Raw genomic sequence first — 57,671 nt, forward strand, 5'->3', positions numbered from 1 at the left:
TTGGTTATTAATTCGATTTTCATTCTTTCTGATTTCATCTGTTCCTCTAAACTTTCATTAAAGCCTTTGTTGATTTCATCATATGTCTTATTGTTATATTTCACATACCAATAGATAAGCACTAGCTCAAGCATTGGTGGGAATATAACTAAAGGGGTATAGATTAACATAGCAGTTAGTAATACTAAAATAAAGCTAGCTATAATGAAAGCTAATTGCCTTTGATGCAAATTCTTAGTTAGTGGAGTTTTTGCATATCTTCTACCATCAAAGAAACTTTTTGCAAAATCTATGATCTTATTACATATTCTAAAGAACAGAAAGTCCTTTATAAACCTTCTATCCTTGATTTTCCTTACCAGTGCTAATAATCCTACCCCAGACAATAAAGTGCTTATTACAGTTACTGTTCCAATTAAATATAAATAAGACGTTTGAAGTGAGGGTGTTCGAAGCACATTAGCATAATAGTAATAGTTCTCTATCACATATATAAAACTAACTATAATTGGTAAAATAAATAGTGCTAATAAAATTTCACTGTATAAATGATCTAACCAATTCGTTTGTAACGCTTCTTTATTTGGTTTTCTACCTGCAACAGCGATTAAATAAATAATGAGTATTAATGCTATGATAATATATATTGCAAACTCTTTTGCCTGAACATCTAGTGTATGATGAAGATCATTCCACTCTTCTTGCTTTGCGTTCATATATGCATCTGCAAAAGCAATATATATGGTTACATCTTCACTAAACCAATATTCATTAAACCAATATGGGAAATTTTCATAAGCATTCCCATTATATTTAACTGTACCCTGATCATATTCATAGAAATAATTACTGTAGTTTTCAAAATCCTCTGGACTAGAATTCTCTCTGTTCGTTAAGGTTTCCTTACCATCCGTTAGATAATAAATATAATTCACATCATCTATTGATGTCTCTTCGTTATTTTTAAAATTTGAATATACCTCAGTAAAAGCATTATCCAACTCATTCATAAATGTATTGCTTTCTCCATATGTTTCGATTATTAATGGCTCTATATTATACCTATCCCAATCTACATTGTGTAGTTGTATGATAGCCATCGAAATCATTATAGCCGTTATAAAAAATGCTACAGATTTTGTTATTGTATTTCGGCTAAAATTTTTCAATTTTATACCCAATCCCCCACACCACCTTTAAATATTTAGGTTCTTTAGGATTTATTTCGATTTTTTCGCGGATACGTCTTATATGGACCATTACCGTATTTTCAACGGAATAAGCAGGTTCTTCCCATACCTTTTCATAGATTTGTTCAGCTGAAAAAACCACCCCAGCATTAGTCAACAAAAGATCCAATATCTTATATTCAGTAGGAGTTAATCGAGTAGGAACACCATCTACTAATAATTGTTTAGACTCTTTATTCAGACTCAATCCTCCAACTGTAAGCTGGGCATTATGAGTGACATTACCAACATCTCCTAATGTGATGTATCTTCGCAAATGACTTTTCACTCTAGCAATTAGTTCATCTGGGTTAAATGGCTTCGTTACATAATCATCTGCTCCCATGGATAACCCTAATATTTTATCACTGTCTTCTGACTTTGCAGATAAAATAATAATGGGTATATTCTTTTGCTCTCTAATTTTTAAGGTAGTAGAAAGTCCATCAAGTTTCGGCATCATAACGTCTAAAAGTATGAGTTGAATATTATTTTGTACTAATGCATCTAGCGCTTCTAAGCCATTATAAGCCTTAATCACCTCATATCCTTCCATGGATAGTAACTTGTCTAACGCATTTGCTATCTCCTTATCATCGTCTACCACCAATATTTTCGTATCCACTGCAACGTACCTCCTATAACCTATATCTAGATTAACGATTGAATCTTTCAATCATATGTATATAAATCTTACAAATTTCTTAATGTATTCCATTCATTATACCTGAAAAACCCATGTATCAGATGTGTACTAATATTCCAATCAAAAAAGATCGAAATGAAAATCAAGAAAAAAAAGCCTGCACTAGCAAGCTTTTAACAAGTTATTTTTCTTTTTCAATTCCGTCAGATGTTTCTATACCAGAAAGCCTATGCAGTTCATGTATAAGCTTATCTTGAAAATCCTTTTTATCAATTCTAAATAAAAAAGTGCCAAAAACCTTATTTACAAGGATTTTGACACTGTTTAATTCCATCATATGGAGACGGCGGGAATCGAACCCGCGTCCAAAAGTATCGCCACTCAGGCTTCTACACGTGTAGTTGGTATATTATGGTTCGCTTACTTCCTGAGCCTACCAACAGGCTTGAAAGTAGCTAGTCTGATTGGTTTCAACGATTACTCCTCAGACGGTGGAGAACCGTATAGTCCGCTATAAGTTGAGACCCTTCTATCTATTACACGGACGATAATAGGAAGGATCCTTTAGCTAAGCTTATGCAGCTGCTAAAGAGTAATTGTTTTCTTTGCCAATTATAGGCTTGTAACGTTTTACGAGCCGTAACCTCGACGCGCCACCTGAGCTCAAACTACCCCTGTCGAATCCGTAACGTCCCCGTAAAGAGAAACGCTCGAGTAATAGAGCATTATCTAACTAGACAACTGCCTAGCGAAGTTCATTATAGCATAAATAGCTATAAAAATAAAGATACCTAAATCGTTTCTTTCTAACGATTTCTATCCTTTAACTCACGATCAATATCTCTTTTCATTTGCTTTTGTTTAAGATCTTGTCGCTTATCATGTAATTTTTTACCTTTTCCAATACCTAATAGGATTTTAGCAAATCCATCTTTTATATACAGTTTTATTGGAACAAGTGTGTAGCCCTGTCGTTGGATAAGACCTATTAACTTATCAATTTGCTGACGATGTAATAATAATTTACGAGTTCTTGTTGGATCATGATTGAAGCGATTGCCTTGCTCATATGGAGCAATATGCATGTTTATAATTACTACCTCGCCATTTGAAATACGTGCATGGGCATCCTTTAAGTTTACTCGTCCATTACGAATCGATTTAATTTCAGTGCCTTGGAGTACGATACCAGCTTCATACGTCTCTTCAATAAAATAATCATGTCTTGCCTGCTTATTTTGAGCGATGGTTTTCCCCATACCTTTAGCCATATTTCTCCCCCTTTGGCTATGTTAGTAAAATTGCTGATACAAAAACATCAGCAATTTTACATATTATTTTTTCTTTTTCTTATTTCGCTTTGCTTTCGTCTTATTTTCGTTTGGCTTTCTTTTTGTCTTCGATTTTTTATCATTTGACTTTCCGTTTGTTTTTGCCTTTTTCGTTGTTTGTCCCTGTACAATCGCAAAATCAATCGCATGTTCATCTAGATTAACTCGTGCTACCTGGACCTTTATTTCATCACCGATACGGTAAATATTTTTAGTGCGTTCACCAATTAATGCCATATTTTTCTCATTAAAATGATAGTAATCATCGAGCATATAACTGATATGGACTAACCCTTCTACCGTGTTTGGTAATTCAACAAATATCCCAAAGTTCGTAACAGAGCTTATGATTCCAGTAAATACCTCGCCAACCTTATCAGCCATAAATTCAGCTTTCTTCAAATCATCTACTTCACGCTCTGCCTCTACTGCATTACGTTCCATTTCTGAAGTATGACGAGCGATTTCTGGAAGTTTTTCCTTCCAAGAAGCAATTGTTTCTTCATCTAGCTTCTGTTGCAAAATATAATTACGAATTAAACGATGCACAATTAAATCTGGATATCTTCTAATTGGTGATGTGAAATGCGTGTAAAACTCTGTAGCTAATCCGAAATGCCCGACATTTTCCTCCGCATATTTTGCTTGCTTCATGGAGCGAAGCATTAGCTTAGAAACAACCATTTCTTCGGGTTTACCTTCCACGCGCTCAAGCACCTTTTGAAGCTCCTGTGGATGAATTTCATTTGCAGTTCCTTTTATTCGATAACCTAATGTATTTAGAAATTCAAAAAAGCTTTGTAATTTCCCTTGATCAGGATCTTCGTGAATACGATGAATAAATGGAACGTCTAACCAATGCATATGCTCAGAAACCGTTTCATTAGCAGCTAACATAAACTCTTCAATAAGTCGTTCAGCTACAGAACGTTCCCTTAAAACAATATCGGTAGGCTTTCCTTCTGGATCCACAAGTACTTTTGCTTCTTTAAAGTCAAAATCAATAGCTCCACGATCCATTCGTTTATTTCGTAGTACTGCTGCTAGCTGTTCCATCTGTTCAAACATCGGAACAAAGTCAGCGTATTTCTCACATAAAGCAGGATCTTGTTCAACTAAAATTTGATTGACATCATGATAGGTCATTCGTTGTTTTGAGTTAATTACACATTCGAATAATTCATGCTTTACTACTTTTCCACGAGAATCTATTTCCATTTCACAGCCCATTGCTAGACGATCTTCATGTGGATTTAAGGAGCATATTCCATTAGAAAGTCGATGAGGAATCATCGGAATTACTCGATCAACTAAATAAACGCTTGTCCCACGTTCATATGCCTCCTTATCCATTGGCGAACCTTTTGTTACATAGTGACTAACATCAGCTATGTACACGCCTAATCGATAATTTCCATTTTCCAATACTTTAACGGAAACCGCATCATCTAAGTCTTTCGCATCTGCACCATCAATGGTTACAACCGTCTGATCACGTAAATCACGACGACCAGCTAAATCCTCAGCAGTAATTTTCTCACCTGTTTCTGCCGCTTGCTCCAATACTTCTTCTGGAAACTGATTACTCATCCCATAACGATGAATAATAGAAAGAATATCAATACCAGGATCATTTTTATGTCCTAGAATACTAATAACTTCTCCTTCAGCACTTTTACGACCTTCTGGATATTTTGTGATTTTCACAATTACTTTATGACCACTAGCAGCTCCGAGTGATTTTCCATTAGGCACAAATATATCATTCGCAATTCGTTGATTATCTGCGATAACAAATCCAAATGAGCTACCTTCATCATAAGTACCTACCACTTCATCTATACTACGCTCTAGAATTCGGACAACCGTTCCCTCTGGTCGATTATCACCAATATCTGGTTTCTCTAAGCGAACTAATACCTTATCACCATGCATTGCATTTCCAAGATCCGTATGATGAAGATAAACATCTTTTCTCCCCTCTTCATCAGGAATTAAAAAAGCAAATCCCTTTTTATGCATTTGGATCTTACCACGAATAAGGTTCATTCTTTCTGGATAGCCGAAGCGATTTTTTCTTGTTCGAACAAGTTCTCCTGCTTCCTCTAATTCATTTAACAGAACAACTAACTCTTTAAATTGTTCAGAACCTTCTACTTCAAAAACTTCCTCTATTTCTTCTACAGATAATGGTTTAGAGCTAGTTTCTTTAAAATAGGTTAAAATTCTTTCTCTTAATTCCATACTCATTTGCTTTCACCTTCTTTCTCTATATTTTCTTACACTATTATTATTCTTCCCAATCTAGCGTTTCTAAAAACTGATAAATGTCTTCATAAAGTACTTCTTTTTCTTGTCCCAATGTAATAACATGTCCCGAATTTTTGTACCATTTTATTTCTTTATAATCTGACTCTACTTGCTCATAAATATAATTGGCACTTTCAGGATTAATCATTTCATCTTTTTCTGCTTGTACCACCATAATTGGTGTATAAATACTGTCCACTTCTTTACTAACAGATGTGATAAAGCTTCCCATTTCCTTAAGCACTTCTAATGCAGGTGCTTCCATTTCCTTCAACTCTGCTTCAATGGTCGCTTCATCCTTACGTTCCAATTGCTTATATTCTTTTGCAAATGTTTTGAATCCAGCAGTTAATTGTGCCTCATTATCAAAGAACATTGGTGTACACATTGGAATGATTGCTTTTATTTTTTCCGAATATGCTAATTTTAAACCTAGAGCTCCTCCAAGTGAAAGACCAGCAACTGCTATTTCTTGATAGCCTAATTCCTTTAAGTGATTAAAAGCTGCTAATATATCCTCCCAAAAATCTTCAGGGTGTACATCTAATAAAGCTTCAGGAGCTAGTCCATGCCCACGATATATTGGTGCGTGTGAACTATATCCTTTTTTTTCTAAAAATCTTCCAAGCATTCGCACATCTGCTGAATGTCCAGTAAATCCATGTAATAATAAAACTGCGCGAGGACCCGCTTGGAAAGTAAATGGTCTTGGTTGTACAATTTTCAATGCTTATGACACTCCTTCATTCATCTTACATTAAAGAATCTATTTAAACTATCTCGGTTAAAATCCAAGAACGAAAAGCGCAGAGCGCCCTTACAGGCTAAGAGCGCGACGTCCTGTCGCAACGCCTGCACTAGCACATCCTATGCGTCGAAAAACGTAGAGATTGGAGGGGCACAACCGAGATAAAGGAAACATGCCCCTTTAGGGGTATCCAACGTTAGGCTTTAGCCTGGTTTTAGTTGGGCTTCCTTATAAAACAAAATCGATGTTGACTTATTGTAGGGTGTGACGTGAAATCTCTTAGTTTTTGGCGCTCGGAGCTAGACAGCGCTAGCTTCAAATAAGAACTAACCTTGGAAAAATTTTGTACTTTCCTATCCATTTAAAAAACCCTTATCACACTGTCGTAATAAGGGTTTGTTTTTCATTAAATAATATAAGCACCAGCAAATGCAAGTACAAAAAATATAATACCTGCTACCACAGTAGAACGATGTAAAACTAAGTCCATTCCACGTGCCTTTTGTTTACCAAATAATTGTTCCGCTCCACCTGAAATCGCGCCAGATAATCCCGCTGCTTTTCCAGACTGCAATAAAATTAAAATAATGATAACCACTGCATCTATTACGAGTAATGTATTAACTAAAATTCCCATGATTTAAAGCACCCCCTGTAAAAAACGACAAATACATATTGACTATTTTACCACAAATTTCTTCTTTTAATCAAGCCTTTTTTGACTGAGCCTTTTATATGGTTGAATAGGAAATAGTCCAAAAACTGATATAATAGATTAAACCTTAATAAGAAAGGAAAGATTCCCATTGAAAAAATCACTTAATCCAGAATCCATACACCCACCGGTTGCACCATATGTCCATCAAATAGAAACAACAGGAGCCCAGCGATGGCTCACCTTATCTGGTCAACTCGGAATGGAAGTAGACGGTAAAGTCCCAGAAGATCCAATGAAGCAATTACAAATCGCGTTAAATAATATAAAAAGAAATCTCGAAGCAGCTCTGATGAATATAGAAGATTTAACAAAAATGGTATTCTATCTAGTTGGAGATTTTGATGCCGATCATCGAAGAAAAATAATTGGAGATTTTCTAGGTGAACATCTTCCTTGCACAACAATGCTTTATGTTGTAGCGTTAGCAGCACCAATATTTAAAGTTGAAATAGACGCTTGGGCATGTAAAGAAATTGATGATTCATTTTAATGGAGGGGTTTTATCTTGGGATGCATATTGGCTTACCATGAATGATCAAGTAGAAATATATGTAAAGAGATGGAAAAACACAGAACCACCAAAAGCCATTATCCAAATTGCTCATGGTATGGCAGAACATATTGAACGCTATGATGATTTTGCTAATTACTTCGTTTCACATGGTTTTCATGTCTATGGAAATGACCATCGTGGACATGGGCGTACGGGAGAGAAACAAGGATTACTAGGGTATTTTTCTCAGTCGGATGGTTTCCATAAAGTTTCTGAGGATTTACACTCTCTTACTAAGCATATAAAAGAGGCTTATCCACAAACTCCTATTTTTCTTTTTGGACATAGTATGGGGTCATTTCTTGCTCGAAAATATATGCAAGCATATAGCCATGATATTGCTGGAGTTATCTTATGTGGAACTGGTTATTTCCCTAGAATAACATCCTCATCAGCCAAACTCCTAGCAAGTATACTACCTGCCAAAAAAGAATCACATTTAATGAATAAACTCGCTTTTGGTTCCTATAACAAAAAAATCCCTGATCATGGAAATGGCTTCGAATGGCTTTCTCAGGACAAACAGGAAGTTCAAAAATATACAGATGATCCTTTTTGTGGATTTGTGCCTACAGCAAGGTTTTTCTATGATTTAATGGATGGGTTAGGACATATTCATCGCAAACGCTATAATCAAATGATTCGTAAAGATTTACCTCTATTAATTATTAGTGGAGATGCTGATCCTGTAGGTGGTTATGGAAAAGGAATATGGAAAACAGCAAAACTCTATCACCAGTTAGGTCTCGAAGAAATAACGACAATGCTTATCACAAGTGGACGACATGAGATATTAAATGAAATAAATAAACAAGAAACTTACCAGGCAATTAAAAGTTGGCTTAATGGTTATGATGCAAAATCTTAATTTTTTTAAGCACCATAAATTTGGGGCTACTTAGAAAATCAGTTTTCTAAGTAGCCCCATTACATATTCTTTTAAACTTCCACAGAAGCTTCTTTTTCAAGCTTTTCGACAAATGCTTTTAGTTTTTCCATTCCTTTTTCTAATTCAGGCATTGCATAGGAATAAGATATCCGGATGAATCCTTCACCATATTCTGTGAAATTATTTCCTGGGAGTACAGCTACGCCACCTTCTTCTAATAAGCGCATTGTAAATTCCTGTGAGCTCATGCCAAATTTCTTAATGGATGGGAAAATATAAAAAGCTCCATTTGGCAATACAGATTCAATTCCCATTTCTGTTAATGCCTTATATAAATAATCTCGACGCTTGATATATTCCTTGTTCATTTCTTCAGAAGCTTCGCGGCAATTCGTTAATGCTTCAACAGCTGCATATTGTCCTGGTATATTTGCACATACACAGTTATATGCATGAATACGTGATACATAAGCTAATAATTCAGCTGGTGCTAATACATAACCAATTCTCCAGCCTGTCATGGAATGTGACTTCGATAATCCATGAATTAAAAATAGACGATCGCGAATTTCTGGATAAGCAGCAAATGTATGATGCTCCATACCAAATACATTTTCACTATAAATTTCATCAGAAACGATATACACATCATGCTTAACAAGTACTTCCACTAATTCATCCATCACTTCTTTTGGAATCGTTACACCTGTTGGATTTGTTGGATAGTTAAAGAGCACTGCCTTTGTATTTTCGTTAATCATTTCTTCTAATTTTTCTGCTGTTGGGAGAAATCCAGTATCCGATGTATCGAAGAAGACAGCTTTTGCTCCATTTAATTCAATTGGTGCTTGGTAATTCATATAAGCTGGAGCTGGAATAACCACTTCATCCCCCTCATCTAAAATTGTACGGAATACAGAATCTAATCCCTCACTAGAGCCACTAGTGATTAGAATTTCTGTTTCTGGATCATATTCTACATTGTATTTATCTTGGAAGAAGGAAGCTATAGCCCTTCTTGCTTCGATAATTCCAAAATTATGTGAATAAGATGTTTTATTTTCCTGGATGGCACGAATTCCTGCCTGTTGTACACGCTCAGGTGTAGGGAAATCAGGCTGACCAATGGTTAAATTTGTTGCATCAATATCATTTGCAAGTAAATTGGCTAATTGTCTTGTTCCAGGAACTTTAACATTTGCTGCTCTACGATTTAATTCTAATGACATTATTTCTCACCTTTTCATTTATAGTTTATTTTTATTTTTTTGTGACATTCCATAATGCCATACCAATAACATCTTGAAATCCTTCAATATTATTATTTACAGCATATAGAAAGTTCTTATCTCCTAATTTTAAAACCGGCAGGTAATTCCAAGCTTCGATTTGTAACTGCTCATAAATTTCCAATGCTTCCTCATCAGAGCCTGATGCACGAATATCTTCAATCAACTGATCGATTTCATCACTTTGAGTCCAGCCAGCCCATTCATTTTTCGAATTTAAAAATAGAAACTGCGTTGGATCTGTGTTGATTCCAAACCCAGTAATAAATGCATCATATGCACTTGGGTCTCCTTGTTTTTCAACAACACTTGCCCAGTCAAATACTTCTAAATTTACCTTCATTCCAATTGCTTCTAATTGTTCCTTAATCACAACAGAGGCATTATAGAAGTCTTCATACTCTCTGCTTGTAATAAAAGTAACTTCTTCTCCATTGTATCCCGCTTCTTCTAATAATGCTTTTCCTTTTTCAGGATCATTTTGATTATAATTTTCTTTACCTGCATCTGTATACCAATCTGCTTGCTGCTCTAACATCAACCCTGGATTCAAACGATAGAATTGCTCATCATTAAAGGATGCTTGTAAAATAGCTTCCATATCTAAGGTTGCAGCAACAGCTTGGCGTATTTTTTGATCGGCAAATGGACCTTCTTTTTTATTAAACACAACTATGTTAAAACCACTTGGCTCCATGTATGCACTAACCTGGTTATCATTTTCTATCTGATCGAAATTATTAAATGGAATCGTTGTTGCAATATCATATTCACCTGATTTGACGCCTGCTATTCGAGTCGAAGAATCTGTTGCAATCATAAACATAATTTCATCTACTAATGCTTCTCTTTTACCTGCAGGTCCATCACTTGGTTCATCTCTAGGTACATAATCTGCAAACTTTTCTAACTTAATATACTGATCTTGCTTCCATTCATTGAACTTAAATGGTCCTGTACCTATATAATCTGTTACTGGTTCATCACCAGATGCTTCAACTACTTCTTTGGGCATAATTGCTGGAAATTGAGTAGAACTCGATAAAACAGCTAGTGCCGTTCGATTTGGTTTATCCATTTCTAAAACAACTGTATAATCACCATCAGCCTTAAATGTGGACTGACTAAATGCCGCTTTTGCACGTGAAGATATATTTTGCCAACGCTCCATGGAAGCAACTACATCTTCAGCGGTCATTTCCTGATCATTATGGAATTTTACTCCTTCTCGTAGCTGAAATGTGATTGTTTTCCCATCTTCACTTATTTCATAGGATTCAGCTAACATTGGTGCAGGTTGAAGACCAGCATTAATTGTAATTAACGGCTCAAAAATTTGTAATGCAATATCCCTTGATACTGTAGCTGTACTTATAAGTGGATCAATTGTTGGTGGCTGTGCATTTAATGCAATATGCAGCACCTGACCTTCTTCTGATGTGCCTTCATTCTGTCCTTCATCTGCACTTTCCTCTGGCTCATTTTCATCCTGATTAGATTGACATGCAGCCAGCATTAAAACCATCATAATCATTAAAAGGCATAAAACGTGATTCCTTCTCACTTTAGTTTCCCCCTATTTGAAAAGCTCTAGATTAATGTAGCTACCCTAGGTGTTATGAACTTGTTTATCTAACTAGCTTTAGGTACTCATAAACTTCTTTGCCTATTTTAGAGATGATATTCAAGGATACTTTAGCTCCAGCATTTTTTGAAAGAGCTGTAATGATCGCACTACGATCCTGCACATATAAAATACCAACATCATGTTGATAATTGCTATCCCAACCTGTTTTATTTGCTAATTCCCATTCTGGTATTGATCCAATAATTTCTCTATCATTCTCTGGTAAATCATAAGGAATAGCATTGCGAAATTGTTGTTTCTTTAAAATTTCAATCATTTGTAGACAACTATAGCCAGAAACGACTTTTCCATTGGCTATATTTTTATAAAAAATATAAATGTCTTCAGCTGATATGTAATTTTCCACATCTTCCTTTGTATGTGGTAATATCATTAATTTCTTTTTTAATCGACTTTCCTTCATTCCACCAGCTTGCATCACTTGATTAATTCGATCAAATCCAACTAATTCAATTAATATATTTGTAGCAGTATTATCACTTTGAATAATCATTAGCATCACTAAATCATATATAGAAAGCTCGGTTCCTGGAGAAAAATGCTGCAATACTCCAGCTCCTCCAACAAGCTGTTCACGTAATAATGGAAGAGGATCACTTAATTTAAATTCTCCTTGCTCATATGCCTCATAAACTGCGGCCATAATTGGTACTTTAATAATACTTTGTGCAGCAAAGAGCTGTTTCTCATTTATAGAAAATTTCTTTTTCAAATTTAAATCTTCTATAACAATCCCCCATTCTCCATCTGCTGCATGAATGATTTTTTTAATTTTTTTGTGTAATTGATCCAAGCTATTTCCTCCAATCCTCTACATGATAGTGCAAAACGAAAAGCGCAGAGCGCCCGTTTAAAAACTTAGAGATTGGAGCGGCACAACCGAGATAAAGGAAACACGGTGAGGTAACGAGCCGATGTTGACTTATTGTAGGGCGTGACGGGAAATCTCTTAGTTTTTGGCGCTCGGAGCCTAGACAGCGCTATCTCTGAATAAGCATTAATTTGCGCAATTTTTATACTTTTTTATCTCATAAACACATCTGCTTGAATCATCAAGTTGCACTTAAATAAACGGGTTTCAATTTTCAGAAATTTGAATAGAATTAAACAATTGATTTATTCTTTCATCATACGAAATTTTCAAGAGAAAAACAAGAGAGGCATTGAATAATCACTCAAAAAATGATCGCTCAATGCCTCGCCTAACTATTACTTAAAGTTTATTTATTTAAATTGTAGAATGCTGTTTCGCCAGCATATTGACCTACACCAGCTAGCTCATCTTCAATTCTCATTAATTGATTGTACTTCGCAACACGATCCGTACGTGAAGGAGCACCTGTTTTAATTTGACCAGCATTTGTAGCTACTGCAATATCTGCAATTGTTGCATCTTCAGATTCACCAGAACGGTGTGAAATAACGGCTGTATATCCAGCTCTTTTTGCCATTTCAATTGCTTCAAATGTTTCAGTTAATGTTCCAATTTGGTTAACCTTGATTAGAATAGAGTTACCTACACCTTGCTTAATTCCTTCAGATAATTTCTCTGTATTTGTTACAAATAAGTCATCTCCAACTAATTGTACACGATTACCAATACGTTCTGTTAATAACTTATGACCTTCCCAATCATTCTCATCTAGTCCATCTTCAATAGAAATAATTGGATATTTATCTACTAGCTCTTCATACCAAGCTACCATTTCCTCTGAAGTGCGGACAATACCTTCTCCTGCTAAATGATACTTACCGTCTTTATAAAATTCAGATGAAGCAACATCCATTGCTAATTTAACTTCTTCACCAAGCTTATATCCTGCAGCTTCAATTGCCTCACTAATCGTTTGTAATGCTTCTTCGTTAGATGATAAATTTGGAGCAAATCCGCCTTCATCACCTACTGCAGTATTTAGACCTTTATCTTGAAGTACATTTTTTAAGGAATGGAAAATCTCTGCGCCAATACGTACAGCTTCACGCATTGATGTAGCTGCAACTGGCATAATCATAAATTCTTGAATATCTACATTATTATCTGCATGCTCTCCACCATTTAAAATATTCATCATTGGAACTGGTAATGTTTTTGCATTAAATCCACCTAGATAATTATATAGTGGCATACCTAGATGTACAGATGCTGCATGTGCTACTGCCATAGATACTCCTAAAATAGCATTTGCACCAAGCTTACTCTTGTTTTTTGTACCATCTAATTCAATCATTAACTGATCGATAATATTTTGACGAGTAACATCAAATCCCACAATTTCTGGAGCGATTACTTCATTTACGTTATCTATTGCCTTCAAGACACCTTTACCTAGAAAACGGTCTTTATCTCCATCGCGTAATTCTACAGCTTCATATTCTCCTGTAGATGCACCACTTGGTACAATAGCAGAGCCAAAAGCTCCAGATTCTGTTACTACTTCTACTTCAATTGTTGGATTTCCACGTGAATCCAATACTTCACGAGCATAAACATCTGTAATGTAAGGCATAATTATCTCTCCTCAATGATTAATTAACGTTTTTCCTGTCATTTCTTCTGGTTTTTCAATTTCTAATAAATCTAAAAAGGTTGGTGCTAAATCTGCTAAAATACCATCATCACGTAAATCAATGCCTTGCTTTGTTACTATAACTGGTACTGGATTCGTTGTATGTGCAGTCATTGGTGATCCATCTAAGCAAATTACTTCATCAGAATTCCCATGATCTGCAGTAATAATAGCAACTCCTCCTAATTGTAGCACTTTATCAACAATTTTACCTAAACATTCATCCACAGTTTCAATTGCTTGAATTGTTGGTGCTAGTTTCCCAGAATGACCAACCATATCTGGATTAGCAAAGTTTAGTAAAATAGCTTGCTGTGTTCCTTGATCTAATTCTTCCAATAGTGCATCTGTAACCTCATATGCACTCATTTCCGGCTTCAAATCATATGTAGCGACTTTAGGTGAATCAATTAAAATTCGTTTTTCACCTACAAATTCAGCCTCTCTTCCTCCACTCATAAAATAGGTTACATGTGGATATTTCTCTGTTTCTGCAATACGCAGTTGATTGATTTTATGCGCGGCTAATACTTCACCTAATGTATTCGATAAATCAATTGGTTCAAATGCTACATTTGCTGTAATTTGATCACTATAATTTGTAAACATGACAAAATTAATAGATTTAGGTGGATTTTCTCCACGATCAAATGCTGTAAACTCATGATTAGCAAAAGCCTTAGAAATTTGAATTGCTCGATCTGGTCGGAAATTAAAGAAAATAATAGAATCATTATCCTCTATTCTTGCAATTGTTTTTTCATTTTCATCTGTAATTACTGCCGGAATAATAAATTCATCACAAATATCTTGTTGATATCCATCCTTTACAACATCCATAGCTGACTGAAATTTTGGTGCATCCTGATAAACCATTGCATCATACACTTTTTTCACTCGATCCCAACGACAATCACGGTCCATTGCATAATATCTACCTGATACGGTTGCAAATTTTCCTACTCCATATTCTTTCATTTTATCTTCAGCTTCTATAATATATTGTTCTGCCGTTTGAGGACCAACGTCTCTTCCATCTAAAAACGCATGAACATATACATCATGAAAATCTTGTTCTTTTGCTAACTTCAATAATGCATATAAATGGTCGATATGACTATGGACACCACCATCTGATAATAATCCGAATAAGTGAACACTTGTTTGATTTTTCTTCGCATGCTCAATAGATTGTAAAAATGCAGCCTTTTGGAAAAAGTCTCCCTCACGAATGGATAAGTTAATTCTAGTTAAACTTTGATATACAATGCGTCCTGCTCCGATATTTAAATGGCCAACCTCAGAATTTCCCATTTGCCCTTCTGGTAGTCCAACCGCTTCCCCACTTGCTTTTAATGTCTGATGTGGGTATGTATTCCAATAACGATCAAAATTTGGTTTGTTAGCTTGGTTTACAGCATTTCCATTATTTTCTGCGCGTAATGCGAAACCATCTAAAATAATCATTGCTACTACATTTGGTTGATTCATTATTTACTTTCCTCCAACAATTGTAGGAATGATGCAGCCTTTAAGCTAGCACCTCCAACAAGTGCTCCATCAATATCTGTTTGTGAGAGTAGTTCACGAATATTATCTGGATTAACACTACCACCATATTGAATAATTACTCGCTCCGCAATGTTCTTTGTAAACAACTGACGAACTACCTGACGAATATGGACACATACTTCATTTGCTTCTGCACTTGAAGCTGTTCTACCTGTACCAATAGCCCAAATTGGTTCATATGCAATAATCGTTTGTGCTACTTGTTCTCCAGTTAATCCATTTAAAGCAGCAGTAACCTGTTTCTCGATATGACTTAACATTTCCCCTGCTTCACGTTGCTCTAACGTCTCTCCTACACAAACAATTGGAGTAAGGTTATTTGCAAAAGCAGCTTGTACTTTTTTATTTACAGTCTCATCTGTTTCTGCAAAATATTCTCTACGCTCAGAATGCCCAATAATCACATGACTGATGTTTAAATCATTTAACATTAGTGGACTTACTTCACCAGTAAAAGCTCCATTTTCCTCAAAATGCATATTTTGAGCACCAATTTTTAATGCCGTATGATTAGCTTTATCCACTAGTAAGGATAAGTATGGAAATGGACCGCAAATAATAGCCTCTACATCTTCATTTCCAACTTTTGCTTCAGTTAATTCTTCCATAAATTTATTTATTTCTACTGTCGTATGATTCATCTTCCAGTTTCCAGCGATGATTTTTTTTCGCATACACTCACCTTTTCCAAAGAAGTCATTTCAATGATAGCTTTTTGAACACTCATTTTTATTTAAGATTATTTTGCTACATCTATATAATTATTTATCATTTAATACTTTTACTCCTGGTAGTTCTTTGCCCTCCATAAACTCTAAGGAAGCTCCACCACCAGTAGAAATATGATCCATCTCATCTACAAATCCGAATTTTTCAATGGCAGCTGCAGAATCTCCACCACCAATAATTGTATAACCACTTGTATCAACTAATGCGATAGCAACTTCTCTTGTACCACCTGCAAATGCGTCCATTTCAAAAACACCCATTGGGCCATTCCAGATAATTAAATTTGATTCTACAATCACATTACTATATGTATCCCTTGTTTTAGGCCCAATATCTAAAATTTGCCAATCTGCTGGAATCTGATCTACATCAACAATTTTTGTGTCAGCAGTTGGTGAAAATTCATTTGCGATTACTACATCTTCAGGAATTAAAAATTGAACTCCTTTTTCCTCTGCCTTCTCCATAAAGCTTTTGGCCAAATCAATTTTATCCTCTTCTACTAAAGACTTACCAATTTCAAACCCTTTTGCTTTAATAAAAGTATTCGCAAGTCCACCACCAATTAATAAATGATCTACTTTATCTAATAGGTTATCAATTACTTCAATTTTATCCTTTACTTTCGCCCCACCAATAATTGATGTGAAGGGACGTTCTGGGTTCAATAATGCTTTACTTAATACATTAATTTCTTTTTCTAGTAGGAAACCAGCAGCAGCAGGTAATTTTTCTGCTACACCAGAAGTAGATGCATGCGCACGATGAGATACTCCAAAAGCATCATTGACATAAATATCAGCCATACGTGCAAAAGCCTCTGCTAATTCAGGGCAGTTTTTCTCTTCTCCTGCTTCAAAACGAACGTTTTCAAGTAATAGAATTTCTCCTTCGTTCATTTCATCAATTTTCGTGTATACTTCTTCTCCGTATACTTCATCAGATTTATATACTTCTTTAGCCATTAAATCACTTAGGCGCTTAGCAACTGCATCAAGACGTAATTCTTCTTTCACTTCGCCTTTTGGACGGCCAAGATGACTCGCTAAAATAACGATAGCCCCATTTTCAACAAGATGCTTGATTGTTGGCATAGACGCTTTAATTCTTGTATCATCTGTTACCTCACCATTATTCATTGGTACATTAAAATCAACTCGACAAAATACTTTCTTTCCTTTAACGTCGAGATCCACAACTGACTGTTTATTCATCTATGAGTAACTCTCCTTTAAATAAAATAATTCCATGTGCTATTATATAAGATTTCCACTAAAGAATCAGTTAATTATGCAAAAAAATATAACATTCGCTAGTTAGTATCTTCGCGTAACTAAAATATAATTCTTTATGAATAGAAAATTATAATCATTTGCAGAGTATAATACAGTGAAAGTCCTTCTAAAATTTTATACTTTCTTATTGTAGAACTCAACAACTTATATGCTTATCCAAAATGTTTCCTGAAGAAACAATCTAACGAAGTATAATCTATTTGTTCACAATTTAATTGTTCTCCAGCAATTTCTACTACTGGTATTTGAATAAGATATGCTAATAACCATTCATCATTCGTATCAATATCTCTTTTTTCTACGGAAAATTCATATTCCATTTGAAACACTTCTAATAAAGCACTTGCCTCATCACATAATGTACAATTGTTTTTTTGATAAAAAATAACTTGCCGCAAAATATGCTACTCCTTTTCATAAAAAAAACATAAAATCATATAACTCGATAAAACTATTGTGCCATATTAATTCAATTTATTCACTTATTATTTATATTATTTTTGAAAAAAGAACTGGAAAAAGTTATTTTCCAAATAAAACTTCATCATACAAAAATAAAGCTGCTAGATAGGTCATAAAAGATGACCATTCTAGCAGCTTTTATAGTTTTGATTACTCGTGTAAATGACAAGCTACAAAATGACCTGGTTTAACTTCTTTCTTCTCAGGTACAGCTTGCTTACAAATATCCATCGCAAAAGGACATCTTGTATGGAATACACATCCAGAAGGTGGATTTAATGGAGAAGGTAATTCCCCTTTTAAGATTACACGTTCACGCTTCAATTCTGGATTTGGTAAAGGTACCGCAGATAATAAAGCTTGTGTGTATGGGTGTAATGGTTCTGAAATCAAATCTTCTGATAGAGCTTCTTCCACCATACGACCTAAATACATAACCCCAATACGATCAGAAATATGACGTACAACACTGATATCATGTGCAATGAATAGATATGTCAATTTCAACTCTTGTTGTAGATTATCTAATAAGTTAATTACCTGTGACTGAATTGATACGTCCAGTGCAGATACAGGCTCATCCAAAATAATAACTTTTGGTTGAACAACTAAAGCTCTTGCTAATCCAATACGCTGTCTTTGTCCACCTGATAATTCATGTGGATAACGATAGTAGTGATCTGTACGCATTCCTACTTTATCTAGAATATCCATTACAACATCAGGACGTTTACTCTTTTCACCGATGTTATGAATATTTAAAGGCTCTTGAATAATTTGTCCAATTCGCTTACGCGGGTTTAAAGATGAATACGGATCCTGGAATACAATTTGCATATCCTGGCGCATTTTACGATATTCTTTCCCAGTAAGCTCAAATAAATTTTTACCATTTAATAATGCTTGACCAGAAGTTGGTTCGATTAAACGTAGAATAGCTCTACCTGTAGTACTCTTACCACAACCAGACTCACCAACAATACCAAATGTCTCACCTTCAAAAACATCGAAGGATACATCATTAACTGCTTTTACAAATCCAGCTGGCTTACCAAAACTCCCAAATGTCCCTTTAACAGGGAAATATTTCTTTAAGTTTTGAATTTGAAGAAGAGGAGTTCTAGTTTCGTCGCTAGCTAGGGCTGTAACTTCTACTTCAGGAGTAGCGTTATTAGACATGTGCTCCTTCCTCCTTTAACTTCTCTTGAATTTCGTCTGCAAAAAAGCATCTAACTTTTCTGCCGTCTGCTTTTGTTTCAAGCTCAGGCATATTTTCACGACATGTATCTTGAGCATATTGACAACGTGATGCAAAGCGACATCCTGGTGGAACGTTCTCAAGTGCTGGAACTGATCCATGGATTACGTGTAATGCCTGGTTACGATCACTATCGATTTGTGGGATAGATGCCATTAAACCTTGAGTGTATGGATGTAACGGATTACCAAATAAGCTTTTAACATCCGCTTCTTCCACGATTTGACCAAGGTACATAACTACAACTCGCTGACATAATTCAGCAACTACACCAAGGTCATGGGTAATGAACATAACACCCATTCCAAGTTCTTTGTTTAATTCTTTAATTAAATCAAGAATTTGTGCTTGGATTGTAACATCAAGAGCTGTTGTAGGCTCATCCGCAATTAATAGTTTTGGTTGACAAGATAATGCAATCGCGATCATTACACGCTGCTGCATACCACCTGATAACTCATGCGGATACTCCTTAACGCGTTTTTCTGGCGCTGGAATACCTACAAGTCTTAACATATCAATAGCTAATTTTTCTGCTTCCTTTTTAGAAACCTTTTGGTGTAATAAGATAGATTCCATAATTTGAGAACCTACTGAAAACACCGGATTTAATGAACTCAATGGATCCTGGAAAATCATCGCAATATCATTTCCGCGGATTTTGTCCATTCTAGATTTATTTAATGAAAAAAGGTTTGTTCCTTTAAAATTAATTTCACCATCATACTGAGTAGTAACCTTTTCGTCTAATAAGCGTAAAATAGACTGGGAGGTTACACTCTTTCCGCAACCTGATTCACCAACTACTCCTAAAATCTCCCCTTCATCAATATGAAAGGAAACTCCATCGACGGCAGTAACTCGGCCACGTTCGGTATTAAAATGAGTTTTAAGCTCTTTAACATCTAATAGATGTTCTTTCGTCATGGGTAATCCCCCTTATCTCTATAGTATGGTACATTATTTTCTTAATTATTTTTTCCCAGCTGTATGAGGGTCAATTAAGTCACGTAAACCATCACCTAATAAGTTTAATCCTAATACAGCAAGAACGATCATGATTCCTGGGAATACAGTCATCCACCATGCATTAAAGATTACTAGTTTACCATCATATAAAATATTACCCCAACTTGGATCTGGAGCTGGAACCCCTGCACCTAAGAATGAAAGGGCAGCCTCTGTAATAATAGCATCTGCAAATACAAATGTTGCTTGTACTACTAGAGGAGAAATTGTGTTTGGCATCATATGACCCCAAATAATTCTAAATGTACTTGATCCTTGTGCTTTCATTGCTTCGATGTATGTTTGTTCACGTACAACAATTGCTGCTGAACGAATAACACGAGCAATATTTGGAACAAATACAATTGTTAAGGCAATAACAACGTTTCTAGTATTTGGCCCTAAAGCAGCCATTAATGCGATCGCAAGTAAAATACCAGGGATAGCCATTAAACCATCACAGATACGCATTAAAATATGATCTAGTGTTTTATAGTAACTTGCATATAATCCTATAATCATACCAATTAAAGATGCAAAGAATGCAACAGAGAAGCCTACACCCATTGTTACTTTCGCACCATAAGCAATACGCGTTAATAAGTCACGTCCAAATTCATCCGTACCTAATAAATGAGCAGAACTCATCCCTTGTAGTCGGTTACTAACTTCCATTTCATATGGATTAAATTTTACTAACATTGGTCCAAATATAGCTACTAATGTTAAGAAAATAACAATAGCACTACCTGTGACCATCATCTTATTTGCAAATAATCGTCTCCAAAATAACTTTCTTTGTTCCCTCTTCAAAGTTTGCTTTATGTTTGTTAAATCTGTACTGTTTGCTACTTGACTCATGAATGACTCCCCCTTTCTATTTATCTTGTAATCGAACTCGCGGATCGATAACTCCGTATAGTAAGTCGATAACTAAGTTAACAAATACATAAATTACTGTTACAAATAATACTACACCCTGGATTACTGAGTAGTCACGACGTTCAACTGAGTTAATAATTAACTGTCCAATTCCTGGAATGTTGAAAATTGTTTCCGTAACTGCCGCACCAGCCATTAGTGAACCTAATGTAGTACCTACAACTGTTAAAATAGGTAGAAATGCGTTACGTAATGCGTGTACATATACGATTTTTCTATCTTTAACACCTTTAGCACGTGCTGTTTTAATATAGTTTGTATTTAATACTTCTAGCATAGATGTTCTAGTCATACGAGCAATTAATGCAGCTTGGATTGAACCTAGTGCAATTGCTGGCATAATTAAATATTTCAAATGATTCCATAATCCATTACTTAATGGTTGATAACCAGCTACCGGTAACCAGCCTAGTTTTACTCCAAAGAATAAAATTAAGAATAGTCCAAGTAAGAAACTTGGTACAGACATTCCTAGTAAAGCGAATCCCATGATGGATTGGTCTGTAATTGTACCACGACGGTTAGCTGCTGCAATACCAATAGGAATCGCAATAATTAATGAAATTGCCATGGCGAGCGCGGCCACCGACAAGGTTGGTTTGAGATGATCAAAAATTGCTTGTGTAACAGGTTCTTTCATAAAGTAAGATGTTCCTAAATCCCCTTGTAAAACTCCAAGTACCCAATGATAATATTGCAAATGAATTGGTTCATTTAATCCTAATTGTTCACGAAGCTGTTCAATTTGTTCTGGTGTTGCTTCTTGTCCTAAAATAACTGCTGCTGGATCCCCAGGAGTTATATGAATGATTCCAAAGATTACAATGGAAACTACAAATAAAACGGGTATAACAGATAAAAGCCGTTTTATGATGTACTTTAACAAAGTTAACGCCCCCTCTAGTTCAAATTTTGTTGTTTACTTACTTTGTGTTTCGTCTTGGATGGGTTAAGACCTTCTCATTTTACGCTGTTCTCTTCCTAGCAATCTCTACTCTCTGAACATCTGAAAATTAAAATGTAAGCGGATTCCCGCAAATACAATATATAGAGAATAACACTACAACAGAGCTAGGTCAAGTGGAAAATTAAGTATACGCTTTCATACACGCAAAACGTTGACATATCAAGGGTTACACAAAAGAGAATCCTATGATTTTTCCCTTGTATTTCCATTGTTTTTTACTATTTTTTTCACCTGAAATAAATAGTAAAATTTAGAAAATTCTTTAGAAAATACAAATCTATTATCAACGCATATATTATATGAATTTGGTATAATAATTTCACTTTGAGAAGCTTATCCTGCCGTACTAGATATTCATCATATAATATGAAGCTTTTATCTAGTAGAAAATGTGCTCTCATTCGAACAAAAATTACGAAGTGTTTATTCATGCTCGTTTTAATGAAGCGAAGAGTTTCAACTGGCTGTTAAGAAAAGTAGAAAACTTCTGATTTACTATTGAAATTTCATTTGTGTCAATATCATTTTACTAATAACTGAGATAATATAAACATTGCTACCATTCAAATAGTATTTCAGCTACTTTTTGCTACACCTCCTAACAAATAATTCGCATCTGCTTAACCTTTTGTCAAAAAAACAATACATTTGTCTATTAATGCAAACAAAGAGAGAAACTCGTCAGTTCGCACTTCATAACTTTGATTAAGTTGCGCTATATTTTTGTAATTATACCGAATGGAAAATAATAAGTCAATAAACTCTATAACAAGGAAAGTGATTAAAATGAAACTCCTAGCAATCTATAAAATCTAATTAATAACTAGCAAATATATGAAATAATTTACTCTGTTTAAAAGACAAATTCCAACATTTTTCAGCAAATTTTTAATCTAGTTTAAATTTTTCCTTCATATATAAGTATTTATCTCAATTCTTTTCTAGCAACTTTTTCTAACAACTTAACAGTAGGCTCCATTACCGCTTCATCTATATCAAATTTTTGATGATGATGTGCAGCAGGGATTGGCGTTCCAACAATCATATAAGTACCTTTTCCGCCACACTTTTGTACACGCTTGATTAATAAACTCGCGTCTTCTCCACCATTTGCTTGACCATATCTATTTAAGGAGTCAAATTCTTTTATTTCCTTCGCTTCTTCTAGCACTAGGTCAATGAGTTCTTCATCACAAGTAATCGTTGTTCCTTTTCCAATAATAAAGGTTTCTTCTTTTAATTCATGCATTTCTGCACTATTTGATAAGATTGTTCTTACGCGTTTTTCAAGATCCTCATTAATTTCTTCAGAATCTGCTCTCGTTTCTGATACCATTTTGGCAAAGTAAGGTGTTATATTAGATGCTGTTCCACCTTCTAATATTCCTACTCCTACCCGAGTTGATCCGCCACTGTATCTTGGTAATGAATGGATATTAATCAGAGCTGTCGCTGCACCTAATAAAGCATTTCTGCCTGTTTCAGGCGACATTCCAGTGTGTGATGGGATACCATGAAAATGTGTTAACATTTTTGTGGTTGCTAACCAATCTGTAGAGCCTGCATAGATTGCTCCTAATGGATATCCAAAACCTAGATGTAAACAATAAATGCTTTGCACATCATCTACATGACCTTTTTCTGCAACAGCATGTGCTCCACGCGCGCCTTCTTCAGCAGGCTGAAAAATAAGCTTTACTGTACCAGAAAATTGTCGATCAGCTAACTTTTCCGCCAAGCCTATGCCTATCGCAGTATGTGCATCATGGGCACAAGCATGCATGTTTCCTTCAAACTTAGAAATAAAGCCTTCTTTAGAAGGGAGATGGTCTGCATCTTTGCTTTCCTGTACTGGTAAAGCATCCATATCAAAACGAAAGGCAATTGTAGGTCCAGGTTCTTTTCCTTCTAATACTCCAATAACAGCAGTAAGCCCCCCCTTCATTCTTTCAACAATTTCTCTGTTAGCTCCATGCTCTAAAGCTCTTTCATATGCTTCTGTTAGTTCATCATCATCAGGGAGTCCACGTCTAGCTGCTTTATCCAATGCATCCTCACCATAAATCACTTGATACCCTAAAGAGTCCAATATTTCTACCACTTTACTTGCTGTACGAAATTCTGTAAATCCTACTTCTGGGTACTGATGTAAATCACGTCTTAGTGCAATAATATCCATTTTCTTCACCCTTTTATAAAAATTTTTAATTACTCAAATTCACTAGCGTCGCATTAAAAAACAAAAGTATAAAGTAAAATACTGAATTTTCTTTAACTATATTTTTCCATAAAAAAATCCTTTATAATGGGGTTTGGTAGTAAACTATCCAAATCCAATATAAAGGACATACACATGGATAAGTTTACACGAAAAACATCATTTGAACAATGGTTTTCACCGATTTCGACTGAACTTTTTAATGAAATGGTTGGAAACTTTCAATTAGATTACTATACAAAGAAGCTTTATATGGCGCCATTCATGAAGTTACTGCTGTTTGCGCAACTTCATGGTACCGAAAGTTTACGGGCGTTAGCTGACGCTGTTTTTTCAGATGATCTTCAAAAAGCAGTTGGGTTTGAATCCATTAGCTTTTCACAATTAGGCAGAAGACTAAATGAAGTGCCTACTTCTTTTTTTGAAGCCATCTTCTTAAATCTAGTAGCGAAAATTCATGAAAAAACAGACTTTCAGCACAGAAGAAAAACGTCTACACCTTGGATGTTGATTGATTCTACCACATTACCTTTAAATTTAACGAATCACAGATGGGCTGAATTCCGAAAAACAAAGTCTGGCGTAAAGCTTCATCTGCGCCTTGTATTTATGGAAAAAGGCCTTTCTTATCCGGACAAAGCAGTCATGACGAACGCAATAGAACACGACCGTGGACAGTTAGAAGTATTTGTTGACGATAAAGAATGCATGTACGTTTTTGACCGTGGCTACTTGGATTACGAGCGTTTCGATCGCATGACAGATGACGGCTATTTCTTTGTATCACGTTTAAGGAAAAACGCTGTCGTTCGGGTAATTAAAACACTTGAAGTTCCATCAAACTCATCTATTTTATCAGATGAAATGGTCGTTCTCGGATCAACTCAAAACCGAACAGAACACGTTTTTCGTAAAATAAAAGTACTGGATGATAAAGGGAAAGAACTCACGTTAATTTCAAATCGGTTTGACATTAGCGCAGTTGAAATCGCCGATGTTTACAAGTCCAGATGGGCAATCGAACTCTTTTTCAAATGGATGAAACAACATCTCTCAATCAAAAAGTTCTACGGGCATAGCGAACAAGCAGTCCATAATCAAGTGTACGTAGCGATGATTGTCTATTGTTTAAACGTACTCGCGCAGCTAAGCACAAACAGCTCGCGGACTTATCTCCAAATCAGTCGTTATTTAAAAGCCGCAATTTGGAAATCTGCCCATATTTGGATTCGTAAAATCAAAGGAAAAGGTGTCCCGTAAAACTTTTTAATTTTTGTCGCACTCGTCTTTGGCTATAGTCAAAAAAATGGATGTTTACTACCTTTGTTTAGGTGCTTTCAATTTTTTCTTTAAAACCAGAAATGTAGTTCAGAACATTCTGCATTTATTTATGCGACGCTAGTGACTCAAATTACATAAAGCTTACTTTGCATGAGTATAATGTACAAAAACCTTTCAGAATTAACAAGTCCATTTAGCGTAAAAAAAGAGACGTGCAGCCGGTTTTTTAGCTTAACACGTCTCTCCTTATTCTTACACTAAGATTATTCAGAAACAGTTACGTTCCAGAAAATTGGTCCTGTGTTGTTAGTAATACCTTTAACATTTTTTGTATGTCCATATAGAGAGTGGTATCCACCGAAATGTACAATTGGTACTAGCTCTTCCCAAGCATACAACTGTAATTCATCCCATAATTCTTTAGCTTCTTCAATTGTAGGTGCACCTTCAATTGCCGCCATAGTTTCCTCTACATATGAATCATCCATTCCACCTGCCCAAGTTGTACTCATACCGATTAATTGAGGTGGTGTACTTACTGTAGAAGATGATGTCATGAATGCATCCCAAGCACCTAAATCATTTTCACGCTTGTCTAATAAAGATGGCCAATCATATACCTCTAATACAGCATTAATTCCTGCTTGCTTTAATTGCTCTTGAATTACAACTCCAGAGTTATAATGGTGATCATAATCACGAGTAGTCATAATTCTAAATTCTTCATTATTATAACCAATTTCATCAAGAAGTTCTTTAGCTCTCTCAGGATTTGCTTGGTTGTAATATTCATTACCAGCATCTGTTAACCATGGCTCAATGTACATATCCATGTATCCAGAATCTAACCAGAAGAAATCTTCATCTGGAAATGCTGCAAACATCACTTGCTCTGCATCTAATGCTGCATTAACCGCTTGACGGAACTTAGGATCTGTAGCAATTCCTTGTACTTTATTAAGACCCATCATTTGGTTCGCAGATGGAGTTAAAATTGTTTCTAAGTTATCATCTGCTAATAACGCATCATAATTATCGTATGGAATACCGTAAGCAAAGTCATATTCACCAGTTTGTAAACCTGCTAAACGAGTAGAAGAATCATTTACAATGTAGATATAAATTTCATCTACTAAAGCTTCTTTTTTACCAGATAATCCATCTGCTGGTAAATCAACTGGCTGATATTCATCATATTTTACATAATGAATATATTGATCTTGTTTCCACTCTTCAAATTTGAATGGTCCTGTTCCAATAAATTCAGTAATTACTCCATCAGAAGCATTATCGATAACCTCTTTAGGCATAATAGCAGCAGCTTGTTTTGCAGATGCCATTGTATCTAAAGTTAATGATGAAGGAGATTGTAATTCTAAAATAACTGTGTAGTCTCCATCAGCTGTCCAAGTTGCATCATTAAAGATATTACCAGTTACAGAAGATTTCTCTAACCATCTTTCCATAGAAGCAATAACATCTTCTGAAGTCATTTCTTCTCCATTATGGAATTTAACGCCTTCTCTTAAATTAATCGTGAATGTTTGGTTATCTTCTGTTTCAATGCTTTCTGCTAGCATCATCTCTGGCTCGAAATTCTCTTTAGTCGTTACTAGTGTTTCGAAAATAAGTCTTGACGCATCACGTGCAGCAGTTGCTGTACTTGTTGGTTGGTCAAGTGTTGGTGGAGCAGCATCTATTGCAATTCTTAATGTTCCGCCAGCTTCACCTTGTGCTTCTTCGTCATCACCATCATTGTTATCTGTTTCGTCAGATGATGTATTATCACCAGAATCTGAATCATCATTTCCTCCAGAATCTGAACTACATGCAGCTATAACTAGCATTAAAGCTGCTAATAACATAAGAAATAAACCATTTTTAAATAATTTCTTCATAATTGTCCCCCTAAATTCTGTTTTTAACATCTTTAATCGGTGTCTACCATACGCATTTCGATACGAATATTCTCTTGAAGGAGTTCTAATATCGAAAAAGATGCCTTACTTCGATGCAACACCTCACCTCCTTAAAATAATTCTCTACTCTATTCTCTACTCAACTATCATTACTAAACTATCATAATAAAACGCTTTCATAAGCATTCTTAATGAATCAATCCCCAACTATAAATTGGGTTTGCCATAACTGAATCATTATTATAGTAAGTTATGTAATAATTGTCAATATCTTCTGTGAAAGATGATTATTTTAATGAGTGCTACTTATTTTAATAGTTTGTATTTTTATTATTACATATAAAAGCGCTTTCATAAAGATGTTTAAAAAGAGTATAAAGCTTTATGTTTTCTATGTCAATTTAATTTTTCTTTAAGAGGATGTTCAAAAAGTCCAACAAAAATAATACATCGAACAGGGGAACTTCGACTAAGTTCCGACACGTCCTGTGGAAGTCCGCTACTCGAAGTACGTTGCCTTGAACTTTCGACGCACACGACGTGCTACGACATACAGGATGTACTAGTGCAGATGTCGCTCGCGTGACGTTGCGTACTTAATCTGTATTCCTCTAGTATTGCTCTCGTGACATTGCAAACTTAACCGATGACGGCTCTTTTTATTGACCTTTTTAAAAACGCACTTTAACTAATATTTATACTATTTATTAATCTATTATTATACAAAAAAATAGAGGAAGCATTCGCCTCCTCTTTATCTTTCTTATTCAGATACAGTTACATTCCAGAAAATTGGTCCTGTAGACGTTTCAAGTCCCTTAACTTTCGTATTATGACCATATAAGGCATTGTAACCACCAATATGAACAATTGGTAAATATTCTTCCCATAGTTTACCTTGCAGCTCTTCCCAATATTCAAATGCTTCTTCTTGTGTCGGAGCTGTTTCAATGCTTGAAATCAATTCTGATACTTCAGGATATACTCCACCAAATCTTGGGCTTAATCCAATTAATTGTGGTGGTGTACTTACTGTTGAAGCTGAAGTCATGTACATATCCCACTCTGATGGTCTGTTTCCTTGGATATCAAGAACAGTTGGCCAATCATAAATTTCTAATGTTACATTTAGACCAGCCTGCTTTAATTGTTCTGTCACAATAACAGATGTATTGTAATGGTGATCATAATCACGAGTAGCTAAGAATTTGATTTCTTCTCCATCATAACCAAACTCATCTAAAATTTTCTTCGCTTCTTCTACATTTGCTTGATTATAATGCTCTTTCCCAGCTTCTGTATACCATGGTGTAATATTCATATCCATGTATCCAGAATCTAACCAGAAGAATTCAGGGTTTGGAAATGCACCTAACATTACTTCATTACTATCAATAATCATATTAATTGCTTTACGAATTTCAGGATTCGTAGAAATTCCTTCTAGATTGTTAAAACCGATCATTTGGTTAGAAGATGGTGTTAAAATTGTTTCAAGATTTTCATCTGCATTAATTTGATCATAGTAATCATATGGAACTCCATATGCAAAATCATATTCTCCAGTTTGCAAACCAGCGATACGAGTTGATGTATCAGGTACAATGTATAAGTAAACTTCATCAACTAGAGCTTCTCTTTTCCCTGATAATCCAGATGCTGGAGTATCTAAAGGTTGATAATCTTCAAACTTTGTATAGTGAATATATTGATCCTGTTTCCATTCTTCAAATTTGAATGGACCTGTACCAATATACTCATCCACACCTTCAACAGGTGCATTTTCTACTATTTCTTTTGGCATAATTCCAGCCGCTTGTTTAGCAGATGCTAATGTATCTAGTGTTAGAGAAGATGGATTAGCTAATTCTAAAACTACTGTGTAATCATCTTCCGCTGTCCATGTAGCATCCTTGAATACGTTACCAGTTACTGTTGAAATCTCCATCCAACGATACATCGAAGCAACAACATCTTCTGCTGTCATTTCTTCTCCATTGTGGAATTTGATTCCTTCTCTTAATTTAAATGTATATGTCTGGTTATCCTCTGTATCTACACTTTCTGCAAGCATTGGTACAGCATTAAAATCTGCATCTGTTGTCATAAGGCCTTCAAAAACAAAGCGTGCTGCATCACGTGCTGCAGTCGCCGTACTTACTGGCTGATCTAAAGTTGGTGGTGGACCATCAATCGCAATTTTTAAAGTCCCTCCACTTGTCCCTTCCTCTGATCCTTCATCATTATCTGTTTCTTCACTACTTGAATCATTATTTGATTCATTTTCACTTTCATTGTCAGAATCTGTTGAAGAATTACAACCTACTAGTACAAAAGCGAGTAATAATACAAATAAAATTAACTTAAAATTTTTCACAAATTTCTCCCCCATACTTATATCTATACTATAATTCTATTAAAAAAATATGTACTCCTTTCTTATTTCGACATATAAAAGCGCTTTCATTTTCGATAATAAATTACAGTTTGTAATTTATAGCTAATTATATTTACCATTGTTAAAATTGTCAATTTTTATTTTTCACGCAAAAAAAAGAGCTAGAAAAGCATATCCAATTCTCTATCTACAAAGCTACTAGCTCTTTAGACAGAAAATCTATCATGCATAATCTAACTCTTCTCTCATCATTCAATTATTCATTAATAGATACGTTCCAGAAAATAGGACCTGTTAATGTTTCAATACCTTCTACTTTTTTGTTATGACCATAAAGTGTGTTATAACCACCAAGGTTCACAATTGGTAAATATTCTTCCCATAGTTTACCTTGTAGCTCATCCCAATATTCAAATGCTTCTTCTTGTGTCGGAGCTGTTTCAATTTCTGAAATTAAATCTGACACTTCAGGATATACTCCACCAAATCTTGGGCTTAATCCGATTAATTGTGGTGGTGTACTAACTGTAGAAGCAGATGTCATATACATTTCCCACTCTGATGGTTGATTCCCTTGAATATCAAGAACTGTTGGCCAGTCGTAAATTTCTAACTTAACATTTAAACCAATTTCCTTTAATTGTTCTGTAACTACTAAAGAAGTATTATAGTGATGATCATAATCACGAGTAGCCAAGAAACGTACCTCTTCCCCATTATAATCACTTTCTTCTAATAACTTCTTAGCACCTTCAATATCTGCCTGATTATAATGTTCTGAACCAGCCTCTGTATACCAATTCACAATGTCTCTATCCATATAACCAGAATCTAACCAGAAAAACTCTGGGTTCGGGAATGCTGCCATCATAACTTCTTCATTATTGATCGCCATGTTAATTGCTTGGCGTACTTTAGCATCTGTAGCAATACCTTCCAAATTGTTAAAACCAATCATTTGGTTAGCAGCCGGAGTCAGAATTGTTTCAAGATTTTCATCTCCATTAATTTGACCATAATAATCATATGGAATTCCGTATGCAAAATCATATTCGCCTGTTTGTAATCCAGCAATACGAGTAGATGTATCTGTTACAATATATAAATAAATATCATCAATTAACGCTTCTTTTTTCCCTGATAATCCATCAGCTGGAGTATCTAGTGGTTGATAATCTTCAAATTTTGTATAATGAATATATTGGTCTTGTTTCCATTCTACAAATTTATATGGTCCTGTACCGATATATTCTTCAACTCCTGAAGCTGGTGCATTCTCTACTATTTCTTTTGGCATAATTCCAGCTGCTTGCTTAGCAGATGCCAATGTATCTAGTGTTAGAGAAGATGGGTTAGCTAATTCTAAAATTACTGTATAATCCCCATCTGCAGTCCATGTAGCATCATTAAATACATTACCAGTAACAGTTGATTGTTCCATCCAACGGTACATTGATGCAACAACATCTTCTGCTGTCATTTCTTCCCCATTATGGAATTTAATACCTTCTCTTAATTTAAAAGTGTATGTTTTGTTATCTTCTGTGTCCACGCTTTCTGCAAGCATTGGTACAGCTTGGAACTCTGAATCTGTTGTAAGAAGTCCTTCAAAGATAAAACGTGAAGCATCACGTGCTGATGTAGCAGTACTTACTGGCTGATCCAAAGTTGGTGGTGGTGCATCAATAGCAATTTTTAAAACTGAATTACCACTGCTGTTATTATCTCCTCCAGAACTCCCTTCATCATCTGAAGAACCACATCCGACTAATACAAGAGTAATTAGTAAAATAAGTAATCCAAATTTGTAGCTTTTCATAATTATCCCCCATTTCTATTTTTTCACTATCAGAAAGTATAAAATTTCAGCATGGATATATTATCCAAGCATTTAAATTTTCAAATTGATAGTATTAAATACATCTAAAGTAATCCTATAAGGTTTACTCCAGATCTTTCTATATCAAACCTTATAGGTTGATATCATAAATAACTTTCTTTAACATGGTAAAAAACGGTAATAAAGTAGAGCGCTTTCATATATTTCGACAAATTTCGACAAACCCATCCAAACATGTAACATGTTACATTCTCATAAAACGATTGTCAATACAAACAAAAGAAATCTAATAATAGAGAAATATTCATCATTTCACGAGAAAAAAATCATAATGTTAGAGAATCCTATAATAGCTTCATTTAACAAAAAAAAGCGTCTACTCCGTATCGAGTAAACGCGTTCAAATTAAATTCTCTTTTTTCCTTTTACCGCTAGATTCTCTGAAGAATTTAACTCCAGATTTAATTTCAAAAAGTTTAATCACCGAAAAATTTATAAGATACATAGGTTGATAGAATCACAAGTAAAAGACCAGCAACGATAATCACCTTTGCCCAATCACTTACTTTTCTTTTCCAAGTTAATTCTTCTTCATTCTTTTCTTCTACTTCATTTATTGTTTGCTCTTCATCTTTATTAAGCTTTTGTTTAATCCATCGCACTAATAAATGGAAAAATCCACTTTGAATAACAATCCATAAGAAACCTATGATTATACATATGATAGAAATATTATATACCGCTTCTATCCAAGTAGCGAAGGTAAATGGAGAAGCGTAGAGATACGTAAAAATAAATGAAACTGTAATAACGATATAAATAAATGCTGTAGCCATTTTAATTGTAAACATCATTTTTTTATTCTCCTAAAGACATTAAATAGTGATAAAGTAAGTCAATTGCATGAACAATATCATCGATAGAAGCCATTTCATGCGCATGTACATATCTTGTTGGTACTAAAATGCCTCCGGAAGGCACTCCTCCTTTTGCCAATTGAATGGTAGCCGCATCTGTTGTCCCTGCTGAAATCACTTCTAATTGAAATGGAATATGATTATCATAAGCTACTTTCTTCATTGCTTCCACTATTTTAGGTGGAGTGATTGAACCTTGACCGTTAGCTACTTTATCCATTAATTTAATGCTAGGACCTCCACCTAATTCTGAAATTCGTTCATGTACTGGGATTTGTGGTGTATCATTAGCAATTGTAATATCTAAAGCCACTGCTTCATCTGGTTCAATGGTATAGGCTGCAGTTAATGCACCACGACAGCCAACTTCCTCTTGTACTGTAAATACTGGATAAATATCAGGTACTTCAGGATTATTTTCATTAATATATTTCATTGTTTGAATAAGAACGAACATTAATAAGCGATTATCTAAAGCACGACCCAAAATTTTATTTTTGCCTAGCTGTTTAAATTCATAATCAATTGCTACTGTATTTCCAATTTCGATTCCTAGATCACTAATATCTCCTAGATCACTTGCGCCTACATCTATAAAGAATTCATTTACTTCAGGAATTGTTGTCATCTGCTTAGGGCGTCCAGGATTAATACTATTAATAACACCTGGAATAATGCCCTTCTTCGTTTTAACTACACAGGTACGAGAAAATAAATTTTGTGGTCGCACTCCACCAATTTTTTCAGCATATAAGAAACCATTATCATCAATATGGCGAATCATTAAGCCAATTTCATCTAAGTGAGCAGCAACCATTACCTTCTTTTTCCCGTTACCTGATTTTTTAGCAATCAAATTCCCTAATGCATCTACCTTCATCTCATCTACATAAGTACCTATTTCTAATTTAACAAGCTCTGTTACATCTTCTTCATAGCCAGAAACACCATGTGCATCACAAAGCTGCGGTAGTTTTTCTAATAAATCCTGTCTAATTTTTTCTTTATTCATACCTACACATACCCCTCTGAGCGAATTTTAAATAAATTTATAAAATTAATTATATACGATTCTCAGAGGTATGTATAAAAATTTCACATGATGAAGCGAGGATTTCCTATTATGATACTATTTAGCGATCGTATTATGACTGGGTAGACATCCCATTTCAATTATAATACTTATTCTTCTCGCTTTATATGTGGTTCAATTTCCTCCGCTAGTTCAACTTGCAATTGTCTAATGATTGGCTCATCTTTATCCATCACATTTTCTCCTAAATAAATATGGTAAAGCGCCTCACAAATAGCTATTAAATAAGCTGCAGCAAAGGATATTACTATACTAGAAACTCCCGTTTGGACAAATATAGAGCTTAAAAAAATTAGCAACGCAAATGTACTTACAAACTCAATAATTGGTGTAATTAAATAGCCGAAACGAGCAAAAAGAAACAGATCAACGATAAAAGTGAGGCCTGAGACTAGAAATACAATAAATAGTAACTCCGTCATTGATAAATGGTAGAAGATACTAAACAAAGAGAAAATCACAACTGTAGTAAAAATTAGTTTAATCGCAAATGCCGGAATATATTTTATCAATTAAAAACACCCTTTCTTTTTTATAGTATGTGCATGACAGAACCAAACTATTAGAAAATTTTCCAGGCACTTACCAATTACGAAAGGTTATTTTTAAAAGAGGCTGATTAATCCTATAATAAATTACTTCATACAATAGAAAGAATCCACTTGACTGTAACCTAACGTTACAGTTTAAACTATAGCTATTCAACAGATTGAGGTGTGTAAAAATGGATATAAAAACTGTAAGATCAGACAAAATTTATAGAGATTTAATTAGTAGAGAAGACAAAAGAGCATATTTTCGTGAAAATGTATTGAAGCCCTTCAAACCTAAATTTGATATTCAACAAGTCCCTTTGGAATCAAATAGTTTTGATGTTTTCAATGTTCTTGAAATGCTTCATTATTTACCAGAAGAAGTTAATTCATCGCATGTTTCTGAAATAGATTTAATTAGTTCTGATGAATTATGGGAAAATTGCCGTGCTTCCCTTGCTCAGTCCTTAAAAATATTTAAGGATAATGGGATTAAACTAAATGTTTCTGAGTATTTATTTACAATACTTTTAGGTAGACGGGATAATCATCTCTTTCGTTTAAATCATGGATGTATTGGGGAAGGAGGAATACCTGGCTATATTACTATTTCTATTACACCAAATAAAGAATCAATTCAGCGAATTCCAGGTGTTATAGCACATGAAATTAACCATAATGTTCGCTATCAATATATTCAATGGACAGAAAATGTATCCTTGGCAGAGTGGGTCATTGCGGAAGGTTTAGCAGAAAATTATGTAGAATCTATATTAGGGAGTTCTTATCTTGGTCCCTGGGTCACAAAAACAGATCTAGATATGCTCAATAATCTAATCAAGCCTAGCTTCAAAGATAAAATGGCACTTTCAGGTATGGAAGCTATTATGCCTTATATTTATGGAGATGATGTTATCATTGCACAAGGTGGTGCTCCTATAGGTTTACCTTATGCGGCTGGTTATACGCTGGGCTATTATTTGATGAAACATTATTTGGCTGAAACTGGAAAAAATGTAGTTGAAGCAACTATTCTTGAACCAAATAAAATTTTAAAAGAGGTAGATAGCTTTTGGAATTAAAATATTCAGTTAAAGATATTTGTTATATCACAGGAGTTTCTCGTAGAACACTACATTTTTATGATAAAGAAGGTATTTTAGTACCTGATAAGGAAGCCAATGGTTACAGAAAATATAGTCAATCTGACTTGGAAAGATTACAATTTATTTTCTTTCTAAAAAATCTTGGCCTATCTTTAAAAGAAATAAAGCACGTCATCAGCATCACAAAAACGGAGCAAAAAGAGTATCTAAAGAAATACCAAAAACAATTATATGAACAGCAATATCAACTTCATACTACAATAGATAATTTACATCGTTTCCTAAATGGGGACAGCTTATTGGAATTTAATAGTTTCAGTCAAAAGTTAACTTCTCTGAATGATCAATACAATAAAGAAGCGAGAATAAAATATGGTCATACAGAACAATACAAAGAATATGAAGCAAACCTAGCTTCAATGAATGAGGAAGAACTACAAAACTTTAATAAAAATATTACTCATCGAGTAGAATCAATCTACCAAAATCTAGCCAATTGGTCAGATGACTCTCCAGACTCTGATAGAATTCAAAGAGAGATTGTTAAACTTCACAATTGCTTCAATAAGACGATGAGTTGTTCATTAGATTTATTTCTCTATATTGCAGAACAGTTTGTAGCAGATAATCGTTTTCAAAATTACTTTATAAAATTTGGATATAACGAATTGCCAACTTTTATTTATAAAGCAGTACAATATTATTGTCAGGAAAAATCTACTGATTAATTAACTTTAAACATGTTTTTCCCACGATATAAGAGTTTTTATGCTAAAAATACCTCTATTCATATCAGTTATAATAACTAAAATAGACACCTCCATTTTAAGAGGTGTCTATTCAATAAAAGCATCTTGCTATTCTAAGCTGCTTCATTAAATCAAAAACGGGTATTTGATTTTCACTCTGTTTTTACAGATAATTCTTTAACACTCTCAATTTCTATCCCATTTAATGCTTGACTGGCAAGTTGATCAGCTTCTTTATTCTCATTTCTAGAAACTAATTCAAATATAGGATCGATTCCTAGCTCTTTAATTTTTCCTTCTATTCGGTCTAACCAACGAGCAAGCTCCTCTTCGTAGCATGGCCAACTCTCATTTAATTGATTAATAGCAACCATCGAATCACCAATTATATGTACATCCAGATGATGTACTCCCATCACTTCTAATTCCTTCAACGCTAAATGTAACGCTGCATATTCCGCATCATTATTAGAAACTAACCCTTTAACCAAGGCGTTTTTACGAAGCCGATACTTTTTATTATTTTGCTCATAATAAATAACAATACCAAGACCAGATTCCATTGTTTTTCGATGATAACCTCCATCAAAATAAATTTTAATATGATGGGGTTCTGTTTGCACATCTTCCATAAATCGTTTGAGTTCTTTTAAATTCCAAGAACGATCATGCTTGTCTACAAAAGAAAGATGCTTTAATCGACCTGTCTGCATCAAATCCTCTGCTATTACAATAGCTTGTTCTGCTTCAAGGAAATCAGAAGAAAATAATGCTTCTAATCCTCTTTTGGTTTTATATGTTGCATGAATAATTACTTGCAAGGAATCCACCTCCTGTATATGTTTGGGTTATTTGTGCCTGCAGATTCCTGTTGTTATTAGGTTGAGCTTATTTAATCGTTTCATGCACATCTCTGATTAATTGTGGTAACCAATCTTGTAATGCCGTGAAAGAAAAACCCATCCCTGCTGCTTTATCTGTGTTTAAATATCTAGTCATATACACACCATAAGGAGATTCCTTCTCCTCTTCTGTAGTAATAATTACTTCCTTGTTCAAAAGATCACCAATTTGATGCATTAAGGTTTCCATTGAAATGACACCTGTTGCACAAGCATTAATTGGCCCTTCATAATCAGAATCACCAATCCATGCAAGGAAATCACCTGCTTCTTTTTGATGAATAAAACGCATTTCTACAGATGGATCTACAAAATAAACAGATTCTCCATGATGAATCGCCTTGATATAGTGCAATAATCGTTCTGTGTAATCATCCATCCCTAATACAATTGGGATACGTAATGCAACTACTGGAAATACTCCTTTTTGAAAATAATAGGCTTCTGCCTGACGCTTTCCTTCCCCATAAGAAACTTCGTCAGCTTTTACCATTTTTAATGCATAAGTATAAGGATCAAACGCTGTTTCATTCAGATCTGGACCTCGATCATATACTGCACCTGAAGATGTAAAAACATAACGTTTAATTTTTCCTTCTAAGGCTTGAGACATTATTTCTGCATCTATAGAAGTATAACAAAGCTGATCAAAGGCAATATCCCAGCTTTTTCCTGCTAATGCTTCTTTTAATGCTTCTCCATCAAAGCGATCTACTTTTATTCTTTTCACACGATCACCAAATGGATCTGGACTACTTTGTCTAGTCGCAACAGTAACTTCTACCCCTTTACTTAATAAAGCTTCCACTAAATTCCTTCCGAAAAAACGAGTTCCTCCAAATACTAATGCCGTTTTCATCTCATATCTCCTCTACCTCTTAAATGATTTCACTATATTTATATTAACAAAAATTTCCGACATTTTAAATTAAATAATAGAAGCTTCGCAAAAAGTTGTTATCTGCAAAGCTTCTATTTTTAATCTATTTGTTTCGGAAGACCTGCTTGATATCTGCCTTTTCTAAATGGCATCCACCAATTCCATTTACCAAATAATTTCATTAAGCTTGGCACAAGCATAAGACGAATAATTGTTGCATCAATTGCTATTGCAATCGCTATCCCAACTCCAATTTGTTTTACTGGCATTACATCTGTAAAAGCAAATGCCCCTGTTAACACAATCATAATTAAAGCAGCTGATGTAATAATCTTACTGGTTATCGCCAAACCTTCGACCGTAGCATGATCATTATTTAATGTTTTTGCATATTCCTCTTGTATTCGAGAAATTAAAAATACCTCATAATCCATACTTAAACCAAAGACAAGGCTAAATACAATCACAGGAATAATCAATGCAATCGTACCTGCCTCCATTCCAAAATGGCCATACTGGAATATATACACTAAAATCCCAAACGTTGCTCCTAATCCAATAATATTCATCATAATTGCTTTTAACGGTATTAGAACAGAACGAAATGCAATCATTAGTACAATAAATGTTGTAATAATAATCGAAGAAAGAACAATCCATATTTTATCAAAAATCTCATCAAAAATTTCTTGATTGAATCGAGCTACTCCTCCAGCCAGTATTTCCTTATCGATTGGATTATCTTTTATCTCTCTGACCCAGTCTTGTGCTTCATCTGATTGTCCAGGCACCCGCAAGGTTACTGGAATAAATAAATGATCGTCTTGCACAAATGTTTCCCAAATCGGTAGGAGCTGTTCCTGCATTGGCGATTCCCAAGTTTGTTCCCATGCCTCCACAGAATCTATTTCACTAACAGAATAAATGGTTCCTACTTCCCCAACCAATTCATCCTCTTGCAAATACGATTCCCATTCTAAAATCTCTTCATAGCCTTCTTTGTTATCCCAGCCCCCATCACGATCAGCAATCAGATAAACCATTGTTTCTTCATCTAAACCAAACTCCTCATCCACCGCTTCAAAAGCCTGTCGAGAATCATAGCTTGCTGGTAGAGAATCCATTTGCGGAATGGAGACATCCATATTTTTTATTGGAATAATTGCAATTCCTAATAAAACGAGTGCAGAAATCGTAATGATTACCGGACGTTTAATTACTCCATTAGCAAAAGTGCGCCAACGACTTGCTCCATTTTTCTTCAACTTAAGCACTTGCCATTTGTCAATTTTATCGCCTAGCAATAATAGAACAGCTGGTAGTAAAGTTAATGAATTCAATACCGCCATAGAAACAACAACCATTCCACCTATAGCAATACTTTGAAAGATATCTACTTGAATAAAAAGCAATGCTCCTAAACCAATAAATACACAAAAAGCAGAAAATAAAATAGAACGCCCAGCTGTTTGAATCGTCGTTGCAACTGCTGATTCAATGGAATGATTTTTCTTTTCTTCTCGATAGCGACTGATAAATAATAATGCGAAATCAATGCTTAATGCGAGCACTAACATTGGAATAATATTCAATACAAAAATAGATAAATTAACTTCTGCACCAATCCATGTCATAATCCCAAATGTAGAAACAACTGCTGATACACCAATAATGATTGGAACTAATGATGCAACAATTGTTCCGAATGCTACTAATAAAACAATGATCGCAATCGGTAAACCAATCGCTTCTGCAACAATTAAATCACGTTGACTGGCTGTATTAATATCTTGAGTAATTGCAGAGGAACCTGTTAAAGTTATTCCATTTTCATCTGCTATTGCTTCACGAATTTCTGTTACAATTGCTGACATATCTGCATCTTGATCATCAAAATGTAATAAAGCATAGGATAAATGTTCTTTATATAAATCAGAATTTTCTAAGGGAGATTCAATGCTTGAAGTCAAATCTAAGTCATCTACTTCCTTTAATACATCTTCAATTAACCCATCTTCAACATCTTCAAAAACAAGAAACATAGATTCAACTGGCATCGAAAATTGTTCTGAAGTCATTTCCGTTACTTCCGCATACTCTCCATCCATTTCAAAGCCATCCCCTTGAAGCATGGAAGGCAAACGAATTGCTAATATGCCCATCAGTATTATAAAAACAAGCCAAACTAAAATAATCCATTTATAACGATTAATCACTATTTGTGTGAATTTTGACATCTCATAGTTCCTTCCTTTTCATTTAATATCTTTAGTTTAGCGCTTTTTGGGAATAACAGGTACTGATTTTTATGTAAATTTAAGCACATTCTGAAATTTATGACCGAAAAGCGCAAGTCGCGCCCTTACAGGCTAAGAACGCGACGTCACGAGCACAACGTCCTGCACTAGCACATCCTATGCGTCGTAAAAACGTAGAGATTGGAGTGGCACAACCGAGATAAAGGAAACATACCCATTTAGGGGTATCCAACGTTAGGCTTTAGCCTGGTTTTAGTCGGGCTTCCTTATAAAACAGAACCGATGTTGACTTATTGTAGGGCGTGATGCGAAATCTCTTAGTTTTTGGCGCTCGGAGCTAGACAGCGCTACCCCTGAATAAGAAACAACCTGGAGAAAAATTTATACTTTCCTATGCATATAAAAAGCCTCATCTACTATTCTCATACAGATGAGGCGATATAACTTTAAATTACTAACATTCTATGATTTATTTAGTCAAATGATGAATCATAAACTTAACAAGCTCACTATATTCACGTACTTTATTTTCTACCTTATGTGTAACATGTCCTTCATTTGGGAAGACAATATATTCTACTTCTTTTCCTAATTCTTTTAGTTTGTTTACCATTTGCTCTGATTCATTAATTGGCACTCTAGAATCATTTTGTCCATGGAAAACAAGTAATGGTGTTTGTACATTTTCTGCCAGGTTCAATGGAGCGATTTCATCAAAATACGTAGTATCTTCCTCTAATGTTCCATATTCACTTGAACGTAGCTTTCTACGCCATGGTCCTGTTTTTTCTAAAAACGTACGCAAATTAGACATTCCTACTAAATCCACAGCCACTTTCCATAGCTCTGGGAAATGAGTAATAGAAGAAAGCGTCATATAGCCTCCATAGCTAATTCCATAAATACCAATACGTTTTGGATCTACCTGATGAGCTTCAGCTAAATGTTTATTTAATGCAGCTAAATCACGAACAGCGTCCATTCGTTTACGACGATCATCTAATTTAATATATGTTCGACCATAACCATTACTTCCTCGAATGTTTGGAGTAACTACAGCAAATCCTTGGGATACTAAATATTGAATACCACCATAATATTCTCCCTTTGTTTGATTTTCTGGTCCACCATGCACATAAATAACAGCAGGTTTATTGGAGCCTTCTACCTTCCCATAATATAAATAAGGAATTCCTCTACCATCAAACGATGTGAAAATACGTGTTTCCGGATCTACCCATAAATGTTCAATCTCTGGATTTTCGCTAAAGAAAGTAATTCGCTTTAATTGTTCACTATTTAAATTGTACTTCCAAATATCTCCTGGACACTTTGGAGATTTCATCGCAAACACAAATTCATCATCTGAAACCCAAGCAAGTGAACTCACTACACCGCGAAGTAATCCTGGAATTTCTTTCACCTCGCTTGAGACTGTATCACATAAAATTAATCGAGAAAATCCTGCTTCATTTAAAGTGTATAAAAATTTTTCACCATTCGGTGAGAGTTTCAATTCTTCCATATCCCATTTTACATCATGAGTAACCTTGATTAGTTCATTTGGTTTATCCATGCTAAAATACGCAACATACATTGTCTCTGCATCTATATCTGTTAACACAAAGCCTTCCTCATGGCCTGGTTTTAATGCTAATGATTTATAACGAGCATCTTTATTTTCCACACCTATACGAACTAAATCACCTGAAGCAATGTTTAATTTATAAATTTCACTATCAATATTGGTTGTTGGAAATTCTAATAAGATATGTTCACCATCAGATAACCAAGATAATGGTGTACAATTGCCATCATTTTCAAAAACCGTATTTATTTCACCTGTTGCTAAATCCATAATAAAAACATCAAAAAAACCTGGATGTCGACGATTGCTTGAAAAGCTAATTTTCTGCCCATCTGGTGACCAGCCACCAAACTCATGGAAATATTTGGGTTCAACAACTAGCGGAGTTATTTTATTTCCATTTTCTTCTATTAAATACAGCTGATTTTTTTCATTACCATCTGTATCGACCTCTGCTATTGTACAATCACCGTTAGGAGAATGATAATAATTTCTTACAACATCATGTAGCTCTCCATAACGAACTGCTTCTCCTTCTTCATTTAATCTCCAAATTTGCGACATTCCTGTTTCATTAGATAAAAATGTAATCGTATTACTCTTTGGCATAACTTTCGTCTGATAAGCTGATTTTACCGATAAAAAAGCTTCAAGCTGTTGTTCGTTTACCATTTTATTACCTCACACTTCTTTCCATATTTAAAATTTACTTACTAAATACGCACCCAATATACAGAAATAATTATAACAATCTTCCACTAAAATAAACAGAATATTTCACCAGAGGTAGAAAAATAAAGAAAGATATTTAAAAGAAATAATGATTGATAAAGCAAACAGTAATTGAGCAAATGCCCAATTACTGTTTTATTCATTTTTACTATTTTCTTCACGCTGTTTAGCACGTCTACGAACATGACGACGCTCTCCAAAGTAATTTACGATTACCACAATCGCAAAATATAGGATGAAAAAAGGACCTGTTAAATACAATCCAGCTGCAAGTACAAGTACTAATAAGATAGAACTGATGACTAATAATAATCTCCCACGTTTTAATACTGCTGCTTGCTGTTCTTCTTCCCACAGATTTTTTTCACGAATTAAAGTCATTGCTCCATACCAAATCATACTAAATAAGTACGTGAAAAATAAAAAAGCAAATAATAATAACAATTATATCCCCCCAATTAATCTGAAAAATACTAGCTTGTTTCAAAATAAAGATGATAATGTCGTTCGCATTTAGGATTAAATGAAGCATAACAAGCTGGACATGAGCTATCAGCCTGTAAATAAGCTGTAATTGTTAACTCTTCACCACAAGCCCCGCATAAAATTGCTTTTTCTTGAAACTTTGATTTTGGCCAAACTTCCGGCTCTCCGCAACCCGCTTGTTCATGGCACTCATAGCAAGGAAAATATTCCTGACAGCAGAAAAACTTAATAGCGATACGATCCTCATCTAAATGATAATGTTCACATCTCGTTTCCTGATCAATTACTAATCCTTTAACGATTGGTTTATAATTACCCATTATTTATCTCTCCTAAATGGAAATTCCACTTTATGCATACATCTCATTATACGTGATATCATCTTTCTACCAAAATATTATTAGATTTTCTTTTAAAAAAGGAGTAAAGTTGTTATCAGAATATTATATTTTATCGAAATTAAATTTCATTATTATGGAGGTTATCATGGAGAAACTTGCGGAAAAAATTTCAGAAATAACTAAACAAGCTGGTGGAGAATGGGGAATACAACTAGAAGATTTAACAACAAATAAAGTATTTTCGCAGCAAGAAACAAAAATGTTCTATGCTGCTAGTGTGATTAAAGTACCCATTATGATTGCAGTTTTTGCTGCAGCAGAGGAAAAGAAATTTAATTTAAGCGACACTATCACCCTAAGAAAAGAAGATATAACTGGCGGATCTGGAGTATTACAAAAAATGACTCCTGGTACAGCTTTGACCATTTACGATATTATCATGTTAATGATTATTCAAAGTGATAATACAGCTACAAATATGCTTATTGATCTTGTTGGAAAAGAATATATCCAACAACAAATGAAGAAAATTGGATTAGAGAACAGCACCTATCATCATAAACTAATGATTCAGCCATTAGAGAAAGATGGAAGCAATGAAATCAATGCACTAGAAATGGCAGAAATGATGAAAAAATTAGCAACAGGAAAAATCATTTCTGTTTGGGCTTCTCAGCAAATGATTGATATTATGAAAAGCCAGCAACTTCAAAATAATATCCCTGGAAAATTACCAGACCCTTCTTCAGAAATATTAGGCGGAGCTAAACGATGGGAAGCTGCACATAAAACTGGATCTATCTCTAAAGTTAGACATGATGTAGGTATCCTTTATGTCGGAGAGCAAAAAATGATTTTTTCAGTCTTATCCTCAGGTGTCGATGACTATGAAGCTGGACAAACCTTACAAGATATTGGATTGGAAATTTATAAATATTTACTTGCGGAATAATAATTAGAAAATAATCTCTTCATCTTATTACAGACGAAGAGATTATTTTTGTTTATCTAAAAACTGGGGATATTAATGTTTCTAACAGCATTTTTTATCAGCTTGTACTTAATTTTATTACTTTATATCTCCAAGTTCTCTGGAAAGCTCAAAAACTTCTTCAATCAATGAACCTATATAATTAATCGTCTCTAGCAATGTTTCATCTTTTCTAACATCTACTCCAGCAGTTAATGCTAATTCATAGGGTGATTTTGTTCCACCTGCTTTTAATACATCTAACCATCTATCTACGGCAACTTGTCCATCTTCTAAAATTTTTCTAGATACTGAAGTAGCGATTGTTAATCCTGTACTGTAGGTGTATGGATACAGACCTAAATAGTAATGAGGCTGCCTCATCCAGGTTAGTTCTGCCCCCTCGTTTATTTCTATTTCTTCACCCCAGAACTCTTCTAATAAATTTCTTTTAATATTACATAGAATGTCAGCTGTAATACTTTTTCCTTCGTCAACCATTTTATATACTTCTCTTTGAAATGCCGCTTCTAACAAATGGGTTACAAAGTTATGGAAATATGTTCTTGAAATAACGTTAGATAGCACCCATCTTTTAAAACGGGCATCTTTAGATTTTTTAATTAAATAATTTGCAAGTAACATTTCATTCATTGTTGATGGCGCCTCAAAGAAATATTCTGAAGGAATCGTGTTCAATATATTTTGATATCGATTAGACAAATGAAAGTGACCACCATGTCCTAACTCATGAGCAAGTACAAAAACATCACGCATGCTTTCCATAAAAGTCATTAAAATATAAGGATGGCTTCCATATGGAGTATAGCAGAAAGCTCCTGTGGACTTTCCAACATTTAATCCATGATCAATCCAACGATTTCCAAACGCTTCATTTATTATTTCTACATATTCAGGCCCTAGTATATCTAAAGCTTCTAATACATAATCTTTCGCTTTTTCAAATGATATTTTTGGTTCATAATCCGGGTCTATTGCTATCTTCAAATCGGCGAATGTAAGTTTATCTAGATTATTAACTTCTTTAATTAGCTGTACATACCTTCTCATATGCGGTGCTAAATATTTAAAGGTGAAATCAATTTGTCTATCAAATATCTCTCTTTCAATCGCTTGATCGTATAATAAATATTCAAATATATTATCAAATCCTCTTAAATCTGAATTCGCTTTTTCTATTTTTAACTTCATTTCATATGCCTTAGCGGTTATATTTTTATATTCATTTAACTTTTGAGAGAATTTATTAAACGCTTCTCTTCTTAATTGATGATTTGGTTCAATTTCATATTCATTTTCAAAAAGGTTATAGCTTAATGAATATTTCTTATCATCAACCAAAAAATCATCAAATCTCATATCAATTAATTTGATTGTATTATAGATCGCCCTTGGAGATAAAAAAACTGAATTAAAATTAGCTAAAACCTCTTCTACTTTTTCATCTAATAGATGTGATTTTCTCTTGTAGTTTTTATTAATAAACACTGCCAATTCTGGTTTTTCTTGTATAGCTGACTTTATTTCACTTTCTGGTAACTTCACTAATTCAATATAGAAAAAAGATGTATTCCCACTAACTATTGCCAAACTTGTATTAATTTTGTCTGTTCTAATTAACGAATCCGTATTTGTTTGATCAACACTTAATGCTAAATCAACATAGTTTCTAATAAGAGCTATATCCTTTTCCATATCTTCAAAAAAATCTATTGCCTCTAATAATCGTTTACTATCTTTAATGACTCCAAAAAAATTCGCTTTAAATTCTACTGATTTTGTTTCTAATTTATCTACTTTCTTATATAGTTCGTAATCTGTTTTAAAGATATGTGTTAAATCCCAAGTATTATGAATAGGAACTTCCTGCCTCGAAGGTATATTTACACTCATATCATCATCTCCTATTTTTACCTGATTACACTGGTTTAGAAGTAAGTTCTTCAGCAAACAAATGACATGCCACTTCATGATTATTACCTAAAGTATCAAGTACTGGTTCAAGAGTTTTGCAAGTTTCCATTGCAAAGGGGCATCGCGTATGAAAAGCACACCCTTTGGGTGGATTAGCTGGACTTGGCATATCTCCAGTTAGTAATTGCAGTTTTTCTTCCTGCATATCCTCTATTTTAGGAATTGCATTTAATAAAGCTTTGGTATATGGATGTTTTGGATTTTCAAATATATCTTCCTTATTCCCCATCTCAACGATTTTTCCTAAGTACATTACCGCAATTCGATCACAAAGATGATGAACAACACTTAAGTCATGGGAAATGAAAATATAAGTTAACTCTCTTTCCTTCTGTAAATCCTTCATTAAATTCACAATTTGTGCTTGGATGGAAACATCTAAAGCAGATACTGGTTCATCACATATGATTAATTTTGGATCTACAGCAAGAGCTCTGGCTATACCTATTCTCTGTCTTTGACCACCTGAAAATTCATGAGGATATCTATCCATATGTTGCTCTCCCAAACCAACTGCTTCTAGTAGTTCAATAACTTTCTTATTCAAATTCGATTTAGCCTCAATTTTATGAAGTACTAAAACTTCTTTAATAATTTCAGAAACTTTAAGTCTTGGATTAAGTGATGAATAAGGATCTTGGAAAATCATTTGAATTTCTTTACGAAGTTTTTTCATTTCTTTCTTCGATAAATCAAGTACATTCCTATTTTCGTAAATAATTTCTCCTTCTGTTGGTTCTAGTAAACGAAGAATCATTCTTCCGGTCGTCGATTTACCACAACCACTCTCTCCAACTATCCCAAAAGTTTCTCCTTTTTTTACAGTTATATTTACACCATTTACCGCTTTAATATAACTTGCTTCCTTAGATAGAATTTTTTTCTTTACTAAGAAGTATTTTTTTAGATTGTTTATTTTTAAAATATTCTCTGACAAATCACTCACCTCGCTCATGCTTCCAACAACTTACTTGAACTCCATTACTTAGCTCAGTTAATGTTGGTTCTTTTTGTCGGCAAATATCCATCGCATATTTACATCGAGGATGGAAAGCACAACCTTTAGGAAATGCTTGTGGATGAGGTACTGTTCCTGGGATCGTTGTCAATCGGTCAACAGGTGTCTTAATGTTTGGTATGGAGCTTAATAACCCTTCTGTATATGGATGTTTTGGATTACTAAACACTTCTTCCTTTGTTGCAAATTCAACAACTTTCCCTGCATACATAATCAAAATTTTATCAGCTACTTTTGAAACAACTCCAAAGTCATGACTAATCAAAATTAATGCTGTATTAAACTCTGTTTTCAATTCCCTCATCAACTCTAAAATCTGTGCCTGGATTGTTACGTCTAATGCAGTAGTTGGTTCGTCAGCAATTAATAATTCAGGACTACATGCCAAAGCAATAGCAATCATTACACGTTGTCTCATTCCACCACTGAGCAAATGTGGATAGTCATTAAAACGATCCTCTGGTTTAGGAATACCCACCAGACGCAACATTTCAATTGCTCTTTGTTTTGCTTCTTTTGGAGAAATTTTCTGGTGATATTTATACACTTCCATGATTTGTTTTCCAACTGTCAATACTGGATTTAAGGAGGTCATAGGTTCTTGGAAAATCATTGCCATATCATTACCACGAATTTGTCGATATTCTGATTCACTGATTTCCAAAAGATTTCTTCCTTTAAATTCAATTCTTCCATTAATTACTCCAGGAGGTGTTGGTATTAATCCCATAATAGACATAGAAAGAATGCTCTTCCCAGATCCTGATTCACCAACTACACCTAATGTTTCACCTTTATTTAGTGTAAAACTTACTCCATTAACTGCTTTTACTACTCCTTCATCAGTATGGAAAAAGGTTTGTAAGTTATCTACTCTAAGTAATTGCTCAGACATAATTTCACCTCACTCTTTATCTGTTTTTTAATTGAGGGTCTAAAACATCACGTAACCCATCACCGACTAAACTAAAGCTTAATACTACTAATGTAATTGCTGTTCCTGGTGCAATTGCAAGCAATGGAAATGTATTTAAATATTCACGTGCATCACTTAACATTGCTCCCCATTCTGGATTCGGCGGTTGAACTCCTAACCCAATAAAGGAAAGTCCAGATGCAATTAAAATAGAAGTACCCATTAATTGTGTTCCTTGAACGATTAATGGTGATAATGAATTTGGTAAAATGTGCTTTAATATAATAGTTCTATCTGGAAATCCCATTGCTTTTGATGCATCGATATATTCCATTTCCTTAATACTTATTACAGAACCTCTAAAGATTCGAGCGAAATCTGGTATGGTAAATATCGCTACTGCTAACATTGTATTGAATATCCCATTTCCTAAAATTGCAACAATAGCAATAGCTAATAAGATTCCTGGAAATGCTAATAAAATATCAATAAAACGCATGATTAGAGCATCAATTCTACCACCATAATAACCAGCGACTCCTCCTAAAATTAACCCTCCTAATAAACCTAAGCCCACGCTCACTATACTAATTTGGAAGGAAATTTTAGCACCAAAAATCAATCTAGATAATACATCTCTTCCTAAATTATCTGTGCCTAACCAGTGGTCTGAACTAGATTTTTCAAAATTATTGATTAAGTTTTGTTCTAACGGATCATGAGAAGTTAAAAACGGACCAAACAGAGACATAATAATAAAAATCAAAATTATTACTAAGCCAAAAACCGATACTTTTCTTTTTGAAAATCGTTTCCAAAACAGAAGTGTGCGGCTAAAAAAACTTTTTTTACGGGTTAAACTATTTGCTACTATATCTCCTTGCATTTTCTTATCTCTCCTTTCGTCCTATTCATATCGAATTCTGGGATCAACAATTTTGTATGCGATATCTACAAAGATATTGATGATTACAAAAGTTGTCGCTACGACTAAAATGGTTCCTTGAACAATTGGATAATCTCGAGCGAGAATTGCATCTACCATATAACGGCCTACCCCTGGTATGGAGAATACAACTTCTGTTAAAATCGTCCCTGCTAATAAACCGCCAAACCTCAATCCAATTACTGTAACTACTGGAATCAATGCATTTTTTAATGCATGTATATATGTAATTACTCTCTCAGGCAGCCCCTTTGCTTTTGCAGTTCTAATGTAGTCTTGTCTAACAACATCTAGCATACTAGAGCGAGTCATACGAGCTATTAATCCCATTGACTGCGCCCCTAAAGTTACGATTGGTAAGATATAATGTTTTGGTGAATCAACTCCAAAAACAGGAAACCAACCCAATTTCAATGAAAATATCATTAATAAAATTAAACCTAAAAAATAGGAGGGAATTGAAACAGCAATCAAAGAAATAAACATGATGAAGTTATCAGTAAATTTATTTTGTTTAATCGCAGCTAATACTCCCCCTAGCATTCCAAACACTGTAGCAAAAATAGTCGCTCCTAACGCAATTGTTATTGTTATTGGAAACCTTGTAGCTAGTTCTTCTGTAACTGGTATACCAGTCTGAATGGAGGTTCCTAAATCACCTTGTAAAGCATTCCCTATAAATGTTAGAAATTGAATGTATATAGGGTTATTTAAACCTAAATTCTCTCGAGCTGCTTCTACCGTTTCTTTAGAGGCCTCTATTCCAACTACTAGCCGGGCAGGATCTCCTGGAATAAAATGCAACATACCGAAAACTAATATTGCAATAGCAAATAACACAGGTATTACTTGTAAAGTTCTTCTGATAATGAAGCTAGTCATAGTCATACCACCTCACCATTCTATTGTTATTTCAAATATTCAGTTTTATAATTATTTTCATTTCATCATAGATAAGGCTGTGAAATTCACAGCCTTATCTAGTTGTCTATTATTTTTCTACATATGCTTCTTTAAAGGTAATTAAAGAAAATTTACTAATATCAACATTCTTTACATTATCCCTTTGTGCAACCATAGAATATTGATCATGTAGCCAGAAGGCTGCAGGATCTTCCTTGTAAACGATCTCTTGTGCACGCTGATATAATTTTCTTCTCTTTTCTGCATCTAACTCTGTTAAGGCCTCCATAATAATCTTGTCAAATTCTGCATTTGAATAGAACCCATAGTTTCTCTCATTCGTTTCCGCAGTATAATAGATTGGTCTTAATTGTCTATCTGAGTTAGTTCCACCGGTACCCATAATGAATATTCCTTGATCGAACTCATCTGCAGTTAAACCACTCCATTCATCAACAATGTCTCCCCATTCCATTACATTGATTTCAGCTTCAATACCTACTTGTCTTAATTGATCACTAATAACTTCAGCCAATTCTACTCCCTGCAAATATCTACTAGTTGTAGTAATCTTTGTTTTAAATCCATCTGGATAGCCGGCTTCTGTTAATAATTGCTTAGATTTTTCAGGATCATATGGAATTTCTCCAAGATCGATATAATCTGGCATAACTGGCGGCATTGCGCTCGTTGGTAAATATCCGATACCTGGTACAACTTTTTCAATAATGGTTGCACGATCAATCGCATAACTTATTGCCTGCCTTACCTTAACATCGCTTAAAGGTTTCTTAGAAACATCAAATCTAAATTGTCTTTGACCAATGGAAGGTTCTTTGACTACCTCAATACCATCAACATTTTCTAATCTTGCTAAATCTTGCGCAGGAATTTGCTGAATGACATCTACTTCTCCAGCCTCAAGTGCCATAACTCTTGTTGCATCTTCTGGAATTGTTCTATATTCGATTATTTTAGTGACCCCTTTTGTACCAAAATAATCATCATTTCTCTCGAGTGTTAAAATTTGATCCTTTTTCCACTCAGTGATTTTATACGGACCTGTACCTATAGAAGATTCGAGTGTTTTACCTACATCATTTCCATATTCTTCAATAGCCTTGGGACTAATAATTGCAGTTGCAAGTACAGTCATTAATTCTTCGAATAATCCATACGGTTCTTTTGTAATGAAAGCTACTGTAAAATCATCAATTACTTCCACATCTGTAATAAATTGATAATCCGCAGAGTGTACTAAACCGTTATCCAAATTCAGAAGACGGTCAAAGCTTGTCTTTACAGCTCGGGCATTAAAATCTTCCCCATCATGAAATTTAATTCCCTCTTTTAATTTAAATGTCCATGTAGTCCCTGCTTCGTCTACTTCCCATTCCTCTGCCAATTCACCAACAATGTTATTATCTTTATCATAATTAATTAATCTGTTGTATATCATATCTACTATTTGATGAGATGTATGATCATTTGCAAAGTGCGGATCTAGGGATTGTGCATCTGTATTCGGTGCAAACACTAATTTTTCTTTAATTTCGCTTGAGTCTGAGTTTCCATTTTCTCCATTTGATTCTGTCTTTCCATTAGCTTTTTCACCAGAACTGCATCCAATAACTGTCAGCATGATCGCAATTAATAAAATTAGAAATGAGAATTTACTTTTCATGTTTTATCTCCTTCCATTCTTTCCTATACAATGTCAAGTTCAATTTCAGACGCTAAATATCCGAATGCAGACCACATTGTAGATTTTGTAATTACATCATTGAACATTTGCTTTGCTTTTTCTTCATCACCTTGAGTTAAATAATAAAATCCTAATCCATATCCTTGAGTCGCTAATTCTAAATCTGGTAATAATGCTCCTTCAAAGTTAATAAGCTCATCTGGATTTAATAAACCTTTATACATTAACAAACGTCGGTAATATGACGTATTAGGACCAGGTTTCATATCTTCCGTTACTAACGCTAATAAATCATCTGCTTCTTTTTTCTTATTATTTTTTACTAAAGTCATCCAGTACCAATCCGCAATTGCAACAAATAGTTCATCACTATCTGTCATGTCATAACAAATCTTATAAACTCGCTCTGCCCTCTCATATTCTTGTAATAAATAATAAGACAATCCTAAGTGATACCATGTGTCCCAATTACTTGGATCGATTCTTGAAGATAATTCAAAATCTGCTGCGGCTTCACGATACATTCTGATTGATAAGTGACGATGGCCACGATGGCGGTATGCTAAAGCATGAAATGGATTTAAATAAATTGCTTCTGAGTATGCGTCTATTGCCTGTTTAAATGATTGAGATTTACAAAGTTCTAATCCTTTTTCTATTCTTAGTTCTGGATTATTTGGATCTTTACTAATTTTCTCTTCGATTGTAATCAAATCTTCTGACTTAGATAGTGATGATGTCAGCCAAGTTAATTGGTTTTCTCTTGAATCTAAGGTATCTGTTAGCTCAATATTCATGAATTGCTCTCTACTCATTCCGCATTTCTCCTCTACTTTTTATTTCCAAACTTGTTTTAACACTCTCTCAAAGTTTCCACCTAAGAATTTATTAATATCTTCTTCACTATAGCCGCGCTTCTGTAGACCTTCGATAACATTAGCAATATCTTTTGCACCTTTAAATCCACTAGCAGATGAAAATTCTCTGCCAATTCCAATCGTCTTATAATATGATCCTGCAACTTCTGGATATAAAGTAAGCTGATCCATTGCTCCTTTAGTATCAGGAGAATCATTTAATGTTGCATCACTTCCAAATCCAACATGATTGATTCCTACTAAATTAACAACATGATCAACATGATCTAAATAATCATCTAAAGATGGTTGACTCTTGGTCTCTTCTTTCCATGTTAATGGTCCCCATGGCGTCAGACCCATAACGCCACCATTTTCAGCTAATAACTTTATTAAATCATCACTCTTATTTCTCGGATTATTTGTAATCGCTTTCACATTTGCGTGTGAAAACACAATAGGTTTCTCGCTAGCTAAAATGGCATCTCTACCAGTCTGTTCATTGCTATGTGATACGTCTACTAGCATGCCTAGCTTGTTCATTTCTTTAATAAGCTGTTTACCGAAGTTTGTTAATCCTCCACCATTCGCTTCGGTACATCCGCTGCCAATATAATTTCCTTTGTTGTATGTAAGCTGAACTACTCTCGCACCTAATTCATAAAAGACACGTAGGTTTTCTAATGAATTTCCAATTGGATATGGTTCTTGAAAAGTTAATACTAGAGATTTAACACCATTTTTTGAATTATTTTCGATATCCTCATATGTCCTAATGACTTTAACGTTAGGATCCTCATCCGTATATTGGTAGATTCTGGCAATAGATTTTACTGTTTCCGCAAAACCGTCAAAGGAATTTAATGTTAAGAAAAACGTATCCGCTTTCGACTTCAAAATCCCTTCAGAGCATCCATCAAATTCCCCATCCATAAACATACATCCATCAATTACAGGGTTTAAAACTTTCATTTAACCACTCCTATTTGTTGTAATATTAAAACTAAGCAAATAATATCATGTAATTCTGAATATTTATAATACAAAAATAAAATCGTCGTGATACAATAAAGGTATAGTGAAGGGAGTTGTTATACTTGTTTAATCATTTGGAGTACTTTATTGCGGTTGCTGAGGAATTAAATTTTACAAAAGCTGCAGTGAGGTTAAATATAAGTCAACCACCATTAAGTAGACAAATAAAAAATTTAGAAGAAGAGTTAGGAGTTATTTTGTTTCATCGCTCTAACCAAGGTGTAGAATTAACTGATGCTGGTAAATTATTTCTGGAAAGATCATATAAAATTATGAACCTTATAGAAAAATCTGTGGAAGATACGAAGATTGCTCATCTAGGTGAGTATGGTGTTTTAAGTATTGGATTTACAGGTTCTATTACTTTTTTTCTTATTCCATTGCTTAAAGAGTTTAATATTAAGTATCCGAAAATACGTTTAAGATTATTTGAATTAAATACACCTCGTCAACTCAAGACTTTTGAGGATGATATTATCAGCATCGGATTTATGTGCCCTCCAATTTTAAATGATCAACTCAAAATTTCAGTAGTCAACAAACAAAAATTTGTATTAGTTTTACCGGCTAATCATGCCTTAGCTCAGCAAGTGGAGCCCATAGCATTAAAACATTTAAAAGAAGATATGTTTATCGTTGTGCCAAAGGATTCTGGTAATACATACCATAATTTAGTTATGACTATCTTTAGAAAAAATAATTTCTTTCCAAAAAACTTTTTATATGCAAATGTGTCTTCTTCTGTAATTTCTCTAGTTAGCGAAGGCCTTGGTGTCACTATTGTTCCAATCTCTCTTTCTAATATTAATATTCCAGGAGTCGTTTATAAGCAAATTGCCCATTCAGAAGAAGTTCAATTAGAGATAGCCTTAGTACATAAAATCACTGAGAATTCGAGTTTAACTGAGAATTTCATCACTTTCTTTAGTAATAGTCATGTTTTTAACAATGAATCTAATAATCCATTTGAGAATTAAAAATATCGTTCAAAACAAGGATTCATACTCGTTTTGAACGATATTTTTAATTCTATCAGCTTTTCTATTCCATTAACTACTTAAAAATTAATTCAATTGAAATATACTCTCACTCTTGGAAGGAACATAAATAATATCATAATCCTCACCAAGTTCTACAATCAGTTTCTTTGTTAGCTCTTCTCCTCGTTCATTGAACATTTGTTCTAGAATAAGCTTATGGGTATATAAAGTATCATGTTCCCAATCTATCCAAGTTCCATATGTTTCAGACCAGCTAATGAGTTCATCAGCTAATGTTGGAGAGATTGGTAATTCAGCTACAGATAAATTTGCTCCACAAATCTGACAGTACAATGGGTCGGCAGACATATCTCCTTCAACCTTCCACATCTTTGATACACCTTTGTTGCATAAACAGTTCATTGTTGTTCTCCTCTAGTTGTATTTTTCCTTATGTGTTATTCAAACAGCTGGATATTAAATATTGATGTTACATATCCGCTGTTCAATATTTTGGCTCATTTTCTTATCATAACATATTTTCTTTCATAAAAACTATAATTTTTTTGTTAGAACTATTGTATTCTACTCATCAAGTTTGCTATAATCCGTTTAAATTGTGTAAAATCATCTAATTACAATACAACAAAGGGAGAGCTTACGATGAAAAGGCGTCTTTTTTATGTTATTTTTACAACAATCGTTCTACTCGTTGGTTGTAACGACTCCGTCACTTACAATGATAATGAAATAGCCCTCATTGTTCGAGGTGAGGAAATTACAATTGGTGATTTACGCTTTTTATATCCAGATGATCAAATGGAAGAAAATTTAGATAGTGTGATTAAAGAACGCCTCGTTAAACAAGAAGTTCAAGATATGGAACTTGATATATCTGAAGAGGTTCAAGCTACAATAGAAGAGTTAGATAGTTATTCACTTTCGGAACTAGATCAATTAACAGGAAATCAAATGGAGGACTTTATCAGTAATCAAGCTAAAAAATTAGACATGGATAAAGAAGAATACTTACGAAGTTATTTAAAAAAATCTGTGGAAACGGCTGCTTATATGCAGGCATATGCTTTTGAAATATTAGGTGAGCCTACAGAAGATAATATAGAAGAGTTTAATCAAAAAGCAAATGAACATTTAGACAAACTTGTAGAAGAACATAAGGATGAGATTGAAATTCTATTCCACACAACAAATAAATAAAACACGAACAACAATAAGAGGTACTGAATAAGTGACAGCTTTTCGGTGCTTTTTCTTTGGTGAAAATCGCATAAAATCAACCTTATTTAATAAAATATCAATGATAATTTTAAGGTTCACATATTTTTTACAACTCTTTAAAAAAACTTATTTCTTTTTGAGATAGCTTCATAGTATAATTTTTCAGGTTATTGTATTTTACTTTTTTTATGGCAATAAGCATCGCCAAGGCGAGAGGAGGAACATGATGATTAAACGGAATATAGCATTAGTTTTATTATTATTAAATTTATTTATTGCATTTTTAGGGATTGGGCTTGTTATTCCTGTACTTCCAACAATTATGAATGAGCTTGAATTATCTGGAAAAATGGTTGGATACTTAGTTTCAGCATTTGCTTTTGCTCAATTACTACTCTCTCCTATTGCAGGGCGTTGGGTTGATAAATACGGAAGAAAGCCAATGATTGTACTTGGTTTACTCTTATTTAGTTTTTCTGAATTGCTATTTGGTTTAGGGAAAAATGTTGAGGTTCTATTTATCTCACGTATTCTTGGTGGTATAAGTGCTGCATTTATTATGCCCGCTGTTACGGCATTTATTGCTGATATTACAACGAATGATAATCGAGCTAAAGCAATGGGTTATATGTCTGCTGCTATCTCTACAGGTTTTATCGTCGGACCAGGAATTGGTGGCTTTCTAGCCTCTGTTGGTACACGTGTTCCTTTTTTCGCAGCAGCTGCTTTAGGGCTTGTTGCAGCTATTCTTTCTTTTGTCGCATTAAAAGAACCAAAACGTCATACACAAGCACTGGTTAAAGAAAAAACAAAAGGATTTAAAAAGATTTTCCAACCGTTATTTTTTATTCCTTTTATTATTATTTTCATTTCAACCTTTGGCCTTGCAGCATTTGACTCTTTCTTTAGTTTATATGTTGATCATAAATTTGGCTTCACACCAAAAGATATTGCAATCATTATCACAGGTGCAGGTCTTGTTGGGGCAATTGCGCAAATTATCTTATTCGACTTCTTAACTAGAAAATGGGGAGAAATTAAATTAATTCGTTATTCATTTATTGTCTCTGCCGTTCTAGTTTATCTAATTACAACAGTTAGTACCTATTTCTTTATTTTATTGGCAACTATTTTTGTTTTCATTGGCTTTGACCTAATGCGGCCAGCTGTTACTACTTATTTAACTAAAGTGGCTGGTAACCAACAAGGCTTTGTCAGTGGAATGAATTCTATGTTTACAAGTGTTGGTAATGTGATTGGCCCAATGATTGGTGGATTTTTATTCGATATTGATGTTGATTATCCATACTTTTTTGCGGCGATCATGTTGATTATTGGAATGTTTATTACCTTCCCATGGAAAGCACCAACAGCTGAGGAATATCAAGAAATTCAAAAGGAAACGACTTAAAATATATAAAAAAGTAGAGGAAGAGGCTGTTATATTAAGCCTCTTCCTCTACTTTTAGTTGTATATACAATACAATTCACTCATTAATATATATGAAATACATCTTGTATTCTATCCTGTTCATTGTATTTTGCTAACGCCACCATCAGTAAAATTCTTGCCTTATGTGGTGGTAGGTTATCTGCTGTGATGACATTTAAGTAATCATATTTCTCAAGTGGAACGACCCTTCCATTACCATAACGACTAGACATAACAATTTTTATGCCTTGTTTAGCAGCTTCCTCTAATGCT

At 34.3% G+C, this 57,671-nt stretch carries 50 protein-coding genes and 1 other RNA gene (2 of these 51 cut by a window edge); 9 read left to right on the forward strand and 42 right to left on the reverse strand.

The features are described from left to right. From AB4Y30_RS12735 to secG, 7 genes are all read right to left on the reverse strand, one after another. Positions 1 to 1,181 carry the 5' portion of a sensor histidine kinase gene (locus AB4Y30_RS12735; RefSeq protein WP_368652613.1) on the reverse strand. Its footprint begins 649 nt before the window's first position, so 1,181 of the gene's 1,830 nt are visible here — the first part of the coding sequence; its start codon is at positions 1,179 to 1,181; its stop codon lies beyond the left edge, outside the window. After that, on the reverse strand, positions 1,156 to 1,854 hold the full coding sequence (locus AB4Y30_RS12740) for a response regulator transcription factor (RefSeq protein WP_368652614.1): 699 nt from the start codon (positions 1,852 to 1,854) through the stop codon (positions 1,156 to 1,158). The genes AB4Y30_RS12735 and AB4Y30_RS12740 overlap by 26 nt, the downstream gene beginning before the upstream one ends. A gap of 356 nt (positions 1,855 to 2,210) precedes the next feature. Further along, positions 2,211 to 2,571, reverse strand: a transfer-messenger RNA (tmRNA) gene (ssrA, locus tag AB4Y30_RS12745). A gap of 110 nt (positions 2,572 to 2,681) precedes the next feature. Beyond that, complete coding sequence (gene smpB, locus AB4Y30_RS12750; protein ID WP_368652615.1) at positions 2,682 to 3,146, reverse strand: SsrA-binding protein SmpB; 465 nt, start codon at positions 3,144 to 3,146, stop codon at positions 2,682 to 2,684. Positions 3,147 to 3,209: 63 nt separating this feature from the next. Next, a complete protein-coding gene (gene rnr / locus AB4Y30_RS12755) occupies positions 3,210 to 5,456 on the reverse strand; it encodes a ribonuclease R (RefSeq protein WP_368652616.1) in 2,247 nt (748 codons plus the stop codon). A 40-nt stretch (positions 5,457 to 5,496) separates the two neighbouring features. After that, the gene (locus AB4Y30_RS12760) at positions 5,497 to 6,243 is read right to left on the reverse strand and encodes an alpha/beta hydrolase (protein WP_368652617.1); all 747 of its coding nucleotides are present in this window, start codon (positions 6,241 to 6,243) and stop codon (positions 5,497 to 5,499) included. Between the two features lie 427 nt (positions 6,244 to 6,670). Next, on the reverse strand, positions 6,671 to 6,901 hold the full coding sequence (gene secG, locus AB4Y30_RS12765) for a preprotein translocase subunit SecG (RefSeq protein ID WP_368652618.1): 231 nt from the start codon (positions 6,899 to 6,901) through the stop codon (positions 6,671 to 6,673). Between the two features lie 169 nt (positions 6,902 to 7,070). Here secG and AB4Y30_RS12770 point away from each other — a divergent pair, with 169 nt between their 5' ends. Continuing rightward, positions 7,071 to 7,472 carry a RidA family protein gene (locus AB4Y30_RS12770; RefSeq protein ID WP_368652619.1) on the forward strand — a complete coding sequence of 134 codons (402 nt, stop codon included), beginning with the start codon at positions 7,071 to 7,073 and terminating at the stop codon, positions 7,470 to 7,472. Further along, positions 7,459 to 8,403 carry a lysophospholipase gene (locus AB4Y30_RS12775; protein WP_368655224.1) on the forward strand — a complete coding sequence of 315 codons (945 nt, stop codon included), beginning with the start codon at positions 7,459 to 7,461 and terminating at the stop codon, positions 8,401 to 8,403. The genes AB4Y30_RS12770 and AB4Y30_RS12775 overlap by 14 nt, the downstream gene beginning before the upstream one ends. A gap of 71 nt (positions 8,404 to 8,474) precedes the next feature. Here AB4Y30_RS12775 and AB4Y30_RS12780 read toward each other — a convergent pair whose 3' ends face one another. The 13 genes from AB4Y30_RS12780 to AB4Y30_RS12840 all read right to left on the reverse strand — a co-directional run bounded on the left by AB4Y30_RS12780 (position 8,475) and on the right by AB4Y30_RS12840 (position 24,340). Further along, a complete protein-coding gene (locus tag AB4Y30_RS12780; RefSeq protein WP_368652620.1) occupies positions 8,475 to 9,653 on the reverse strand; it encodes an aminotransferase class I/II-fold pyridoxal phosphate-dependent enzyme in 1,179 nt (392 codons plus the stop codon). A 31-nt stretch (positions 9,654 to 9,684) separates the two neighbouring features. Next, positions 9,685 to 11,277 (reverse strand): ABC transporter substrate-binding protein, encoded by a 1,593-nt coding sequence (locus AB4Y30_RS12785; RefSeq protein WP_368652621.1) that lies wholly within the window; start codon positions 11,275 to 11,277, stop codon positions 9,685 to 9,687. 64 nt (positions 11,278 to 11,341) lie between these two features. Further along, positions 11,342 to 12,154, reverse strand: coding sequence for a serine hydrolase (locus AB4Y30_RS12790; protein ID WP_368652622.1), 813 nt, complete (start codon positions 12,152 to 12,154; stop codon positions 11,342 to 11,344). Positions 12,155 to 12,581: 427 nt separating this feature from the next. Further along, positions 12,582 to 13,868, reverse strand: a complete 1,287-nt coding sequence (eno, locus tag AB4Y30_RS12795) for a phosphopyruvate hydratase (protein ID WP_368652623.1) — start codon at positions 13,866 to 13,868, stop codon at positions 12,582 to 12,584. A 12-nt stretch (positions 13,869 to 13,880) separates the two neighbouring features. Further along, positions 13,881 to 15,419, reverse strand: a complete 1,539-nt coding sequence (gene gpmI / locus AB4Y30_RS12800) for a 2,3-bisphosphoglycerate-independent phosphoglycerate mutase (protein ID WP_368652624.1) — start codon at positions 15,417 to 15,419, stop codon at positions 13,881 to 13,883. Further along, the gene (gene tpiA, locus AB4Y30_RS12805) at positions 15,419 to 16,174 is read right to left on the reverse strand and encodes a triose-phosphate isomerase (RefSeq protein WP_368652625.1); all 756 of its coding nucleotides are present in this window, start codon (positions 16,172 to 16,174) and stop codon (positions 15,419 to 15,421) included. The genes gpmI and tpiA overlap by 1 nt, the downstream gene beginning before the upstream one ends. Positions 16,175 to 16,261: 87 nt before the next feature. Further along, entirely contained in the window at positions 16,262 to 17,443 is a 1,182-nt protein-coding gene (gene pgk / locus AB4Y30_RS12810) for a phosphoglycerate kinase (RefSeq protein WP_368652626.1), read from the reverse strand. Between the two features lie 233 nt (positions 17,444 to 17,676). Further along, positions 17,677 to 17,922 (reverse strand): glutaredoxin family protein, encoded by a 246-nt coding sequence (locus tag AB4Y30_RS12815; RefSeq protein ID WP_368652627.1) that lies wholly within the window; start codon positions 17,920 to 17,922, stop codon positions 17,677 to 17,679. A 214-nt stretch (positions 17,923 to 18,136) separates the two neighbouring features. Then, complete coding sequence (locus AB4Y30_RS12820) at positions 18,137 to 19,165, reverse strand: ABC transporter ATP-binding protein (RefSeq protein ID WP_368652628.1); 1,029 nt, start codon at positions 19,163 to 19,165, stop codon at positions 18,137 to 18,139. Further along, positions 19,158 to 20,171 carry an ABC transporter ATP-binding protein gene (locus tag AB4Y30_RS12825; RefSeq protein WP_368652629.1) on the reverse strand — a complete coding sequence of 338 codons (1,014 nt, stop codon included), beginning with the start codon at positions 20,169 to 20,171 and terminating at the stop codon, positions 19,158 to 19,160. The genes AB4Y30_RS12820 and AB4Y30_RS12825 overlap by 8 nt, the downstream gene beginning before the upstream one ends. A gap of 45 nt (positions 20,172 to 20,216) precedes the next feature. Next, entirely contained in the window at positions 20,217 to 21,113 is an 897-nt protein-coding gene (locus AB4Y30_RS12830) for an ABC transporter permease (RefSeq protein ID WP_368652630.1), read from the reverse strand. Positions 21,114 to 21,129: 16 nt separating this feature from the next. Then, positions 21,130 to 22,080 carry a nickel ABC transporter permease gene (nikB, locus tag AB4Y30_RS12835; RefSeq protein WP_368652631.1) on the reverse strand — a complete coding sequence of 317 codons (951 nt, stop codon included), beginning with the start codon at positions 22,078 to 22,080 and terminating at the stop codon, positions 21,130 to 21,132. Positions 22,081 to 23,086: 1,006 nt separating this feature from the next. Beyond that, positions 23,087 to 24,340, reverse strand: a complete 1,254-nt coding sequence (locus tag AB4Y30_RS12840; RefSeq protein WP_368652632.1) for an amidohydrolase — start codon at positions 24,338 to 24,340, stop codon at positions 23,087 to 23,089. A 174-nt stretch (positions 24,341 to 24,514) separates the two neighbouring features. Here AB4Y30_RS12840 and AB4Y30_RS12845 point away from each other — a divergent pair, with 174 nt between their 5' ends. Next, positions 24,515 to 25,639, forward strand: coding sequence for an IS4 family transposase (locus tag AB4Y30_RS12845; RefSeq protein ID WP_368652633.1), 1,125 nt, complete (start codon positions 24,515 to 24,517; stop codon positions 25,637 to 25,639). A 284-nt stretch (positions 25,640 to 25,923) separates the two neighbouring features. On the opposite strand, the gene AB4Y30_RS12850 is transcribed toward AB4Y30_RS12845, so the two are convergent. The 6 genes from AB4Y30_RS12850 to AB4Y30_RS12875 all read right to left on the reverse strand — a co-directional run bounded on the left by AB4Y30_RS12850 (position 25,924) and on the right by AB4Y30_RS12875 (position 34,339). After that, a complete protein-coding gene (locus AB4Y30_RS12850) occupies positions 25,924 to 27,558 on the reverse strand; it encodes an ABC transporter substrate-binding protein (RefSeq protein WP_368652634.1) in 1,635 nt (544 codons plus the stop codon). Between the two features lie 784 nt (positions 27,559 to 28,342). Next, positions 28,343 to 29,956 carry an ABC transporter substrate-binding protein gene (locus tag AB4Y30_RS12855; protein ID WP_368652635.1) on the reverse strand — a complete coding sequence of 538 codons (1,614 nt, stop codon included), beginning with the start codon at positions 29,954 to 29,956 and terminating at the stop codon, positions 28,343 to 28,345. 277 nt (positions 29,957 to 30,233) lie between these two features. Continuing rightward, positions 30,234 to 31,796 carry an ABC transporter substrate-binding protein gene (locus AB4Y30_RS12860; protein WP_368652636.1) on the reverse strand — a complete coding sequence of 521 codons (1,563 nt, stop codon included), beginning with the start codon at positions 31,794 to 31,796 and terminating at the stop codon, positions 30,234 to 30,236. Between the two features lie 497 nt (positions 31,797 to 32,293). Then, the gene (locus AB4Y30_RS12865; protein WP_368652637.1) at positions 32,294 to 32,671 is read right to left on the reverse strand and encodes a DUF3899 domain-containing protein; all 378 of its coding nucleotides are present in this window, start codon (positions 32,669 to 32,671) and stop codon (positions 32,294 to 32,296) included. A gap of 4 nt (positions 32,672 to 32,675) precedes the next feature. Further along, positions 32,676 to 33,746, reverse strand: a complete 1,071-nt coding sequence (locus tag AB4Y30_RS12870) for a M42 family metallopeptidase (RefSeq protein WP_368652638.1) — start codon at positions 33,744 to 33,746, stop codon at positions 32,676 to 32,678. A gap of 170 nt (positions 33,747 to 33,916) precedes the next feature. Then, complete coding sequence (locus tag AB4Y30_RS12875; protein WP_368652639.1) at positions 33,917 to 34,339, reverse strand: DUF2512 family protein; 423 nt, start codon at positions 34,337 to 34,339, stop codon at positions 33,917 to 33,919. 212 nt (positions 34,340 to 34,551) lie between these two features. On the opposite strand from AB4Y30_RS12875, the gene AB4Y30_RS12880 reads away from it, so the two are divergent. Together AB4Y30_RS12880 and AB4Y30_RS12885 are read left to right on the forward strand one after the other, a co-directional pair. Beyond that, positions 34,552 to 35,442, forward strand: a complete 891-nt coding sequence (locus tag AB4Y30_RS12880; protein ID WP_368652640.1) for a DUF2268 domain-containing protein — start codon at positions 34,552 to 34,554, stop codon at positions 35,440 to 35,442. Next, the gene (locus AB4Y30_RS12885) at positions 35,433 to 36,194 is read left to right on the forward strand and encodes a MerR family transcriptional regulator (protein WP_368652641.1); all 762 of its coding nucleotides are present in this window, start codon (positions 35,433 to 35,435) and stop codon (positions 36,192 to 36,194) included. Before AB4Y30_RS12880 ends, AB4Y30_RS12885 begins: the two co-directional genes overlap by 10 nt. Before the next feature lie 173 nt (positions 36,195 to 36,367). On the opposite strand, the gene AB4Y30_RS12890 is transcribed toward AB4Y30_RS12885, so the two are convergent. The 6 genes from AB4Y30_RS12890 to AB4Y30_RS12915 form a co-directional block, all read right to left on the reverse strand. Then, entirely contained in the window at positions 36,368 to 37,036 is a 669-nt protein-coding gene (locus tag AB4Y30_RS12890; RefSeq protein WP_368652642.1) for a reverse transcriptase-like protein, read from the reverse strand. A gap of 67 nt (positions 37,037 to 37,103) precedes the next feature. Further along, complete coding sequence (locus AB4Y30_RS12895) at positions 37,104 to 37,976, reverse strand: NAD-dependent epimerase/dehydratase family protein (RefSeq protein WP_368652643.1); 873 nt, start codon at positions 37,974 to 37,976, stop codon at positions 37,104 to 37,106. 119 nt (positions 37,977 to 38,095) lie between these two features. Next, the gene (locus AB4Y30_RS12900; RefSeq protein ID WP_368652644.1) at positions 38,096 to 40,234 is read right to left on the reverse strand and encodes an MMPL family transporter; all 2,139 of its coding nucleotides are present in this window, start codon (positions 40,232 to 40,234) and stop codon (positions 38,096 to 38,098) included. Positions 40,235 to 40,724: 490 nt separating this feature from the next. Further along, entirely contained in the window at positions 40,725 to 42,515 is a 1,791-nt protein-coding gene (locus tag AB4Y30_RS12905; RefSeq protein ID WP_368652645.1) for a prolyl oligopeptidase family serine peptidase, read from the reverse strand. Positions 42,516 to 42,710: 195 nt separating this feature from the next. Further along, complete coding sequence (locus AB4Y30_RS12910) at positions 42,711 to 43,019, reverse strand: hypothetical protein (RefSeq protein ID WP_368652646.1); 309 nt, start codon at positions 43,017 to 43,019, stop codon at positions 42,711 to 42,713. 29 nt (positions 43,020 to 43,048) lie between these two features. Further along, positions 43,049 to 43,381 carry a CHY zinc finger protein gene (locus tag AB4Y30_RS12915; protein ID WP_368652647.1) on the reverse strand — a complete coding sequence of 111 codons (333 nt, stop codon included), beginning with the start codon at positions 43,379 to 43,381 and terminating at the stop codon, positions 43,049 to 43,051. 166 nt (positions 43,382 to 43,547) lie between these two features. Between AB4Y30_RS12915 and AB4Y30_RS12920 the strand changes: the two genes are divergently transcribed. Beyond that, positions 43,548 to 44,354, forward strand: coding sequence for a serine hydrolase (locus AB4Y30_RS12920; RefSeq protein WP_368652648.1), 807 nt, complete (start codon positions 43,548 to 43,550; stop codon positions 44,352 to 44,354). Between the two features lie 117 nt (positions 44,355 to 44,471). Here AB4Y30_RS12920 and pepF read toward each other — a convergent pair whose 3' ends face one another. From pepF to AB4Y30_RS12960, 8 genes are all read right to left on the reverse strand, one after another. Further along, a complete protein-coding gene (gene pepF / locus AB4Y30_RS12925; RefSeq protein WP_368652649.1) occupies positions 44,472 to 46,286 on the reverse strand; it encodes an oligoendopeptidase F in 1,815 nt (604 codons plus the stop codon). 25 nt (positions 46,287 to 46,311) lie between these two features. After that, positions 46,312 to 47,304: an ABC transporter ATP-binding protein gene (locus AB4Y30_RS12930; RefSeq protein ID WP_368652650.1), complete on the reverse strand. Its 993-nt coding sequence runs from the start codon at positions 47,302 to 47,304 to the stop codon at positions 46,312 to 46,314. A gap of 1 nt (position 47,305) precedes the next feature. Next, complete coding sequence (locus AB4Y30_RS12935; protein ID WP_368652651.1) at positions 47,306 to 48,280, reverse strand: ABC transporter ATP-binding protein; 975 nt, start codon at positions 48,278 to 48,280, stop codon at positions 47,306 to 47,308. A 16-nt stretch (positions 48,281 to 48,296) separates the two neighbouring features. Then, complete coding sequence (locus tag AB4Y30_RS12940; protein WP_368652652.1) at positions 48,297 to 49,187, reverse strand: ABC transporter permease; 891 nt, start codon at positions 49,185 to 49,187, stop codon at positions 48,297 to 48,299. A 21-nt stretch (positions 49,188 to 49,208) separates the two neighbouring features. Beyond that, the gene (locus tag AB4Y30_RS12945) at positions 49,209 to 50,129 is read right to left on the reverse strand and encodes an ABC transporter permease (protein WP_368652653.1); all 921 of its coding nucleotides are present in this window, start codon (positions 50,127 to 50,129) and stop codon (positions 49,209 to 49,211) included. A gap of 109 nt (positions 50,130 to 50,238) precedes the next feature. Then, complete coding sequence (locus AB4Y30_RS12950) at positions 50,239 to 51,834, reverse strand: ABC transporter substrate-binding protein (protein WP_368652654.1); 1,596 nt, start codon at positions 51,832 to 51,834, stop codon at positions 50,239 to 50,241. A 23-nt stretch (positions 51,835 to 51,857) separates the two neighbouring features. Beyond that, a complete protein-coding gene (locus AB4Y30_RS12955; RefSeq protein ID WP_368652655.1) occupies positions 51,858 to 52,670 on the reverse strand; it encodes a hypothetical protein in 813 nt (270 codons plus the stop codon). A gap of 21 nt (positions 52,671 to 52,691) precedes the next feature. After that, on the reverse strand, positions 52,692 to 53,684 hold the full coding sequence (locus tag AB4Y30_RS12960; RefSeq protein WP_368652656.1) for a dipeptidase: 993 nt from the start codon (positions 53,682 to 53,684) through the stop codon (positions 52,692 to 52,694). A gap of 125 nt (positions 53,685 to 53,809) precedes the next feature. On the opposite strand from AB4Y30_RS12960, the gene AB4Y30_RS12965 reads away from it, so the two are divergent. Beyond that, positions 53,810 to 54,724: a LysR family transcriptional regulator gene (locus AB4Y30_RS12965; protein WP_368652657.1), complete on the forward strand. Its 915-nt coding sequence runs from the start codon at positions 53,810 to 53,812 to the stop codon at positions 54,722 to 54,724. Between the two features lie 87 nt (positions 54,725 to 54,811). Here the strand turns inward: AB4Y30_RS12965 and AB4Y30_RS12970 are convergent, their stop codons facing one another. Beyond that, a complete protein-coding gene (locus tag AB4Y30_RS12970) occupies positions 54,812 to 55,117 on the reverse strand; it encodes a hypothetical protein (protein WP_368652658.1) in 306 nt (101 codons plus the stop codon). A gap of 273 nt (positions 55,118 to 55,390) precedes the next feature. Between AB4Y30_RS12970 and AB4Y30_RS12975 the strand changes: the two genes are divergently transcribed. Both AB4Y30_RS12975 and AB4Y30_RS12980 read left to right on the forward strand, forming a co-directional pair. Next, positions 55,391 to 55,945: a hypothetical protein gene (locus AB4Y30_RS12975; protein WP_368652659.1), complete on the forward strand. Its 555-nt coding sequence runs from the start codon at positions 55,391 to 55,393 to the stop codon at positions 55,943 to 55,945. A gap of 244 nt (positions 55,946 to 56,189) precedes the next feature. Next, positions 56,190 to 57,377, forward strand: coding sequence for an MFS transporter (locus AB4Y30_RS12980; RefSeq protein WP_368652660.1), 1,188 nt, complete (start codon positions 56,190 to 56,192; stop codon positions 57,375 to 57,377). Positions 57,378 to 57,460: 83 nt separating this feature from the next. Here AB4Y30_RS12980 and AB4Y30_RS12985 read toward each other — a convergent pair whose 3' ends face one another. Beyond that, positions 57,461 to 57,671 carry the 3' end of an asparaginase gene (locus AB4Y30_RS12985; protein ID WP_368652661.1) on the reverse strand. 839 nt of this gene lie beyond the right edge of the window, so the window shows 211 of its 1,050 coding nt (coding positions 840-1,050); its start codon lies beyond the right edge, outside the window; it ends in the stop codon at positions 57,461 to 57,463.

The organism is Ornithinibacillus sp. 4-3, from assembly GCF_040958695.1.
In the GTDB taxonomy this organism is placed as follows: Bacteria; Bacillota; Bacilli; order Bacillales; family Amphibacillaceae; genus CALAMD01.

Coding starts and splice junctions, on each gene's coding strand:
- smpB (WP_368652615.1), bottom strand. CDS start 3,146: ATGGCTAAAGGTATGGGGAAAACCATCGCTCAAAATAAGCAGGCAAGA.
- rnr (WP_368652616.1), bottom strand. CDS start 5,456: ATGAGTATGGAATTAAGAGAAAGAATTTTAACCTATTTTAAAGAAACT.
- secG (WP_368652618.1), bottom strand. CDS start 6,901: ATGGGAATTTTAGTTAATACATTACTCGTAATAGATGCAGTGGTTATC.
- AB4Y30_RS12775 (WP_368655224.1), top strand. CDS start 7,459: ATGATTCATTTTAATGGAGGGGTTTTATCTTGGGATGCATATTGGCTT.
- AB4Y30_RS12780 (WP_368652620.1), bottom strand. CDS start 9,653: ATGTCATTAGAATTAAATCGTAGAGCAGCAAATGTTAAAGTTCCTGGA.
- eno (WP_368652623.1), bottom strand. CDS start 13,868: ATGCCTTACATTACAGATGTTTATGCTCGTGAAGTATTGGATTCACGT.
- gpmI (WP_368652624.1), bottom strand. CDS start 15,419: ATGAATCAACCAAATGTAGTAGCAATGATTATTTTAGATGGTTTCGCA.
- tpiA (WP_368652625.1), bottom strand. CDS start 16,174: ATGCGAAAAAAAATCATCGCTGGAAACTGGAAGATGAATCATACGACA.
- pgk (WP_368652626.1), bottom strand. CDS start 17,443: ATGAATAAACAGTCAGTTGTGGATCTCGACGTTAAAGGAAAGAAAGTA.
- AB4Y30_RS12820 (WP_368652628.1), bottom strand. CDS start 19,165: ATGTCTAATAACGCTACTCCTGAAGTAGAAGTTACAGCCCTAGCTAGC.
- AB4Y30_RS12825 (WP_368652629.1), bottom strand. CDS start 20,171: ATGACGAAAGAACATCTATTAGATGTTAAAGAGCTTAAAACTCATTTT.
- AB4Y30_RS12830 (WP_368652630.1), bottom strand. CDS start 21,113: ATGAGTCAAGTAGCAAACAGTACAGATTTAACAAACATAAAGCAAACT.
- AB4Y30_RS12840 (WP_368652632.1), bottom strand. CDS start 24,340: ATGGATATTATTGCACTAAGACGTGATTTACATCAGTACCCAGAAGTA.
- AB4Y30_RS12845 (WP_368652633.1), top strand. CDS start 24,515: ATGGATAAGTTTACACGAAAAACATCATTTGAACAATGGTTTTCACCG.
- AB4Y30_RS12850 (WP_368652634.1), bottom strand. CDS start 27,558: ATGAAGAAATTATTTAAAAATGGTTTATTTCTTATGTTATTAGCAGCT.
- AB4Y30_RS12860 (WP_368652636.1), bottom strand. CDS start 31,796: ATGAAAAGCTACAAATTTGGATTACTTATTTTACTAATTACTCTTGTA.
- AB4Y30_RS12865 (WP_368652637.1), bottom strand. CDS start 32,671: ATGATGTTTACAATTAAAATGGCTACAGCATTTATTTATATCGTTATT.
- AB4Y30_RS12870 (WP_368652638.1), bottom strand. CDS start 33,746: ATGAATAAAGAAAAAATTAGACAGGATTTATTAGAAAAACTACCGCAG.
- AB4Y30_RS12880 (WP_368652640.1), top strand. CDS start 34,552: ATGGATATAAAAACTGTAAGATCAGACAAAATTTATAGAGATTTAATT.
- AB4Y30_RS12895 (WP_368652643.1), bottom strand. CDS start 37,976: ATGAAAACGGCATTAGTATTTGGAGGAACTCGTTTTTTCGGAAGGAAT.
- AB4Y30_RS12900 (WP_368652644.1), bottom strand. CDS start 40,234: ATGTCAAAATTCACACAAATAGTGATTAATCGTTATAAATGGATTATT.
- AB4Y30_RS12905 (WP_368652645.1), bottom strand. CDS start 42,515: ATGGTAAACGAACAACAGCTTGAAGCTTTTTTATCGGTAAAATCAGCT.
- AB4Y30_RS12915 (WP_368652647.1), bottom strand. CDS start 43,381: ATGGGTAATTATAAACCAATCGTTAAAGGATTAGTAATTGATCAGGAA.
- AB4Y30_RS12920 (WP_368652648.1), top strand. CDS start 43,548: ATGGAGAAACTTGCGGAAAAAATTTCAGAAATAACTAAACAAGCTGGT.
- pepF (WP_368652649.1), bottom strand. CDS start 46,286: ATGAGTGTAAATATACCTTCGAGGCAGGAAGTTCCTATTCATAATACT.
- AB4Y30_RS12935 (WP_368652651.1), bottom strand. CDS start 48,280: ATGTCTGAGCAATTACTTAGAGTAGATAACTTACAAACCTTTTTCCAT.
- AB4Y30_RS12940 (WP_368652652.1), bottom strand. CDS start 49,187: ATGCAAGGAGATATAGTAGCAAATAGTTTAACCCGTAAAAAAAGTTTT.
- AB4Y30_RS12945 (WP_368652653.1), bottom strand. CDS start 50,129: ATGACTAGCTTCATTATCAGAAGAACTTTACAAGTAATACCTGTGTTA.
- AB4Y30_RS12950 (WP_368652654.1), bottom strand. CDS start 51,834: ATGAAAAGTAAATTCTCATTTCTAATTTTATTAATTGCGATCATGCTG.
- AB4Y30_RS12955 (WP_368652655.1), bottom strand. CDS start 52,670: ATGAGTAGAGAGCAATTCATGAATATTGAGCTAACAGATACCTTAGAT.
- AB4Y30_RS12960 (WP_368652656.1), bottom strand. CDS start 53,684: ATGAAAGTTTTAAACCCTGTAATTGATGGATGTATGTTTATGGATGGG.
- AB4Y30_RS12970 (WP_368652658.1), bottom strand. CDS start 55,117: ATGTGGAAGGTTGAAGGAGATATGTCTGCCGACCCATTGTACTGTCAG.
- AB4Y30_RS12975 (WP_368652659.1), top strand. CDS start 55,391: ATGAAAAGGCGTCTTTTTTATGTTATTTTTACAACAATCGTTCTACTC.
- AB4Y30_RS12980 (WP_368652660.1), top strand. CDS start 56,190: ATGATGATTAAACGGAATATAGCATTAGTTTTATTATTATTAAATTTA.